Here is a 54,934-nt window from a genome sequence, read left to right on the forward strand (position 1 = left end):
GGAGCTTCAGCGACAGCATCCCGGGCGACATGACCCTGTATGCAAAATGGACGTCGTCCGGTACCGCAGCAACCGCCACGCAGACCGCCCAGACGACCGCCAAAGCGACCACTGCCCCGGCATCGACGCAGGCACAGAGCGGCACAACCGCCACCACCGCAGCACCGGTCGCCACCACTGCCGCAGGCGCACAGCCCACCTTAACCCAGGCACCCGCCCCGGTACTTGGCGGACTCCTCGGACTCCTCGCAGCGGGCATCCTCCTGCGGCGGAAAAACTAACGGGAGACACCTCCCTGACACCTCTTTTTTGAAAAAAACAAAAACCCTGCCTCATAGCATCTTCAGAGCAGACACCAACCGCCCAACTCCCTGCCGCCTGCATACCACCTCGCAGGAACACAGGAAAACAATCTCACAAAATACCGTCACGCCCCGAAAGGATCACACCGATCACGCTCCGAAACAGCGTCTGAAAACTATTACCCCCGACAAAACCCAAAAAAGAAAAAAATTACATATTCTCCAGATACTTCTTCAGCGCATTCCAGTCGCGGATCTTCAGAATCTCGCCCGCCGTATGCTTCTCATGATGATTCAGCTCCTTTGAATGGTGAATACCATCGCCGAGTTTCGCAATACGAACCTCAACAACATCATTATCACCCTCGCTCTGGATTGCAGCAATCTGCTCAAGGTACGCCACAATCTCTGCCTTCTTTGCTGCACTGGTTGTCATAGACAGTAATCATCCTTCATAGGATATACACACTTGGATAGCGGCAGAATCAGTGTGACACCACAACGTACAACCACAAACAGCACATCCTTCACCACCAGCCCAAAAGGACATTCAGCTCACATCCCAGCGTTCAAACGCCCGCAGTGCAACCCGCCACGACACCCACAACCCCGACAGACCCAGCACCGCAAAAATCCCCGCCCAGACGCCAAGCATCTCCGAAATCAGCAGATGACGCCAGTACACCGCCGCAATCGGTGCAAAACACAACACCAGAAACAACAGAATTCCGACATTCATCCGGTACACAAAATACACCGCAAGCATCAGATCCAGCATCAGCAGTGCTGCGCCGACACATCCCGTCCACCAGACCAGCGGCGACACTCCCAGCAGATCATACCCGTTCAGAAACACCACCGAACCAACCGCCGCCGCCCCGCAAACCAGCGCAGCCGCACCCAGACACAGACACGAAAACACATACCGGGCGGCCAGAATCTCCCGGCGGGAGAGCGGCAGCGCAAGCGCATACCGCTCCCACCGGCTGGAAGTATCCAGTGCCATGGCATTGACAGGCAGAAGAAGAACCATCGCGGTAGCAACCAGAAACGCAACCGAACTGACCCCCCACGGCACAAACAGCACCATACAGACAACGATCACCACTGCCATCATCCCAATGGCCGGCCGCAGATATATCCAGTCCTTCAACAGCAGTCCGTTCATACGCATCTCCTGACTCAGAACTCCTTCTTCGCGTAAATCCCCACCGAAAACCGGTAGGACACAAACACAACAATTGCCGTAATCACGAGCATACCACCGAGAATGACCGGCATCAGTACCGGCGCGGCCAGCGACGTTCCTGAAAGATCCATCAGAAACGTCATACCAAGCATCACCACAACCGGCGTCAGCGCGATCACCATAATAATATAGCGCATCTTCTCTGCCCCGAACTTCAGCGTCAGCGGAAGAGCAATACTGCCCAGAAACAGCCCGCAGGCAACAAACATCACCATCAGCGTCAGCGGATCAATGAAGGGCAGAAAAATTCCCTCGCCCGGCATCAGAACCGTCATCGCAATCGCAATTGCCAGAGAAATAATACCCGCAACGCAAATACCACCCACCATCAGCAGATACCGCTCCGCCACAATCTCCCGGCGCGTCAGCGGCAGGCTCACCGCGTACTTATCCCATCTGGCCGCCGCATCAAAACTGATCGCCGTTGTCGGCAGCATCGCACCGAACATAATCAGAATAATGTACACCGGCAGCTCGTTTCCCATCGGAATAAACACCACACAAAAGATCAGCGCCATAACTGCCAGATACTTCATTGTCGGGTTCAGATTCAGAAGATCCTTGTACAGCAGCCCGTTCACAGCTCCTCACCCCGGGAATAAAACAGCATAATTGACTCGGTTGTTACCGGATCAATCACCATCTCCGGATGCAGAGCGGCAACCGCCCTCTTATCACGGACCAGAACCTCACACCCGAACTGGTTTTTGCGGAACCGGATAATCTGATCTCTCTCGATCCCCGCAATATCCTCTGCACCGCACTTCACTACACCCATGCTGTCCATCAGCTCATCGCGTCCTGCCGAAAAAACAATTTTACCATGATGAATGAACGTCAGATAATCTGCGATCTTATCGAGATCGCTGGTGATGTGCGATGAAATCAGAATCGCATGTTTTTCATCCTGAATGAAATCAAGGAAGATATCAAGAATCTCCTCACGCACGATCGGATCAAGACCGCTGGTCGCCTCATCCAGAATCAGCACATCCGGCTTGTGGGCAAGAGCCGCAGCAATACCGAGCTTCATCTTCATCCCGCGGGAAAACTCCTTAATCTTCTTTTTTTCCCCAAGCCCGAACCGCGCGAGATACGTTTGATATAGTTTCCCGTCCCAACTCTGATAGATGTTTCCGAGAATTTTGGAAATGTCAGCCGGAGTGAGATTGTCGTGGAAACAGCACTCATCAAACACCACGCCAATTCTCTCCTTAATCTCCTTTTCGTGACTGTCCAGATCCATCCCGAGAATCTCAACAGTTCCCGAATTACGATGGATAAGATTCAGCATTGCCTTAATCGTCGTTGATTTTCCTGCACCGTTTTCTCCGATGAATCCCATGATGCACCCTTTCGGTACCGCAAAGGAAACATTGTCCAGCGCAAAGTCCGGATAGACTTTACAAAGATCTGTTACTTTTATTGCATACTCCATTTGTTACTCTCCGTTGTAGAGCAGTTCGAGAGTTTCCCGAAGCTCCTCATACGTAATGCCGCTTTGTGCGGCAATGTCCACGGCTTTTTGCAGATGTTCTTCACACAGCCGCATCTGTTCTTCTTTGATAATCTCAAGATTTGATCTCGCAACAAAACTGCCTTTGCCGGTGACGGTTTCGATAAATCCGTCATGTTCCAGGTCGGTGTAGGCACGTTTTGTGGTGATTACACTGATGCGCAGTTCCTTTGCAAGAAGACGCATGCTCGGCAGTGCGGTCCCTTCGGGAAGCTCGCCGCTGATGATCATGCGTTTAATCTGCGAGGTAATCTGCTCGTAAATGGGCTTATCACTTGCATTGCTGATGATGATGTTCACGGGGACCTCCTGCGTCATATTGTATATATCGTGTATATACATTAATACTTTCGCACGGAGATGTACCGGAAGTAACCACGAACCACGCGAAAAAACCAAATCCCACCGGACACTCAGAGCAGCTTCATACCATGGGAACAACCCTTCTTCATCAGGCATCTTTATCTGATGACGCAACCAATGTATTACCCAAACAGGGGTAGATATTCTGGGTCGAATAGAAAACGCAAATCAGGACGTAGCAGAAGACGGAAGTATTATTCGCGTAAAACTTCCGAACCGTCGCACAAAAGAACAGTTTGCCCAGGCAGAACTCATGCTTGGCTCAAACCATATCAAAGTCCGCTGTTCGGACGGTGTCACCCGTCTTGGCCGCATAAAAGGAAAAATTAAGAAACGGGTTTGGATCCGCGAAGGTGACATTCTCATTGTTATCCCGTGGGATTTCCAGGACGACAAATGCGATATCGTCTACCGCTACACTACCCCGCAGGTAGACTGGCTCCGCTCACACAAATATCTCTGAACACATCACCACCATTTTTTCTCAACGTATCATGGTACAGATTCCTGCATTTGAAACCATAGCACAGGCTCACGGACATACCTGTCCCGGGATTGCCCTTGGCTATAAGATCGCCGTGGTTGCGGCGACCTGGGCGGGAGAGGACGACGACGTCAGAATTGTCGCCCACACCACCCGCTGTCCGCTGGATGCACTCAAAGTTACCTTTGACGTGAAAAACCATCCGGAACGCATGGTTGTCGCTGATACCAACACTGTCAGCTTTGTCATCACCAAACCGGACGGTCGCAGACTCTTCATCGACGAACTGCCGGGAACGCACCTTACCAGTGATGAACTTACCGCGATCAAGAAAAAAGTTGAGGCAGGCACCGCAACCCCGGAGGATCTTCGCCGCATGAACGAGATTAAAGACGAACTTTTCCATGTCATGCAGGCAATCCCGGACGAAAAATTATTCGCCGTTCGCGAAGAATAACTTCGTCCAAACGATATTCTTTTTACGTTTCAGCCCCCATCTGAAATTGAACTATTATGGAGGATATCACATCAACAGTCGAGTTTCAGATGAGCCTGCTGCTCTTCGTGGCGCTCGGCGGATATCTCCTGGCAACACGCATCCACCAGTCCGCGGTTATCGGTGAGATTCTGGTCGGTCTCATTGTGGGTCCCAGCGTTCTCGGGCTGATCACGTACACCGACTTCGTCCAGAGCTTAGCAGGTCTTGGTGCAATCATCCTCCTTTTTGTGATTGGATTTGAGTTCGAGCTTAGTGATATCACCAACTGGCGATATGGGGTGATAGCCCTTGTCGGGGTGATTGTCCCCTGGATTGGGGGATACGCAACATCCATATTCTTCAATATGGACTTCTACACCGCAATCTTCATCGGAACCGCACTTACCGCGACGAGTATTGCAATTACGGCGAACGTACTGCGGGAAATGGGGAAACTTCACCAGCCGTTTGCAAAAGCCATCATCGGTGCTGCGGTTATTGATGACATTCTCAGTCTGATCGTCCTGTCCATCTGCAAGGACCTCGGCGCGACCGGTGAACTTGTGCCGATGGCGGTTGCCCTGACCGTGATCAAATCGATTGGGTTCGTAGTGATCGCAGCGGTTGTCGGTATCAAAGTGATTCCGCCGCTGATCTCCCGAATGGACGCGACGAAACTCGCCCGGCAGTTCCCGGAGTTCGTCTTCATCTTTGCGATGATGGTTGCATTCTTCTATGCAATGGCGGCAGAGTTTGTGGGAGTATCGGCTATTGTCGGTGCGTTCCTTGCCGGCGTGTGTGTCAACCGCGTGAGTCTGAAGCATAGTCTTGACATCAAGCTCGGTGCAGAGTATCTGTACATCATCTTCGCGGCAATATTCTTCGTCTCACTGGGTATTATTGTGGATCTGCAGTATCTGTTCGAAAAACCGGAGATGCTGTGGTTTATTGTTGCGCTGATTGCAGTGGCCATCATCACGAAGGTGGTGGGCTGTGGCCTGCCGGCGCGGCTGCTTGGCATGAACACCCGCGATTCACTGATCATCGGGTTCGGAATGGCTCCCCGCGGGGAAGTGGCGATGATCGTCGGTCTGATTGCGCTGACGCATTTCCAGGACATGGCAGCGGCGGCAGCAGATGCAGTTCAAAAGGAGTATCTGCTCCAGCTGGGGAATGAAGTGTTCATCGCGATTGTGCTGATGTCGCTAATTACAACGGTGATAGTGCCGCTGGTATATCGGGGCTGGTTCTTCAAGTCCGAGAAAAAACCTGATCCTGCTGCAGATTGCAGCAGTAACTAAAATCTTTTTTTGAAATCCCGGATCAAACGTTCACGAGTATTGCAGCCCCGTGAAACATCCCACGTACATAGCACGCGGACAACCGCACTCAACACGTTATCTTCTTCAAAAAATCACGATGAACTGCTGTCACCGCAGTACATCATCCGCTCCCGCACGTATCTTCCGGACCTATTTCTTCTCTCTGGCAAATTTTCCGCGTGCGGGTATAAGATCTCCGATAAGATCGCTTCTCTTCGCCTGCAGCAGTCCGGCAATGACCAGATCATACTGTTTCGGATCTTTCCACTGCAAAAGAGCACGCTGAATGCGTTTTTCACCACCAACCGGCACATAGACTTTCTTCCGGGTAAGGGGATGGAGACCGCTGTAGTACATTGCCGTGGACAAGGTCATGGGAACCGGCGTAAAGTCCTGCACCTGTTCAGTGTAGAGATTGTACTTTCTCAGATACAGTGCAAGATCGATCATATCTTCAATCCGGCATCCAGGATGAGAAGACATCAGATACGGCAGCAGATACTGCCGGTTCCCGCCGTGAGGGGTTGTTCGTTTCTGTAACGATTCAAAGTGTACGTGGAAATCGTAAAACACCCGGTTTTGCGGTTTGTTCATCAGGGCGAGAACAGGTTTGGAGATGTGTTCGGGTGCGACCTTCAGATGTCCGGAGATGTAGTGGTCCCGCAGTTCCAGCAGGTAGTGGTCGCCTGAGGCATCTTTGGGGATGAGGTCGAAGCGGATGCCGGAGCTGATGAACACATGTTTGACCCTTGGAAGGTTGCGCAGACGTTCCAGAAGCGCCAGCTGCCGCTCCGTCCCGTCGGTAAATGCCCCGCACTTAATGCAGTTTTTGTCGGGACAGGGCACTCCCGTTTTCCATTTCTCACACGTACAACCGTACATATTTGCCGTCGGGCCGCCGACATCCTGAATCGTTCCCCGGAACTCCGGCATTTCGGTCATGCGTTTCGCCTCGCGAATGAGTGATTCTTCACTTCGTGAGGTAACGATTCTTCCCTGATGATGCGTGATGGCACAGAATGAGCAGCCGCCGAAACAGCCGCGATGCGTTACCAGAGAGAACTGTACCGGTTCAAGTGCCGGAATTGGTTCTTTGTAGGACGGGTGCTGTCTCCGGGTGAACGGAAGTTCGTAGAGGTGGTCAAGTTCCTTCGTTGTTAGCGGACGCATGGGCGGGTTTGCTACGATTACGGTTTTCGGGTGCGGCTGCACAAGTCTTTTGTGCCCTTCGCGGTACATGACCGCGTAGGCACTTGCAAATACTCCTTTGCCGACCACGCTTGGATAGGACGGCAGTAGCACGGCGTCTTCAGGCGGATTTTTGCGGAATTCACCTACGCTCATCGTCCAGCAGGTGCCGGGAATGTCGCGGATAGTGTTGATTGCATCACCCTGCTGCATCCGTTTTGCGATCTCAATAAGGGCAAGTTCACCCATCCCGTACACAAGAAGCGATGCCGGCGCGTCGGCAAGAATTCCCTGCCGGACACTGTTGCTCCAGTAGTCGTAGTGGGCGAATCGCCGGAGACTTGCTTCAATTCCGCCGATAACGATCGGAATCTGGGGGTACTGCCAGTGGAGAGCGTTCGCATACACTATTGTGGTACGTTCCGGACGGGTAAGTTTTCCCCCGGGTGAGTAACTGTCCTTTGACCGTTTTTTCAGCGCCGGGGTGTAGGCGTTGAGCAGCGGGTCCACAGCACCCGGAACGACTGCAAAAAACAGGCGTGGTTTTCCCAGACGTTTGAAACTTTTGAGGTTGTGATCCTTCCAGTCCGGCTGGGCAAGGACACCCACAGTAAAGCCTGCATCCCACAGAGCCCGTCCGAGCAGTGATGTTGCAAATGAAGGGTGATCTACGTAGGCATCACCGGAAACAAGAATTATATCGGGCTGCGTGATCCCACATTTATTCAGTTCCTCCTGCGTCATCGGCAAAAACTCCGGTTGCGGCAAAGGATTTCGGGGGACACTCATAGTTGTTCTCTATGTTATACCGGAGGGGTGATAAGTGTCGCGGATGTCTGTCCCTACGGGAAACTATATATTACATAATGTAAAATATACTATACACTGAAGGAATGGGAAGACTCAGAAGGTGTCCCCCGGCACAACAGTGGTTATTCCCATTTCCTCCAGGAAGTAGATGAAAATTCCTCCTCTATAGTAGAAACAGCATTCAGCAAGAAAAACAACAGCACACACAACACACGAAATCCAGACAGGTAAGAATCAGTCACATACATACACACACCCATTCATACCACACACCACAGGAAGACTCAAGAGGCATCAGTCGGTGAAACCCCCATGAGACGACTGATGCCGAAGAGTTCTCTCTTTTCCCGAACCTACTCTCTCCGGATATGAGAAAGATATAATATCCCTGTACACAATTGTATAATGTAAAAGGTTGCATACATTCCCGCAGATGGTGGCGGGAATTCAGGCAGGGTTGACAGTCATGAAACAAAATAACTTCTATATCATAATCGGCATTATTGGTCTCATTGAGGTTCTACTTTTCTGGGAGTCCATTCAGGCTTCCAATCCGTTCATTATCGGCGTGGGTTTTGTTGCAGGAGCGCTGCTGTATTTTATTCTGCGCAGGAATGTAACGGACTGCTGTGCTGACGAGCGTCAGAATCTCATTGATATGAAAACAGCGTCAGCTACGCTGAAAGCGTTCTGGGTCAGTTTTTTTTCCGTAAATCTTGCAACAGTCGTCTATGTTTTCAGTGCTTCCCTTGGTTTTCAGAAATTTATTGTTTCTGTATATCAACCGGGTGAAGTAAGCACCCTGTCTGAATCCAAAAACAGTTTGATTCACGGGATAAATTTTACTCAGCCTCCAATGGACAGTTCGGTTGCGTTCACGATTCACCAGAATGCAACGGATGCTGTCTACTCTGTAACTACCGCCCCGATGGAAGTCGTCAGCATCTTCCCGACACCGCCGGAGATGATTGCTATCTCGCATCTTGGCATTTTTGGTGTGATCCAGATTCTTCTGCTCGTGTTAATGTTGTTCATCTATGTAGCTTTCAGAATTTATTACTCTCACAAATTCGGGGAGTGGGATGACGATGAAGAATAAGATCAAAGTCTATCGGGCGATGCACGATCTCACACAGGAGGGGCTTGCACAGGCGCTCGGGGTTACCCGCCAGACGATTCTTGCTATCGAGAAGGGCAAGTACGATCCGTCACTGGAGCTTGCGTTCCGCATGGCGAGATACTTCAATACGACCATTGAGGAGATCTTCACGTTTGAGGGGTGAGGGTCTTCTTTTTTTGAAGGTTCTGGTTCCAAAAAAATAAAAAAGATCAGGCCGCGGCCCTGCGCCGCTCCCATTCATCAAGCACTTCCTGTCCTTCAATGAATACCAGTCCGTGCTCTTTTGCATATGCTTTTGCCCCTTCCTTGTCAAGTGCGAGGCCGTTGTCTGCCATCATCTCGCAGATGGTTACGGCAGGGGTTACGCCCGCCATCTGTGCCAGAGCAACGGATAATTCTGTCTGGCCGCGGCGCTGATCCAGCAGGTCATCTGCTGCGCGCAGCAGTGCCATGTGGCCCGGTGTGCGGAAATCGTCAGCGAACTTTCCGGTAATTCCGTTTTCAAAGTTTTTCACATACTCCGCAATGGAGGTGACGGTCAGTGCCCGATCGCGGTCGGTGACGCCGGTATAGGTGTTGCGGTGGTTTACCCACAGTGAGAAGGAGGAGTGGTTGCGCCGGTCGTAGGGGACGTCTCCCTCTTTTTCCACAATGTCTCCGGCGAACCGCAGGGCGTCGGATGCAAACGGCAGACCGAATGCCTGCGCTGCTGCTCCGGAGATTGCCGTACAGATCAGACCGCCGCCGTCTTTGCGGAACATCCGTATTGTTTCCGGGGTGACTGCAGAGGAGAGGATCGCAAAGTCCGTCTCTTTTTCGCGGTTGTCAAAATCATACAGCAGAATTACCTTGCCCTGTTTCAGGGCGTCCAATGCCTCATCAATCATATCCAATTTCTACCTCTACATTGTCATTGTCACTTAGTCCGAGTGTTCCGCGCAGGGGAACGCCGGAGATTACTTCAATAATGTCTTCCGGATAATGTGTGCGGCCGGGAACCACAATCGCACAGGGGATGTTGTCGATTCTGCAGGGGATACAGTGTGCTTCGCCGAATGTCCGGTGCTCGTCGGAAAATCCTGGAACCGTAATCCACTCAAGCGTATCTATCCGTTTGCGGACGAGAACACTTTGCGGGTTCAGTTTTACATTCAGGGTTCCGGGGTACGGGGAAAACCCGCAGAGTTCGGTGAATTTTTCCTGATAGTGCGGAATGGACATGTAGTATCTGCCCTCACCCACTCCGGAGATCACGCTGCCGGTGAGGACATAGTGGCCGCCGATCCTATCAAAAATTTTGCAGTACTCTGAAAATTCTCGGCGCAGCAGTTCCTCGCCGGTTTTTGTTACCAGTACGAATTGCCCCGATGATTCGGTTGTCCGGGAGATAAGATGCGCAGTTTCCAGCGAGCGCAGTCTGCGCGAAGCGGTCTGCTGACTGATCCCCAGCTGTTCGCCGAGACTCTGTGTTGAGAGACGGACTGGTCCTTTGCATCCCCCCATTGCTGCAATACGCTTCAGACAGAGAGTATCCTCTGCATCGACTGTAACCATGATACTCACTATTGGGTTGTTTCCTATATATGAGTTCGTATCTATTACTTCGTGCATTGACGAATTCGACGACCAGCCTTTTATGTAAGGAACGAAATACAATATGTTGTATGAAACCGGGACTGCGTCAACAGCTTGCCGAAAAAATGGCAGGTGAAATTACTCTCTCAGACGCTCCCGGGAAAGCGCTGAAAAAATGGAGATCCAGTTTTCAGATTGCTCCCGGTGTGCTTGCAGATCACCTTGGTATTTCCCCGTCCGTTATCAGTGATTATGAGAGCGGACGGAGAAAAAGTCCGGGCACCGGAGTGGTTGGAAAAATAGTAGATACTCTTCTGGATATTGATGAGGAGAACGGCGGCAAGTACATTCAGAAGTACGGCAAGCTGCTGTTTTCTGATTACGATGATGAAGTCATCTATGATATCCATGATTTCGCCTCGTCAATTCCGATCCGAGAGTTGTCGGAACTGATCGAATGCACCCTTCTTTACGGCTCACAGGATCATCAGATCTTCGGTTATACCGTGGTGAACAGCCAGAATGCAATTCTGAACCTTTCTCCGAATGAGTTCAACCGCATTTACGGCTGGAGTACCGAACGGGCACTGATCTTCACGGACGTTTCCACCGGAAAGTCTCCGATGATTGCCATCCGGGTAACGCCGTTTAAGCCCCCGTATGTTATTTTGCAGGGGATTGATGTGGAAAATGTTCACCCACTGGTGAAGATGCTTGCAGAGAAGGATCGCATAACCGTATTATGTACGTCGCTTGATGTGCAGGATATTATTACCCGCCTGAGGAATACAGAATGGTAGGAATTATTACCTACGGGGCATACATCCCCCGTTACAGGATTAAGGTCGAGGAGATCGCACGTGTCTGGGGTGCTAATGCCGCAGAGATTAAGGGCGGTCTTGGCGTTTCCGAGAAAGCTGTCCCCGACTATGATGAAAACACGGCAACGATTGCAGTAGAGGCTGCACGCAGCGCTCTTGCACGCAGAGCAGTCGATCCCGCAGAGATCAAGGCGGTCTATGTGGGTTCCGAGTCTCACCCGTATGCGGTGAAGCCGACGGCGGTGACCGTGGGTGAGGCTATCGGTGCAACGCCCGTGATGACGGCAGCCGATTATGAGTTCGCCTGCAAGGCAGGAACCGCCGGTATCCAGACCGCAATGGGTCTGGTTTCGTCGGGTATGATGAAGTACGCGGTTGCGATCGGTGCGGATACTGCACAGGGTGCTCCGGGCGATGCTCTTGAGTACACAGCGGCTGCCGGCGGTGCGGCATATGTGATCGGTAACGATGATCCGATTGCGGTTATCAATCACACCTGTTCGTTTTCGACGGATACACCGGATTTCTGGCGCCGCGAGGGTGAAGATTATCCCCGTCACGGCGGAAGATTTTCGGGAGAACCGGGATACTTTAAGCATGTGACCGGTGCTGCGCATATGATGCTTGAGCATATGGGTACAAAACCTGCGGATTATGATTACGCAGTATTCCACCAGCCGAACGCGAAGTTCCCGCAGAAGGGTGCGGCAATGCTCGGGTTTACGCACGATCAGATTAAAACGGGTCTGCTCGCGCCGCGACTCGGCAACACGTACAGCGGTGCGGTTCCGCTTGGTCTTGCAGCGGTTCTGGACGTGGCAAAACCGGGTGACCGGATCTTTATCACAAGCTACGGCAGTGGTTCGGGTTCGGATGCATTTGACCTGACAGTGACGGATGCAATCCTCGATAAAATTGACCGCTCGAAGGGTCCGTCGGTTGAGGCGATGCTCGCTTGTGCAACGTATCTTGATTATGCGGTGTATGCCCGCCATAAAGGAAAGATCAAGGTGTGAGGTGCGGAAAATGAGAGATGTAGCAGTTATTGGTGCCGGTATCACGGCATTTGGAGAGCGCTGGGACACGTCGTTCCGTGACCTGTGCACGGAGGCAGGTGTTGCTGCGCTTGAGGATGCGAATGTTGCCGGTGAGCAGATCGATGCGATGTTTGTCGGGTCGATGTCTGCGGGCAGGTTTATTGGTCAGGAACATGTGGGCGCACTTGTTGCGGACTATGTGGGTCTCGGCGGCGAGCTGCATGTGCCGGCAACCCGTGTAGAGGCGGCATGTGCTTCCGGCGGTCTTGCGTTCCGGCAGGCGGTTGCAGCGGTTGCATCAGGTATGTCTGATGTGGTTGTGGCAGCCGGTGTTGAGAAGATGACGGATGTGTCGGACGCGACCGATGTCCTGGCCGGTGCAGCAGACAGAGAATGGGAGAGTTTTGCGGGAGCAACATTCCCGGGTCTGTATGCGATGATCGCCTGTGACTACATGCACAAGTACGGTCTGACCCGTGAGCAGCTGGCGCAGGTTGCGGTGAAGAACCATTATCATGGTGCACGCAATCCGTATGCACAGTTCAGATCGGAGATTACGCAGTCTACGGTGATGAAATCGACGATTGTTGCATCTCCGCTGCGGTTGTTTGACTGTTCGCCGGTTTCGGATGGTGCGGCGGTGGTGATTGTCTGTCCGCTGGAGCGTGCGAAGGAGTTTACCGATACGCCGATTCAGGTTCTGGCTTCTGCGCAGGCGGGCGACACGATTGCGCTGCATGATCGTCCGGACTTTTCTACGATGGGTGCAACGGTTGCTGCCGGGAATTCTGCGTTTCAGCAGGCAAAACTGGAACGCAAAGATATTGACTTTGTGGAGGTTCACGACTGTTTCACAATTGCTGAGCTTTGCGCGATTGAGGATCTCGGTTTTGTTCCGAAGGGAACAGCAGGGAAGTTCACGGAGGAGGGCGAGACGCAGATTGGCGGTAAACTGCCAGTGAATACGTCCGGCGGTCTGAAGGCATGCGGCCACCCGGTTGGTGCAACCGGCATCAAGCAGGTCTGGGAGGTTGTCCAGCAGCTGAGAGGCGAGGCAGGTAAACGTCAGGTTGAGGGAGCCGAGGTCGGTATGACCCAGAATGTGGGTGGTACGGGTGCTACGGTTGTGTCGCACATTTTCAGGAGGGCCTAAACGATGACAGTTGCACGATTCTGGAGAGCGATTCCCCAGAGATACAATATGGTCGGCACAAAGTGTGAGACCTGCGGCAGGGTGTTTTTCCCGCCGCGTTCGGTCTGCCCGCACTGCCGCCGCAACGGAAAGATTGTGGAGCATAAGTGTTCCGGCAAGGGAAAGGTTATGACGTTCTCAATTGTCCACTCGGCAAGTGATCAGTATGCGGATATGAAGCCGTATGTGCTGGCGATTATTGAGCTGGAGGAAGGGGCACGTATGACGACGCAGGTTATCTGCGAGCCGGATGAGGTGTATATCGGTATGCCGGTGAAGTCGGTGTTCCGTGTTCTGGACCGCGAGGGTTCGGACGGTGTTATCCACTATGGTACAAAGTTCGTGCCGGATGTGGCATAATTTTTCTTTTTTCTGGTGTTGTCCGTAGATTCGTTTCCTGATACCGTTTCGTTGTTATTGACGGATTTTTCGTCAGGGGCTGTATGTTTTCAAAAATGGTGCGGGGTTTTAAGCCCGCACCATTTTTTTCTCAGACAGCATCCCCCTCGCCACGCACCAGCGCAGGAGGCGTATATCTCCGCAGAAGAAGCGACAGGCTCACCACTGTCACCGAACTCAGCACCATCGCCGCAGCCGCATACTCCGGCCGGAACATCACATGCGTAAACGGATACAACACACCAGCCGCCAGCGGAATCAGGAACAGATTATACGCAAACGCCCAGAACAGATTCATCCGGATTCGTGAAAACACCTTACGTGCAAGCTGAACGGCAGCTACCGCACCAATCAGATCCGAACGCAGCAGCACAATACCGCCCGATGCAACCGCCGCATCCGTTCCGCTGCCCACCGCAACACCCACATCCGCCTGCGTCATCGCCGGCGTATCATTAATACCATCACCCACAAAAACCACAGCCTTCCCCTCATCCTGCATCTTTTGGATAATCGCACGTTTTTCATCCGGCATCAGACCCGCCTCAACATGCGAAATACCCGCAAGACGCGCAACAACCTCAGCCGCACGCGCATTATCCCCCGTCAGCATCGTCACCGGCAGACCCATCCGTTCAAACGCCAAAACCGCCATCCCCGCATCAGACCGCAGCGTATCAGACACTCCGATCACCCCCGCAACCTTCTCCCCGACCGCAACAAACACCACCGACGCACCCGTCGAACGGAACCCCTCCGCAGCAGAAGAAACAGCATCATCCAAACTCACGCCCCGCTCCTCCAGAAATGCAGCTGAGCCCATCACCACATCCTCACGGTTGACCCGGGCCGTCATACCGCGGCCCGGCACCGTTTCCACCCGCGCAGCTGCAAGAACTGCCGCACCGCGTCTGTCCGCCTCCGCAACAATCGCCGAATCCAGCGGATGCAGAGATTTCCGTCCCAGAGTCGCCGCAACCGCAAACAGATCCGCTTCGCTTGTCCCGGACACAGCTACAACACCCGATACCGCCGGAGAACCCACCGTCAGCGTCCCTGTCTTATCCACCGCAACCGAATTCAGCTTCCCCGCACGCTCCAGAACCTCACCATTCCGGATCAGAATGCCAAGACTTGCCGCACGACCGATACCCACCGTAACGGCCGTCGGCGTCGCAAGCCCCAGCGCACACGGACACGCAACCACAATCACCGCAATAAAACTCGACAACGCAATCAAAAGCGTCTCCCCCGCAAAGAAGAACCAGTACACAAACGCCAGAACTGCAACGCCCAGAACAAATGGAATAAAATACCGCACCGCTGCATCCGCAACCCGCTGCACCGGCGGTTTTGTCTCCTGCGCCTCCCGCACCATCCTGATAATCCCCGCAAGCACCGTATCCGCGCCAACCTTTTCCACCTCCATCGTAAGAACACCCTGCGACACCACCGTACCGCCGATAACACCTGAGCCCGGCACCTTCATCACCGGCACCGGCTCACCGGTAATTGCCGACTCATTCACCGTAACAGAATTTCCAAGAACAATACCATCCGACGGAATCTGACCACCAGTCTTCACCAGAACTGTATCACCCGCAACCAGTTCACCAACCCGCACCTCCTGCTCCACACCGTCACGGACAACCATCGCAACCGGCGGACGCAGATGCAGCAGCGCCATAATCGCATCCGACGTTCGTCCCCGTGCACGACTTTCAAGGAACCGGCCCAGACCAAGAAATGCCGTAAGCATCACCGCAGTCTCAAACAGCAGAAAATCCGGACTCGGCAGAAATCCCGCAACGGCCGCAAGACCCGCCAGATACGATGTGACAATACCCAGCATATACATAACCTCCATCCCGAGCATCCCCCCGCGAAGCTGGGAAATTCCCTGCCGGAAAATTGGATATGCACAGACCACCAGAATCGGCGTTGCAATCACCAGCATCAGAATATCCATCAGAAACATATTCTCTGCAAACAGCGGATGACCAAACATCATCAGCCCCATCAGAACAGCCGAACCGGCAAACCCGAGAATCGTCCGGTTCCGCAAACCCGACAGTTCATCCTTCTCATGCTCAGGGATATAGAACAGATCATCAAACCCGCTGTTTACCGTAACCGAAGAAAATCCTGCCTTTTTCAACACCGGAACAAACTGCGACGGATCCGCAAGCAGCGGATGATACGAAACCGTCACCATATCCCCGCTCTGCGAAACATCCAGCACCCCGTTAAGTCCCTGCAGTGCAACTTTCGCGGCAGCCGATACTGTATCATTATCCGCTGGTTGTACAAGAAACGAAACCGGTACCGGATCCACAGAAAAACCTGCACCCCGCACTGCCTGATCAATTTTTTCCGGCGTCACCAGATCTGTATCAATATTTGCACTGACCGTCGCCGTTGAAAGATTCACCGTTACCTCCAAAACACCGGAAAGTGCTTTCAGTGTAGACTCAAGATGAGCCGAACATGCACTGCAGTGCATGCCGCCAACCAGAAAACGGAGGTAACGAATCGTCATGAAACATACGTTATTCCTCCCATCGGATATAGACTATGTTTGGGTCAACAAAAAAAGATCAGCTGATGATGGATCCGGCACCAATCGACCACGTATCATCCACCGGCGAAATATACACAAGATGCAGTTCGTTTTTACCGGTAACAGGATCTTCCAGCATAAGATACATCGAACCCCCGCCATTCCGTGCAAGCGTAATACTGTCGCGGATGTAGGACACATCATACACATCAGTCACACCAAGGCGATTCATCCCGACCGTTGAAGGATCCTGCGAAAACGCCAGTACATTCCCTTCCATATCACCCGCAAACACATAATCCGCTGTTTGGAAAAAATCGCTGTTCGCACGGTTGAATGCAGTCAGAGCCGCATCCTTCCCAACCGTCGCAGCATACTCCTCAGCCTTTCGCACATCGGTTACCAGTCCGTCAACCACAGTTGGATCAAACGCTGTCATCATCTCCGGAACATAATCCCCGCTTCCGATAAACCAGTCATCATTCACCCGGAGCACATAGCCGATCTTCAACTCCTTCGTAAAATTGTTTGCGGGATTCGGATACAGGAAGTATACATACCCCCCTCCCCGCTGTGCCGTATGTATCGCGGACTGCAGATACAAAACCCCGTAGTCATCGCGGATCTGATACCGGTTCTGACCCACAAGCGTCGGCTGATACGGAAGAGAAAGAACTGTACCGTTCATTGAATAAGCATAGATGTACCGCGACCCCTGGGAAAAGACACCTTCCGGATTATTGAACTCCGCAAGGGCCTCCTCATCTCCATGTTCATGGATATACAGGAGAGCGTTGGACACAAACGACGTCAACGGAATATCATCCAACAGTGCCGGACCGACCACCGAATGTGACACAGAAGAACCGGAAGTAACGCCAATCTTCCAGGTCATCGAACCAACCGGATAACTGATCCACATTGCTGTGCGGTTCAGGAGAAGAACCGAACCATGCGTATCCGCATATGTATAGACGTTAGTACCGGAATCATTTGTCAGAATTTCCAGAAACGACTCGGCAAGACGCGTATCATGGAACAATTCCGGTTGGATCTTCTTATCAACCTGATCATGATCCGTATTGTAAAGCGTCGTGTTTGTTGCATCAATGACCCATGACTTCACCCCGGTCTTCTGCTCGATCTCATATGCCGCAGGACCAAAGAACGCAATAGGATCAACCGAGGCACTGATGTATCCGTCATAAGAGCCATTTGCGGAAAACACCGGGCAGAACATACAGATTGCACGGGTATTATTTGACTTCAGCGGAATTATCGAGGTCGCAGAAAATGTTCGCGCCTCCAAAAAGTCCGTCCACTGCGAAATATCGGATCCCACATACGCATTCTTCACATCAGGAACAGCGGATCGGACAATTCCCGCCGAATCCACATAAATGATATCGATAACGTATGAGTTGCCTGTATAAATCGGTCGCAAAACCGAAGCAATCTCCGGATCATCCGAAGAAAGTAGAGAAATGTTTGCAGCAGCAGCAGACATTTCCGTCTCAAGTGCACGAACACGATTATCAGTGGATGCATTCAGCATCTCAAGAACACTGTCCAGAGAACTGACATTCTCCCCCGAAAGATCCGGAGAAGATATATCCTGCGTCAGGAGAACAAATACTGCCAGAAAAACAATAAGTAACACAACAATTACCATAATTATTTTTCCGACACGGGAAACAGACATCAATTATATAACATACCACCATGTGGGATATATACCTGCCTATAACTGCAGGAAAAACAGACGCGGTACCAAAATTCGTTTACTAACACCCCCACATTCATCATCAATCATATTTCAGCCCATGAATTACATACATGCACGCGGACTTGTGACTCGCAGGAGGCTCAGGAATAAAAATACAACACCGGAAAAACAAAAAAATCAGAGCTGTCGGTCCGTCACCAGACCAAGATCAGCGGAACCTGAAAGAACACGGGCCGAACCGCTTTGAATCTGCAGAATAACCGTCTCCGGACCGACAGCATTACCGGAACCGTCAAACGAAATACCATCTCCAAAGAAGATGCTCTGATCCGAAGAATACTGAAGATTCTTCAAAGCAGAACCGACCGCAGACGGAGTCATAGAACCGGACACACTCATCGCATCAGCAAGCATCACCACCGCCTCAAACGACCTCGCTGACACACCCGTCATCGACCGACCGGGATGCACCTTTGAATAGAACAGTGACACATCCCGGACCAGCGGCTTTGACCTCCCCAACTCCGAAGACCAGATATCCGAACCCGTGAGATAATCATAAATCAGCGTACTCTGTACCTGAACCGGATCACCGAGAATCACATCCCCTGCCACATACCACACCGCAGGAACCGAACCGGTCTGTCGTGAACCGGCAAGAAGAACCGTCAGATCCTCCGCACTCTCCGGCAGGCTCACAAGAACCTGCCCGCTGCAGTTCAGACCCGACATCACCGCAGCCGCTCCGGTCTCGGTCAGCGGCAGAGGATAGGAAACCTGCCGGACGCGGTAACCATGATCCTCCAGTACTGAAATCATGCCGGAAGACGGCAGAGTAGTCTCCGGATACAGCACCGTGACATTATCGAGGGCCGGTTCATATCCCCGCCGTACGTCAACAATATCCAGAAGCGAGGAAAAACCCGCATTCCCGTCCGGAACAAGCGACACAGACCATCCTTTCGGCGCACGACCCCCGGACGTCGTCAGAACAGCAGGAAGGTTCGTAACCACACCGGTCAGATCCCCCGCAACCGCCGTCACATTATCCGGCACGGGAGATCCTGAAGAAAGCGGGAGGATACGAATCTTCGCACCATACAACCCGGAAATTCCGCTTGTTGACGCCCCAGGCAGTGAAAGGGAACTCGCAGTATTGATCAGCTCCGCCCCCGCAACAGCACCGCGAACCACCTCGGCATTCCCATACACCCCGATGATCACCTCAGACGGAGGACGCACATACGTATCCACCGGAACCACCGCACCCGACTGGAACTGTGCAATCTGCATCAGAATCCGGCCACATCCCTCATCATCAAACTCATACGAACCGGCAGCCCCCTCATACTTCTTCCCCATATACCAGCCGGAAACATACTGAGCACTCCCGTTGCTCTGCGGAACCAGACGGCAAAGCGTCATCATCGCATCATATCCCTCAGCCGCATACACCGAACCCGTGGTACCGAACCGTGCCTGATACACATTATAAAACGGATGTGACGAGATATCGGACATCCGCTTCGCCGTATAAACACCCTCCATTCGAGAATCATTCACAATTGCCGCATCCTCTCCAATCCAGGAAGAGACCATCACCGGACCGGTCAGCCCGAACTCACGGGCCTTTGCAACAAGAGCAGGAATATCCTCACCACCGGTAATGATCAGAAGACCAGGATTCTGGGCAAGAAGAAACCGGAGCGACACAATCTCCCCCGACGAAGACGAAAACACTCCGGAGATGATCTTACTGCCGGTCGCATCCTCCAGATCCCGGATATACGCAGCAGTATAGGAGTTATCCGGCCCGAGCACCCCAATAGTCTCATGCTGCCGCAGCAGCGACCGCAGAGAGAGCACTTCATAATACGGCGGCGTACTAAACGTAATTACACCATTTGGAGCAATCGCTGCATATCCCGGCGACGCAACCGTCACATGCACCGTTCTTGATGAACCGGCACTCGTATCCCATGTCTCACTGATCTCATCGGTTGCAGTAATCACCGCATCAAGTACAGGAAGAGACATAAGATTCGTACTATTCAGATACACAAGAGACGGACGGGTCTTTGTATCCTGCAACAGATACGCTGTATCAATACCATTGCGCACCTGATCCCCGATAACAGAATCATTCGGCAGAATCACCCCGATTGTTCCGTGATACATCGTCGCATTCGTACTCGGAGGAAGTGGACCCGGCTCATTACTGCCGCCCCCGGTAAGAGCGGCAAATGCAATCACCAAAGCCAGAGCAACCAGCAGAAGAGCAACGACCTGTTTCATCAGAGCTAAACCCTCATCGGAATAACATCCTCAATCCCCGATACATCCCATACCGCAGGAGGACATGCACCGGTTTTTCGCACCGTGTACCGGGCGGCAGCAGCCTGCAAACATCCGGGTTCCGGCAGAACAAACATCAGATCGATACACGGATCCACCGGAGAGGCTGAAACAATCCCAAGAGCTGCACGAAGATGCTGATATGAAGCATTCGACGGATTCTGCCCGACCGCATAGCCGGAAGCCGAAAACGCCTCATCATATCTGCCCATACCGGCAAGCGCACGGGCACGGCACGCCCATGCCGCAGGGAACTGATCATTGATCTTCAGTGCCGCATCGCACGCATCGGCCGCCGCCGCAAACGCACCCGCCTCATACTCCAGCCATCCAAGCTCCGCAAACAAACGCGACCGCATCTCGCGTCCCGGATTTGCCCGAAGCGCCGCCCGCAACATCGACCGTGCCTCATCCGCCCGCCCGGCAGAAAGCAGTGCCTGCGATGCCGCAGAACACACAATCGCACGCTCATCATCACGGGTGGAACGTGCCGTCACTGCGGCAAGAACCGCACCCAGATTTTCCGGGGAAAGATACGGAATAACCGGCTCAATCACCGCAGAAACATCGCCGCCTCCCTGCCATGCATTGGTAACCGCCGTATTCAGCTCACGGGAAATCTCCATCACCGGCACACCTTTCCCCGCAAGAACCACCGCACGCTGGGCAGGAGTTCTCGCATACTCTCCCGCATCAGCTCCGGCGGCCATCGCTGCAGAAAACTGTAACGACAAAACATCCGGCGAACCGGACCGTCCATACCACTCCAGCGCACAAACTGGATCAAATCCAAAGTAGGCAGCAGTTCCCCGTGTCACCGCAACAGCAGACTCAGTCTCGGTATCTCTGGCTGCAAGAGAAACAGCGTCCGGCTTCCCGTCCGCAGAAAGACAGGAATTCATCTCGGAAAGCCGCGACATCGCAGCAGACATCAGACCCTCATCTCCGTCCTCCGCATCAATCACCTGTTCAAGATACCGGTACTCCTCCTCATACGCACGGCGTCTCCGGCAGGATGCCGCAAGCTCCAGATACAGGCGCAGCTTCTCCGGCATCGGCAGCATATCCGCAATACCGGCAATCCGCGTATAATACTCCGACATATCCTCGCCAAGATCCTCCCCAACCTCGCACAGATTCTTCAGACCAATTGCCGTCTGATACCCGCCGGCACCCCGGGACGCAATAAAAGCGCTCTTATATGCCTCAAACGCATTATCGAAATCCCCCGACTTCCGGAGAATTGTTCCTATCAATTCAAACGAAGAAATCTCCGCAGACGTCCCAGGGAACGCAAGAGTAATATTTGCATACAGATCCATCGCCGGATCGTTGTTTCCCGAAGCATACAGCCAGTTTGCCGTAGAAAGTGCCGCATCGGGTGTCTCACACTTCAGAAGCGGAGCACACAGTGTCTCCCATTCGGACAGCGTCGGCTGCGGCATATTCAGCCAGGCAATCATCTCCTCACGCGTAAGGGAAGAGAACCATGCTCCCGCAATACAGACAACACAATCATAAATCTCCTGGGGAGGGAGATCAGGAACACCCGCAGCAACCGCCGCATACCGGTCAAGGGGGAACTCATGCCAGAACGGACGGCGACCAACACCAAAGTACATATCGGGATTTGCAATCTCGGCAACCGTAATCCGCCGGGTCTCCAGCTGCCACCAGCTCAGGGGATGGGAATCTCCTGCAGACGCAATGATCTCAGCCGCCTGATTCGTTCCGGAAATATACGATCGCAGCAGCGCCTCAACTGCGATCATCCGTGCACCATTCTTCACCTCAACAGCAGATGCATACTCCCGTTTCAGCCACTCCTCAACCGGCAGGGCATCAACATCTGCCTGTTCCGCCACCGCAAGAAGATCCATCAGAACCCGGCTGTCATCAGGCTGCCGCAGGATAGCAGACACCACCCGTGCATGAAACCCCCCGTCCACACTCATCCGGTGCAGAAACAGATTACGGAACACAATATTCTCATGCACACTTTTGCGTACTGCTTCGGTCTCAGTCGCAGAAAAGATCTCCTCTGCAAGAATCGTCAGATAGTCACAGTAATATTGTTGGGTCAGATTCCCCTCGCTGACTCGCATAATTATGTAGTGTTTTGTGCGTTAACACTATGTATGCCTTCTGATAGTTCTAAGAAGAGCGGCAAAACAGAAAAACAAAAACAAATTCACACTGAACCAAAAATGCGGGAAAAACCTCGGAAATTCCGGGGTTGTCCCGCATTATGGAACTATTTATTTCCTATTCAGCAGGATTAGACCAGCTTGTACAGCGGGCCGTTGTGGTCCTGAACCTCGCCGCCGAGCTCGGTAAGAGCCTCGGACAGAACGATGTCAGAGAACGCTGCTGCGGTTGCGATACCTTCCATGTTCTCAATCGGACCGAACATGATAAGGTCTGCACCAAGAGTCATTGCCATGATGTTACATCCGATATCAGGCGAGGACCATGCAATCTGGCGAACGCCCTCAATACCACCGTAGTGGTGGTGGAACATCTGCTCTGCAAGGACATCCTTACCCTTGTACTGCTCGTGGATGTTCTTTCTCCAGCGTTTCAGCCAGGTCCAGGACACCGTCATATTGTGGTATGCACCACCGGTCGGCAGACCATGGATTGCCTTGCATGCAAGAATCTCACGGAAAGAACCGGCAGAACCGAGACCAAGCGGAGTTGCTGCAGTGTCGAGAATCGGGCGCTTGATACCGCATTCTTCTGCGATCTGGAGCATACCCTTTGCCTGACCTGCAACACCACCCTCGGAAAGCACTTTCTCACGGCCTGCAACAGAACCATCTCCCGGATTGAACGCAAGGACGATTGCGGAGTCAACATCGGACTCGGCAAGTGCCTGAATGTTCTCCGGCTGGATGGAACCATTGATCGAGTTGTAGATTGCACGATCTGCAAGACCGACTTCCGTAACGTACTTCGTTGCATGAACGAGTGCCTCAGGGGCAGAGGAGTCCATCAGGAATGCAGTCTTGTTGTCGATGCTGTCGAACCACTGGAAGTAGGACTCGAATGCCTCTCCGTGTTCTGCAATGATCTGGAGGAAGAAGTGGTTTCCGGTCTCGTCTGTCAGTTCCTGACAGCGGTTCCAGAGTGCTTCTGCTTTCGCCTTGTCGATCTTGCCGGTGTGGTCATCAAGAACACACTCGTGCTTGTTATAGAAGATGGATGCACCAAGAACACGCGGGTATTCTCCGGGCTGTCCACCAATTTTTGTTCCGTTAAAGTCAAAGACCTGTTGTTCCTTTTCGAACTTGAACATATTGGCACCTCAATTTACATAAACCTCGTGACTAACATCAGAATCACCATAAAGGCAATACATCCTGCTACAAGACCATAGAGGATACCGATGTCACGACCGATTTTTCTTCCGACACGCATCGCGATTTCCGCGTCCGTGAACTCAATCTTCTTCTCGATTGCGTCAAGACGCTTCTCAATCTCGAGGAACTGCGGGTTTGCACTCGCAACCGTTGCACCGCCGGCACTTCCGCCTTCGTCATCAGAGATCTGAATAACGATCGGATCTGCACCGAATGCTCCCGGATCACGGGCAGTGAGTTCGGCAATCTTTGCAGAGATCTGACCAAGGTCTTCACTCTCCATGATATTGACGATCTCAACCTGCTCCTGGAACCGCTTGATGTGTTCATCAGTCAGGTTCTCAAGGAACGGAATTGCTCCGCCGGAACCGACGATCTTACCACCGTCAACACCGTTCTTGTGCATTGCCTCAATGGACTGACCGGAAAGGTGACCTTTCACTTCAGTTCCGCAGAGGAGCACGAAACGAATGTTCGGATTTGAGATAACATTTGCAACGATCTTCTCAATACCGAGGTTTTCCGTCTTACAGGATCCTGCGAGGGCAGCTCCTGCGGCACAGATTGCCGTCTCGTCAAGGTGGGAACCCATGGTGATAACAGCAACAGGGCTGTTAGCGTCACCGGTGTGGTAGTCACCCTGGATGATCGGCCATCCGCTTGCTGGTGATTTCTTATCTGCCATACTTCTTCACCTCAGAGCACCAGTACCGGGACAAGGATCATGATGAGGGCGATAACGAGACCGGCACCAAATCCGACAAGACCAGAGTCCGTAATTGCAGACTCAACCTTGTGTGTACGGGCAAGAATCTGTCCTTTGTATCTGATGTCATCTACCATCTTATCGATGGCAGCCATTCTGATAATTGAACCTGCCATTTTAGAACACTCCATAGAAGATAACACCGAGAATGATGAAGGACATGATAAGACCAATCATCAGACCCTCAATCTTGCCTCCGTAGAGACCGGACGAGAATCTGGTGCGGTAACCGATGTCGGTAACCATCATCTGGATGTTTTTCATGCGAGCAGTAATGAGAGCCATCTCACCGGTTAAGGGTTCTTCCTCACCGGTTTCTGCGCCTCCGGCACTTCCGCCATCATCGTCAGAAATCTGAACAACGATCGGGTCTGCACCGAATGCTCCGGGGTCTTTTCCTTTGAGCTCGTTGATCTTTGCAGAGATCTGACCGATGTCTTCACTCTCCATGATGTTTACGATCTCAACCTGCTCCTGGAACCGCTTGATGTGTTCCTCGGTCAGATTCTCAAGGAACGGAATTGCTCCGCCAGAACCGACAATCTTGCCGCCGTCAACACCGTTCTTGTGCATTGCCTCAATGGACTGACCGGAAAGGTGACCTTTCACTTCAGTTCCGCAGAGGAGCACGAAACGAATGTTCGGATTTGAGATAACATTTGCAACGATCTTCTCAATACCGAGGTTTTCCGTCTTACAGGATCCTGCGAGGGCAGCTCCTGCGGCACAGATTGCCGTCTCGTCAAGGTGGGAACCCATGGTGATAACAGCAACAGGGCTGTTAGCGTCACCGGTGTGGTAGTCACCCTGGATGATCGGCCATCCGCTTGCTGGTGATTTTTTATCTGCCATGTAGCTCACATCCCAACTAATGCAAATGCAATCAGGCCGGCAATGAACAGTCCGACAGCAAGACCATACCAGAGTGAAGTAACAGAACCTGCGTAGAGCAGGGTCTTCTCACGTCCCGGGTAGCTGTTAAGGAAGTTTCCTTCTCCGGAGAGCATTCCGACGAGATCATCTGCAATCTTTTCAAGTTCAGCAACCTGATCAATGACCGGCTGGTAGGAAACACCGGCGGTCGTGACAATGCCTGCGATAGGGTCAGCTACGAGGCCAAATTCAGGTAATACTAATACATATCCCATTTTTGATTCCTCCGATTAGCTTATTCCTCCGCATCGCTGAACGGCTTTGCGTCGAGCCATGCTGCTGCATCGCGCTTGGATAAGGCGAAGTATTTCTTGTAGGACCAGTACCATCCGATGAGTGCAATGATCAGGGAAATCCAGGCTGCAATCATATCAATGAATGCAAAGGAGATTACTGCCATGACAATCATGGAAAGGAACCCGCACTCAATCGTGAGCATGTTGGTTCTGTCCTGTTTCTCTCCCGGACCAAGGCAGGCATTGAACGGGTGCTGGAGTGCAATTGCACCAAGCATGAACGAAACTGCGATGATACCGGTAGCGATGTAGGAGAAAGCATAAAGCTCAACCGTGAGTCCTAAGATCGGAATGGTATAGGTCGTAAGCTGGTCGAATCCGAGGCCGCCGATTGCAACAACGGTCAGACCCATAAGGGCGAGACAGCCGACGGCTGCAAGTTCTGCGATACTGCGGGTCATGACCGGGATCTTCATGTTCAGGACAGAGTTGGAGATCCATCCGAGAATAAGACCGACGATCAATGCAATGATTAATCCTGCAATCGGGACGATGAACGGGTTGATTGCAGCGAGCTTTGCAGCGAACAGCATTGCAATAACACCGGAACCGAACGCAAGCATACCTGCGGACGGAACTCCGGTACCGATACCGTAGCTGCAGAGTTTCTTGATTGTGCTGTTACCCCAGATAAGGGCACCAACAGCTGCAATTCCACCGAAGAATGCGAGGTAGTCATAACCTGCATAGGATCCGGCAACTGCGATGTAAAGGGAAACCAGTGCAAGGACGAGGCCCATAGCCATGACCTTGTTGTGTGGAATGCCATCATGTGATGCTTCAACTTTTACTGACATTTTTTACACCTCAAAGAATTGCCACCGCCAGAAGTGCAACGAGACCACAGATACCGCTTGCGCAGATTGCTGCAATGATTGCACGGGGGAAACGCTTGAACTTCGGGTCGTGCGGACCTTCAATGGTTCCGGTAATGTTGTATGCAGAAAGCACTGCAATAACGAGGAACATACCGATTGCAAAGATACCTGCAAGTCCCACTGCAAGAGAGCTGAAGCCCTCCATGTTGGCAGCCGAGAAGCTTGCGTTGTAGAACTCAAGAAGCTCAATGTAAATGAGTGTTCCGCCAAGACCACCGAACAGACCACCGATAACACCGCCAACGTAAGAGATGAACGGAAGTCCGTGACCTTCGGTTCCCTGGGATTTGTACTCAGCCTGAGAGTCACCGGTGATCGGATCTTTCTCGACCTTACCGGATGCTGCGGGAATACCCATGCCGTAGACATAGGAGATGTTCACCATAAGACAGGTGATTGCCATCATCAAACCGCCGCCGATTGCACCACCGGCGAGAGCGACTCCAAAGCCTAAACTTGCTGCCCATGCTCCTCCGAACAGTCCTGCGAGACCTGCACCGGTCGCAAGCATTGCGACACCGGTTGCAATACCCGGAGACTGTCCCATTGCCGCCGGCGCACCGCCGACCGGGACGAAGTGGACACCAAATGCAATCAGGGCTGCACCGACGATGATGCCGACAAGCGTAGTAACCGGGAGCATTGCTCCGCCGGCAAGAATGCCTGAGTTACCAAGGAAGTAGGCTGCGCCGATGAAGATGACTGCAAGGATGATTGCGATAACGGATGCAACTGGCTGGAATGCTCCGGCGTTGCCCGCTGGTTTTGCTGCAATTGCGCTCATAGTTAGGCCTCCGCAGTGTAGGGTCCGTAGTTCTTGCGTGCCCACTTCTCAACATAGCGGTCGATGATCGCGAAGAGAAGGATGATGACAACACCAACAGCAACCGCACCCCATCCGTTCCAGGTGTGCTCAAAGAGCACGGTACGCCACAGTTCAAAGAACACAATCAGACCAAAACACAGACCGGAAGCCGGTCCACCAAGTTTTGCGGTGAAGAAACCGTTGTCGATTGAACTTCTCTGACCTGCCTCTGCGTAACGAACGATATTACCGGATGCAGAGATCGGGACACCAGCACCGAACTTCTGGTTCTGGTACTGACGCTCCTTACCATAGTACGGGTTTCCGGTTGCAGAACCTGCTGCACCAAGAGCAAGACCCCATACAATACCGAGAAGCGGAAGGGCGAACGGGTGATTGAGCACCGTTGACATCAGGTAACATGCGGTTACCGTGGTGAAAATTGCAACAAATGCGTGACCCATAGTCACAGTCGTTACTGACTTTAACACATCAATAAAGACCGGCTGTCCGAACTTGGAAAGACTAGCAGTTCTTCCAAGGTATGCAGTGGTAGCATAGATACCCTGCACAAAGGTTGCGAGAACTGTACCAAAGATGATTGCAAGTACTGCGTTGACATGCAACATAATGAATGCCCATGCAATACCGCAAGCAAGGGTTACCCACAGGGTGTATGCTGGGGGCTCACCGGATACTGCTTTGTTGTAGATACGGTGAGTATAGCCCATCTGAGGTGCAAGCTGGACCTGAGAGTTCGGGTCACCCTGTGATCCGATGTTGGACTCAGTATCCTCGGCTGCACCTGCAACCGCTGCGAGAGCTCCCGCAAGGGCAGTTACTCCAATGCCGATTATAATTTCTTGCATGTAAGATTCTCCCTTGAGTTTGCGTGCACGAGTTTTGCAACCCGTGCTGCACCTGATCACCCCACGGTGTCAGGGCCAACGTTTCCTTATCGGAAACGAAAGTATTGTTCCAGTAGTGTAATACGACCCGAAGGGTGCAACAGACTGAAACGAAGGATGCGTCTCAAGTAGCCGCACGATTCATCATCGTGCAGACGTCTCAGGAGTCATAAAGACTCGTGGACAATTCACAGTCATTCACACGTGAAATAACGTGAACGTTCGAATAACGTTACCACTCTAAAGAATGGAGTACAAAGTGTGGACAATTACTTGTTTGCGGGGGAGGTATATTAATGTATACGAAAATCGTCGAAGAGGAGTTCTTTGATCGATGATTTCAGCCTGATTTTCGGCCAATTACACCAAATTATTTGCATTACCAATGAACCACCTTCCAAACACAATATAATATTACCTCTCCTAAAATTACCTGATGCGAGAATGTCCCTATAAGACCTTTGTTGTCGGACAAAGAACTGAGGCGCGGCAGAGAAAGGAGTGGGAGCAGAAGCTTCAGATTATATAGATTGTGATTATCAGCGGAAAACCGGAGACATGTTCGCGCGGCAGGATGGATTTTGAAACAACTAAAAAAAAGAAAATGGGTTTGTCACCCTGGACAGACTTACTGTGCCGGGATGATGAGCGAGCGCTCGCCTGCCGGCATGAACTCGCGGATAGCTCCCTTTGCGAACTCTTTTCTCGGGTTTGCAAAGTCGAACTGGAGTGCCGGGTCTGCGAAGCAGATCTTGATAAGCGGGGACAGTGCCCATGCGTCACCGCGGCCAATGTGGGCGGATGCAACAATTGCTGCGTACTCTCCCTGGTGACCGACGTTCATTGCATAGTTCGGGTAGTTCGGTCCACGGAACTCACCAATACAACCCTCGTCAGGTCTGATGGAGAGCGAGTTTGCGGAACCGCACTGGTCCTGCAGGTCGTAGCCGAAGAATCCAAGTCTGGACCATCCATCCTTGTGCATAAGCATGGACAGATACCAGGCGTTGAGACCAGCATTGGAGTTACCGGTTGCAATGGAAGTGGTAGTACCACATGCTGCTGCAAGAACTGCTGCACGCTGGGAACCGCCGAAGTGGTCTTCCATCATAGTCGGGAACTGCTCGTACTGCTCCATACCATAGAGGTTGACTTCAGTACCAATGTCGTTGACAACTTCCTGGGTCGGCTTGACCTTGTCGTTTGTGTTCGGGTTGGTAACATCGACCTTGTACTTGTCGTGGATGTAGTCCATACCGTGGTAGACAAAGTCGTCGAGGATGTTATCAGTGTATGCCGCGGTTGCGTACTGGGTGAAACCAACACCACCGGACATGTACGAACCAAGCCAGATCTGGTCGAACAAAACTGCTCCTGCACCGACAACTTCGAGGGTTGCCTTTGCCGGGTCGTTCGGGTTGACACGGTCTGCCTGAATCATATCGGCAAAGTTGCCGAAGAGAATTCCTCCGGGCTCATTCGGACCACGTGCACGGCGGGCCGGCAGGTGGGATGCCATGTTGATGACACCAGCGTGCTTTGCTGCAAAGGACAGGTCAGCGACTGCTGCTTCACCGGCACACATACGGTATGCTGCGATGAAGGACATACCGATCTGCATTGCAGACCAGCGGGAGGTTGTTCCACCGTCACAGGTACGGCCGACGATAGTCGGCATGTGGACGCACTGCCACAGGGACTTGCCGACTGCTGCCTGCAGAGCCTCTGCCTGCTTCTTCGGGAAGAGCTTCTCAACATCGATGACGTACTGGGACTCGATCGAGTCTGCAAGTTCCTGGTCACCGGTAAAGACACGGACGTAACAGTCGTCGGTTAAAGCCGGGTGGGTTTCAACCATGTGTTCCTGAACGACTGCTCCTCCGGGCATTGCGTGGTTGACAATGTGGAGATACTCGGAAATGGTTTCCGGCGTAACTTCTTTGCCAAGACGCTTCTGCAGGGTGGAGTGTGCCATGTCCATGGACACGATAACGGTTCTGCGGATATCATCCCAGAACTGCTGCATTGCTGCGTTGTTCACGAAGTGCAGATCATCACCCTCAACGAAGGTTCCGGTTCCGGAAACTTCGTAGGTCATGAGCTGACGCTGACCCATCGGGACACCTGCAAGGTGGCAGTGGTCCGGGTCATACATGGAGATTCCTCTCTTTGCAACGATTGCCTCGTTCTCTTTGAGGAATTCGGTCTTACGTGCAGACTGGTGAATACCACCGAATTTGTAGAACTCGGTCGTAGTGGACTCAACATCCTGCTTGGGGAACTTCTGCTTGAGTGCTTCAAGGAAAAGTTTCTGGGTCTTCTCTACTTTTGCCATTGTATTCAGGCCTCCTTGGGCATAAATCCGTACTTGGTACGAAGTGCGTGGATACGCTGGACATATTTCACATACTCCTCATCACTGCGGAATGCAGTTCCGACAAGGGAGTGGAACATGGTGGTATTCTCCTTGAGCCATGCTGCGTCCATCGGCTTGCCAATGGCAACCTTACGGTCAAGCGGGTTTCCGACCTGATCCTTCACGTACTTGACGATACCGTCAGTGTCAAGGATACAGCGCTGTACTGCATCGAACATCATACCGTTCTCTGCGAGACGCAGGGAGTGGCCGTGCACGGTTGCACCGCGGATACCGCAGGTAGCCGGGTCAAAGAGGTTGGTCTCAACGAGTTCGCGTGCGTATCCCTCAAGATCACGCTCACGGCACTCGATAATCTGACGACCGGACAGAGTTCCCGGGTCGATGCCGCGGAAGCGGTACATCTCAAGGTAGGTTCTCTGGTACGGCTGACACGGTGCGTTCAGCATCGAGTCTGCAAACTGGATGTAGCGGACACGGTCACCTGCTTTTGCTCCCTCAGTCGGTTTGACAATCTTTCTGATCGGGCAGTCAGGCTCTCCCTGTTCTGCAAGTGGCGGGTGTGCGGACGGGTATGCCTGTCCTGGTGCACGGTGTCCCATAATAAGGATGAGATCCTCATCAGTGACGCTGCGAATCTTTTCGAGCTTCACATTCGGGTTCATCTGGTTGCGGCGGTTTGCTGCAACTTTGGACGTTCCCGGTCCATACTGTGGTGTATATGCCATAGTTTGTTCACCTTAGTGTTTGATATCCTGAACGGCGGAATCATGAATATCATGCGTCCCCATCTCAGGATTTTTAATTATTCGTAGTACTTCATGAATGACATCAGCCATCGCAACACGGCTTGGAGTCTGACCCCGGGTAATTCCGGTTACAATCCCCATGACTGTTCCTTTCGTCCTGATTTTATCAGGTTTGGGCATGACATATGCGGTCTTGACGCCTTCCCGTGCAAAGTCCTCAAAATCAACCGGGGCCTGGCAGACAACAACGGCGTTGACGCTGCATTCCTGCAGGATCTTCCGGGATTTGTGGACCACATGGGATCGAATGTTTCCGTGGTGAAGAACGGCAACTTTGTGACGTTCTATCTGTTCAATTTCGCGATCTAATATGCCGAAGTTGGAGCCGAGTGCAACACCGCCGATTTCTGCGTCCGGCGGGACTCCGCTGCCTGCGTTCAGCACCAAGGTACTTACGCTGTATTCTATCCCCTGCTGCCGCAGTGCTGACGTAATATCGCAGACAGGTTTTGTTATATGTCTCCTGCCGGGAGACATTCCCACGATGATGACGTCAGGATTTTTACATTCAGAGATGGTTCCCCTCTGAGCAAGAGAGCCTCCCTTGCCCATACCCATACTCTGTCTGCAGTCAACCAGTTGTGTTACACGTCCAAGAGGCATTATTATCTGTTCCCCTGAAGGATGATCGGGCGTTGTTTGCTCTTTGGATCGGCCATGCCGAGAATGCGTTCGTCCTCGACAATACCATATTTTGCATAATCGGTTGTTGTCATATTAGAACGCATATAGATGCCCTCGGTGATCCCATACGGGAATTTGTCGGCAAAGACCTCATCACATACCGCTTTGATATCAGGAATCATAGACGAATCTTCCAGTTCAAGGAGGATTGTTCCCACCTGAACACCGAGTATGTACTCTTCCCCGCAGATCTGAATGGCTCTGCGGTAGGTAGTAGGATTCGCAGCACCGCGGGCCGGACCGTATGGTACGGTTGCGGGAATGCTTGGGCCATTTAAGACTAAACGGCGGATTCCTCCTGCTTTGAAGAGCCGGTCAAGGAGAATCTCGACGGTCTCGGGATTCAGGAATCGCATCGGGACGATTCTCAGCTGTGGATATGTTGGTTCTGTCATTCTTTGACCTATCCGTCGTGACGGAAGTTTTTACAGGCTTAAACAGCCTTTGCAATTGCCTGGATCGGGCGGGCGAACTCTTCGATCTGACCGAAGGTATCACCGTAAACTTTTGCGGTGCCCTCCGGGGAGAACATCTGAGTACCTGCATCAAGTGCACATGCTGCAACGATACAGGGCATACCGACACCTGCTGCGTGACGGGTCACGACGTGGTTGCCGTTGAAGATACCCGGTCCGCCTCCGCCATAGATGGAGTGGCTGAAGAAGGAGAAACCGACTGCGACACCCATGGTTCTTCCGAAGTCAGATCCCGGAAGACCGGTTTCGTGTTCAAGAAGATCGTTGAAGTACAGCAGAGTCGAAGAAACTGCCTGTGCGAAACGTCCTGCACCACAGTTGACCATGGTTGCAGCGAGCGTTCCTGCAGATGCATATGCATTCCACATCATCGGGTCCTTGGTCTCGTACGCCTTGAAGGTTGCACTGCCGGCACCCTGGGTGATGATTTTATCCTCAACTGCACGCTCGACAAGAGACTGGACAACAGTACCGACGGTACCGGACTGGCCGTTTGCCTTGACAAGGTCGTAGACGATGTTGTTTGCATTCAGACCCTGATAGGCGTAGAGCAGAAGCTGTGCACGCTCAAACGGACCGATTGCAGAGCCCATCTCAAACTGACCTGCCTGCTCGAAGGTGGAAGCGAGTGCTGCACCCTGCATTGCATTGCGGTGGGTCATCATAACAGACTGGTTTGCCGGAATGTTACGAAGTGCGTATCCGAGGGACTCGTTGTTCTGCGGGATGGACATGATCATGGAACAAGCTCCGCCTGCCATATCCATAGTAACCGGGTAGGAACCGAATGCTGCTGCCTTGACTGTGTTTGCATTGAACATGTCAATGTTGAACTGCTCGACAACTGCATAGGTGGTTGCCGCTGCAACGGAAGTAAGTGCTGCATCATACGTTGCTGCACTTGCGATACGTGCGGACGGAACCTTGACTAAGAGAAGTTTACCGCCGTTGAAGCGCTTGACCTCGGTGTCGTCACCTGCTTCTACAGAGACATACTCTTTGATCTTTGCTTCGATTGCATCAATGTTGCCGACGATGTCGAGGTCGAGTTCACGACCGAGGATCTGCTGGTGTTTGCCGATCTTTCCGGTCTTGAGTCCTTCCTGCATACCGCCGAGGTTGACTGCGACGGTTCTCTTGGTGTCGTCAATGATCTTCTTTACTGCCGGGTTGACCAGCGGGCTGATCTTCTCGAGTGCGACATTGCTCTTAAGGAGCTTGCCGTTGTCGTCATAGAGATCAATGACATCCTTGTATTTTGCCATAATTTTTCCTCTGAATAATGTTTTTCATTGGCTTAGCGCCACATGCAAACTGGCATGTGCCGCGTGATTTTCCGTTACTTTCACTGAATGATACTGAAATTGCTAATAGAGAATTGATGTTTGGGTCAGTGACGGTTGTTTTGGCACAATTGCGTAAACGGTTCTGAGACGAATATCCAAGAACGTTCACACGTCCCCCTCTCGGGACATTGAAATGTATCTTTGTGTCTGGATATAAGTATTCTCTTTAATGAGAGAGGAGAACTGTATTCGCTTTGTTTGCGGGATAGAGTCAGCAATTTCGAAATTTGTAAATAGATCCGGGAAATTGTCGGGAAAGTTTTCGTCAAGTGTGACGGGGCATCCTCACAGGTAATACTTTGTGCGTTTGACAAATGACATGATGACAAACAGTGGTGCGCTCTCGGAATTTACGGATAGTTTGACCGCGCACAGGAAAAAAAGAGATTTATTTCCGGTACAGGACAACTCCTGCAAGGAGAGCCAGAGGAACAAGGAGACCCGGCAGGGGTGACTGGGTGGGAGCAGGTATCGGTGTCCCGGTGGTTGGTTTCGGCGTTGTTCCGGTTGTGGTAACAGCAGGAGTTGCCGCAGTGGTCGGCGGGACAGTGGTCGCAACAGTGGTGACGGTAGTTGTAGGAGGAACAGTTGTTTTGGTCGGGGTGGGGTTGAAGGTGATGACCAGTCCCGGATCAGTGACATCATTATAATCCATGGTGATGGAGTTGGATTTTTCCGCGTAGTTGTGGAAGGATGCAGGCTCGCTCCACTCGGCATAGATAGTAGTGGTTTTACCCAGATCTTTTGGCCGGAACGATTGAGTCGTCAAAACCTGAGCACTATTCATAGCAATGTCGGCAAAGCTGTTACCCGAGACATACGTAGTCTGAGAACCGTCCGCACCTTTGAAGACGACGTTCACTTCGGCGCCAAGACCGCTCGGACCGACATGCGGCGAGTTGATCTTGATTTGGTAGGACTCAGTGTCAAGGAATCCCCACTGCTGTACAGAAGAGACGCCGTCTTTTGCAAGAACGATGTCAATGGAGAGGTCAGGGTAGTAGATCATGACCGTGCCGAGTTTGGTTCCTGAACTGTTAACAGCATCCCACGAACCGGTGTAGCTGCCGACAGATGCGGCGAGTAGTTCAAAGTTTTGCGGATCCTGAACAGTGATGGTGTTGAGGACGTTGTTGTTCGGAGTGTACTGCAGTTGTGTGGTTTCGGCAAGATCACCGGTGAACGTTATCCCGTTCTCGTACACAAAGATGGTACTGCCGGAGGAGACTTCACGGGCTGCCACAGGGGCCGCGACAAGGCTGACGGCAAGAAGGCCGATCAGCAGGATCAGAAGAATGCGTTTTTGTTGCATGAGACATCCCTCAGGAATATAATGTGTATGTGCGTCGTAAGGGCATAGAGTGTTTGCGGAACAGGATCAGGTGAAGGAAATTTTATTCGTATAGATCAGTGTCTCACTCCCGTCTCGGAAACGGCCGGTGATCATAATAAAATGCTTCCCGGTTACACCTTTGGCAAGACCGGAGTAGGTAACATAGGCAATCGTGTTCCTGACGGATACCTGACGTGTTTCCTGATCGGCAGGAATTACAACACCATCAATGTGCAGCGTGATAGAGGTAAGGAACGATGCATCGTACTCCGGATAGATGCTGACAACAACATCGTTTCCCGAGAGCATCAACTGAACATTAACTTCTTTGTCGCCTTCAAGAGACACAACGGTCTCCGTCAAAGCATAGATGCCGACACCCACTAAAAGCACAATAATACAGATGACTACCAGAATAATGAGAACCACAGAACCGCTGCGGGCATCGGAAGACGTACGATATGCCGCAGATACAGCGTTGATCATCATAGGAAAACCTCTGCAGAATTTGCAGGGTGCACACCCGGATGCCCCGCTTGACATCCACACAGAAAACAATCGTACATGCAACAACCCCTAATTTGTGGGAAAAACAGCAATTCCACACCATTCATGCGAGGTCTGCGGGGGGGGGGGCAAAAACCAATATTTGAGCTTTAAATCGCAAAATAATTGATTATTAAACGATTTTTCACCTATGACAATGTGTAGACAATATCTATAGTACACCACTTCGACCTCCACACACCGGACAGAAAAAAAAATCTGACAAGCGAGTCGTATCTTATATTCTGCTGGATGATCATTTAAAAGAATAGTACTGTAACCAGACCTGCACGGGCGAACGTCTTATGCCGACCAACAGCCAACATACATACTCACATGCTCCGGTTTGCAATCCTCGGCCATAAAGCCACAACATCTCCAGACTTTTCCTTAAACGACATGCCGGGAGGTGCAGGAAGAATGGATGTTCTCTGCCGCTGCATCAACAGCTCTTTCTTCCTCAGTCATGACCTCCGCCGCGACACAGAATGTTATCTGATCCTCGAAGGAGGAGACCCGCACAAGACACTCCGGTTTTCCGGTGAAACGATCCGGTCACTGAACCCTGACGAGCGGAGTGCGGGAGCACTGATTAAGAAAGGATTGAGTACTCCTGCGGAACCGGAGTTCAAGAAAGCAGCAGACGGAATTGCAATCCGATCGGCAGGTCTGGCAGAACTTTTGCAAGAATTTTCGTTTGCGGTTCTTGATGAGAATGGCGAGGACATCCGGAATGCAGAGACATTGCCGGAGAATTTTATCTTAAGTGATCACATGAACTTCACCGAGGAGGAAGAAGCTCTGCTGAAAGATCTCCCGCGGTACTCGGTCGGCCCCCGCGTACTGCATGCAGACCACACCATTACCGTGATCTTAAATGAGTTTGATCGGAGGAAGAGATCATGACGGACATTCTTGAAACAGTTCATCAGATTCTGGAGTACGGCGACATCTGCGATCATTGTCTGGGAAGACTGTTTGCAAAACGATCGTTCGGCTTAACAAACGAACAGCGGGGACATGCACTGCGGATTGCTCATGCGCTCGCCTACAATATTCCGTTCGTCCCCTACGAAAAGGGTACCTGCTGGATTTGCAACGATCTCTTCGACAGTGTTCCTGTGTGGGCAGAAAAAGCTGCCGCTGCCATGCAGGATATTGAGTACACAACATTTGTGATCGGTACCCGCGTCCCGCCGATGATGACGGAATCAGAAGAGATGATCTGGTCCGATCTCTCTCTGGAACATCCTGAACCGATCAAATCGGAGATGAACCGCGAGGTAGGCAAAGCAGTGTCCTCCCTTACCGGAAAGAAAGGAGATCCGAAAAATCCGGAACTCACCGCTGTTCTCAACATCGCCGATGACTGTGTGGAACTGCAGATTGCATCCGTCTACTTCTACGGCAGATATCTCAAATATGAGCGGGGAATCCCGCAGACACACTGGGACTGCCGCGCATGCCGGGGAAAAGGCTGTGAAAAGTGCAACTTCACCGGCAAGCAGTATCCCACCTCAGTAGAAGAACTGATTGCGGAGATGCCGAAACAGATGTTTTCGGCGGACAACGGAGTTTTGCACGGATCCGGCAGAGAAGATATTGATGCCCTGATGATCGGAACCGGCAGACCATTTGTGATGGAGATGCAAAATCCAAAAATCCGCAACGTAGATCTGCGGGAACTGGAATCTGCGATTAATGCATTCGCCGCACCCCGGGTACAGGTAAAACTTGAACGATGGTCCGACAAAAAAACGGTGGAAATGCTTAAATCACACAAAGGGCATAAAACATACAGGATTCTGGTCGATATAGACGACAGTATCTCTCTTGAAACAGTCCAGAATGCGGTATCAAAGCTAAAAGGGGCTTTGATTCACCAGCGCACGCCTGAACGTGTAGCTCATCGCAGAGCGGATCTTGTCAGAGACAGAACGGTCGTTGATATCAAGTGTCTCGGAATAGAGAAGTCCCTCTACCGCATCGAGGTTGTGGGAGAAGGCGGACTCTATATCAAAGAACTCGTATCAGGAGACGGGGGCCGAACAACCCCGAGTCTCTCTGAAATCCTCGCCGTCCCCGCCAAAGTTGTCGCGTTAGACGTGGTGCAGGTCGACGGAATTAATAATGGAGATGAGTAAAAATGGCAAAACATAACGGTATTAAGAAACGGACACGGTATAAGCTTCAGAAGGGTCTTCGTGAGCGCGGAATGCCGAACGTAACCTCGGTCATCCAGCACTTTGAAGAGGGGCAGAAGGTTCACATCGTCATTGAGCCGAGCGTACAGAAAGGCATGCCGCACCCGCGTTTCCACGGCAAGACCGGAACGGTTCTTGGCCAGCGCGGTCGCGCCTGGCTTCTTGAGATCAAAGACGGCAATGCAACCAAAGTGATCATCTCCCGTCCGCAGCACCTCAAGGCGCAGAAATATTAACCCCCAAATACTAATTTTACATTTACTTCAGGAGTCACAGGCATGAAAGTGAAAAAAGTTATCAGCGAAGAAATGATGTCGCTGCCGGAACTTCGCGAGGTACTGATCTCAATTCGCGATCAGCGTGCCGGCGGAGACGGTGAGACGGAAACGTCTGCACGGACGATGTCGTACGAGCTGCGCAAGAGTATCGATCATGCCGACAGTCTCGGAAAGTGCAATCCTGCAACCGCAAAAGCTCTTATTGATGAGTTGAACGGTCTTGAAAAGATAAGACCAGAGATTGCCTGCCGGATTGTCAATATCATGCCGGAGAGCCGCGACGAACTTCGTGCCATCTACGCAAAGGAGCGGTACACACTTCTTCCGGAAGATCTGGACCAGATCCTTGATATCCTCCGCCAGCATGCGTGAGTGAGGTGCAAGTTTATGCCTCCAAAAACCGAGAGAGCCGACAAGAAAGAAGTCGAAGCTGTCGTTTTAGATTTTCTTCAGTGGGGATATGCTGACGACAAACGCCCCTTAAACCAGCGGGAGCCGGTTATCCTTGCGGTTGGTACCGACCAGTTTAAGCTGCTGGAGCTGATTCCGAAACGCAACTTTGCCATCAATCTGCATGACAAGGTCTACATCGGCGATGGCGAGCGGAAGGTTGTTGAGCGGGTGAAGCGCCGGATTTCCTATGATGAGCTGACCAATACGGCGAGAGGCGAACTTGAACCAGTGATCTCAATGATCATTGCAGAGAGTGAGCCGCGGTTCGTGAAGTTCTATAATGAGGCGGTGCCGATCAGTCTGAAACTGCACATGCTGAACCTCCTTCCGGGTTTCGGGAAAAAGACGCTGACAGATACACTGACCGAACGACAGAAAAAGCCGTTCGAGAGCTTTGAGGATATCCGTGCCAGGGTGAAGACTCTTGCAAAACCTGAAAAGTTTATTCTTGAACGGATTATGCTGGAGCTGGAAAATCCGGACGAGAAGTATCACCTCTTCACGTCAAAATGAAGGCTCCCAAAGATCAACATTTTTTGGTAGATGCACAAGCCGTTGCGCTGATTGCAGATACAGTTCCGGTGTCCGGCAGAAAAGTCCTTGAGATCGGACCCGGCGGCGGTGTACTGACCGCAGCTCTGCTGGGTCGTGGTGCAGTTGTCCGGGCAGTTGAACTGGACGGAACACTGCTGCCAAATCTCCAACGACGATTTTCCGATCAGATTGCATCAGGCCAGCTGGAGATTATCCGCGGTGATGCATCAAAGGTGCCGCTGCCGGAGTTTGAACTCGTGGTAGCAAATCTTCCGTACTCAATCTCGTCGAAGATTACGTTCCGGTTGCTGGAAATCGGTTTTGAATCAGCAGTACTGATGTATCAACTGGAGTTCGGAAAACGGATGATTGCACCCCCGGGCAGCGGCGAGTACGGAAGACTCTCGGTGATGGCTCAGACGTATGCAGATGTGGAAATGGTTCTGGAACTCCCGCCTGAAGCGTTTTCTCCGCCGCCTGAGGTGTGGTCAATTGTGGTGAAAATTACACCGCATGAACCGCCGGTGCCGATCCGGGATCGCAGCGTGCATGCCGTACTCGTCAGAGAACTATTTTCCCACCGGCGGAAAACGATCCGAAACGGTCTGCGCAGCATGCGAAGTATCTATGGTGAATCAGTGATGACAAATCTTGTTGAAAATCTTCCGGCGGAAATGCTTGAGATGCGACCGGAGATGTTATCGGTTCCGGACTTTATTAACCTTGCAAACAGATTGTCTGTGCTGATTCCATGAAACCAGATACATCACAGATCTATTTTCCGGCAGAAGACACACATCTGCTGATCCGGGCAGCTCTTGCAGAGGTGAAGGAATCGGATCGGGTTCTGGAGATCGGAACAGGCTCAGGCGCGGTTGCCAAAGCAGTAATGGCAATTGCACCACAAACAGCGGCAACGGAAATCAATCCGCATGCGGCAGCATACGCCGCAGCAGAAGGTGTACCGGTTATCCGGGGAAACCTGCTTGATCCGATCTGCGGTGAGTTTGATCTGATTTTATTTAATGCACCCTATCTCCCGACAGTCCCTGAGGAGCGGATGGATGACTGGCTTGAGTTTGCACTGGACGGAGGCGAAACCGGCCGTGAGGTGATTGAATGGTTCCTGCCTGCAGCAGTTGATCGACTCACAGCATTCGGCAGAATTCTTCTGCTGGTCTCCTCAGCCACAGGAGTCCCGGAGCTTCTTGCGCTGTGCAAACAGTACCAAATGATAGGGATTGTTGCAGATTCAGAGCGGATGGAAGATGGTGAGGAGTTATATGTCCTGCGCATCTCGCGGGATCTCTGTTGTATGGGAGATAACAGTAACCCGAACAGAAAAGATAAGTTATCAGGAACACCATTGTGTTGGTATGACAACGCAAAAAATTGAGTTTGGCGTTTCCGGCATGCACTGCGGAGGATGTTCCGGTCACCTGACAACGATGCTATCGGAACTTCCGGGTGTTACGGAGGTAAAGGTTGATCATGTTGCAGGTACCGCTTCGCTTTCGGTTGACTACGATCAGACGACATTCGAGGATATTACAGAATGTGTTCTGGATGCAGGCTTTGAAGTCGTATCCGGTTCATTGAAAAATCTCTGACCATTTCTTTTTTGTAACATCGTGCCGAATCCGACAAGTAATTACGCGAGTATGGTAATAATGGTAGGATATGGCCAGAACACTATCCGAGCATGATATTGCACTGCTGTTAAAACTGGCACCGGAGTGTGATACACTGATCTGCAAAGGATCAGAGAATGCATACCGTTCTATTCTTCCGCCGGTGGCAAATCATTATGCAAAGGATGCGGACGATTTCGCGGTGCGACTGAATCGTCTGACCGACGAGGAGTTTGTAGCTCTCGTAGATCTGATCCGGGAGGGAAAAGAGGGCATCAGCTGCATACCGGAGGAGTGCGCAGAAGTTTTGATTGAACAGGCACTTCGCCGTGTGGGGCCGGAAGCAGGGAACGAACTGTACGCTCTATATGAGGCAGGAACCCAGTGCCTGTGAGGTACATGGCTGAAATTATTTTTTTGCGTACTTGGAAAAAAGCATCGTGAAATATTCTCACGGCAGTAACATTCGCGCAATCAAAATAAAAAAATATTTTTTGGCCGGAAGGTTCACCAGAACGATTTAGTTCTTCTTTGCAGAAACAATTGCCATAACCGATTCGGCAATGGCAATGACCTCTTCCTGACTGAATGTTTCGGAGTTGATGACAATATCATACGGCGAGGGATCGGTGATATCAATCTCATAGTACTCCATGTAGCGTGCTGCCTCGCAAGCTTCACGATCAATAGTGGCGGCGCAGGCCTCTTCGGGAGTGAGACTTTCCCGTTCGGCAATACGTTCGGCACGGCAGTCAGGAGATGCGTAAAGCAGAATTTTCAGATCAGCGTTTTCCACCATCCACCCGGCAAGACGTCCTTCCAGGATGATATCATCGCTGGCCTCACCAATCTCTTTTTGCCGGGCATCGATTTTGAGATCGATCTCGGGATTTTCCTCAGCAAGTCTGCCGAAAGCGGCGAGATCCATTCCATGTTCTTTGGCAAGGCCGCGAAAGACCTCGCCTGCGGAAAGATACCGGAGATTGTGTCTCTCGGCAAGTGCTTTACCAAGCGAGGTGGTCCCCGAACCGGGTGATCCGCTGATCGTAATCCTCATCAGTTACATGCCTCCGATATTGAGGGCTTTTCTGATGACCTGACTAACGGTAAGGGAACAAAGCATGTACCAGAGAATCCAGAGCGGGAAGAACCCGAGATAGACATCAAAGTAACTGGACAGTCCTGCAAACGGGAGAATGATAGCATTGCTGAGATCAGCATGTGCCATGGTCAGGTCGATGTTCTGCGGAATATGTTCAATCAGCCAGAAAAAGATAGGCACCGTCAGAACAAGGATGTAGGCCATGGGCTTAAACTGCTGCTGGCTCATCTCCATCTGTTCAGACATCATTGCCTGCTGGCGTGCCTGCATCTTTTTGATGGCTTTTTCATCGCCGGAACGCTGTGCCTCGCGAAACAGAACATTGAACTCCTTGAACTTTTCCTGATTTTCCCGCATCTTTTCATAGTCGATGGTGTACTTCTGAATGAGAGAGGAGTACAGACCCGTAAATGTTGCAAGGATTAAGACGAGTGCGAAGAACGGCAGACCAAGGGCAGCAAAGGGACCTACAATAATGTTCACAATGCCAGAGATGAATGCACGCGCTTCGGGCCAGCCGTAGAGGAGCATCATGCCGAACACTACGGCGAGCGCGATGTACATTCCATACTTTTTGCCGATTTCCATGAGAAGTTACCTCAGGGTTGCGGTAAGATCCTCGACGGCTTTGTCAAGGAGGAAATCAGCATTAACGATGATTTTGACGGTACATCCGGTAAGCATTGCATAGGATGCAGCAAAGGCACGGTTCATTTCCTGATGTTCAGCGATGGATTTTGCACCTTCCATATCGCGGACACGGCTTTCGTCAGACAGTCTGCGAACAAGAATCTGATCATTATCAGTCTCGACAAGAACAAGAACGTCAGGCATGATTGCAGTGATAACCCACTCGGGAAGACCTGCAAGATATCCGTTCGGAGTCTTGACGGAGGCGTGCGTATCGATGATGACATTCCCGTCAATTGCGGCGATCTTTTCTGCAGCGAGTTTCTGCAGACGCTTCTGAACAGTGCGGTCAAGTTTTCTCATCTGATCGCGGTCCTGCACAAGACCTTCCGCAGCGGCAACTTCGAACATGAAGCTGCCGAAGTTGATGTTCTGATAAGGTGTTCCTTCCGCAGCGATTTTTTCCATTGCGGTATTAATTACAGTTGTTTTACCGACACCGGGCACACCGGTGATGATGACCTTTTTTCCTGCCATATTGGATCACTTTTTCCTATGTGAGAATCGGTTAAAGGTTGGAGGGACAGGATAATAAATCTATTTTTCGAGAGGAGGGAAAACACAAACCAACCGGCAATTTCATTGGAATCAGGCAAATCTCAGCCGGGTATATCCGATAATTTCACGCATCCCGTCCGTAAACGTCCCTTCTGTAATTACCGTCTGCCAGCCCGTGACATCTTTTGCCATTCCTGCACACTGCATCACCTCCATAATCCTCACCGGCTCAAAGGAATAGTGTACATCCTCGCGGCCGTGAAAGTACACGTCCACTGAAGAAAGTGATGATGCCCGATCACCGCCCACAATCACGGCAACCACATCATCACCCGAAATCCGTACCATCAGATCCACCCCATTCGTGGAAAGTTCCGTAGCCGCCAGATTCTGTACCATGCTACTACCGACAAACACCAGCACGCCGACAACCGCGATCACCAGCACAACCACAATCGCAATTGAACCGGGAGAACCATGAGCAGCAGCTGCTCTCGCTCTCACGGCATCATCTCCAGTGGGTCAGCGCGGGTCGTTGTTTCCAGTTCGATACCCGCAACAATAAACCACGAATTATCAACCGGTTCCACATACATCAGCCGGACCTCCTGCTTCGCAGGATCATCAAGATCCACCAGAACGTTATACATCAGACCTCCGCCGCCCTGAGCAGAAAGAACGTACTGCCGACCGACTGACGCCCCGTTCGCATCCGTAAACCGGAAAACATTCTTCCCCACATCCCCGGGCACAAAAGCGTTCGCCAAAACATTCCCCCGCATGTCTATCACAGCAAGATCGGTAATTTTTCCGGAAGCCTCAGCAAGAAGTTGTGAAGAACCGCTGTTGATATCTGCAATCACCGCCTCCATGCCCGACTCCCACGCATACAATGTTGCATTCCGGGCAAGTGACGTAACATCGTGCGAAGTGAACGGAACAACCGGTGAAAGTTCCGTCTTTGCCGGAGTACGCAGTGTGATAAACCATGAATCATCAACCGGCATCACATAAATCAGATACAGTAATGCTGTTGTGGGAATCTCACCAACACTTGCCGGTTCATACTTCTGCATATACCCGCCGCCCTGCTGTGCAAGATGAATCATATTCCGAACCGTTGGAACATCATACGCATCGCGAATATTGATCCAGCGCGTCCCTGTATCACGCATAACACCGCTTGCCATGGACAGAACATTACCTTCCATATCATATGCGACAACGGCATGCACTGGATCCAGGCCCGCAAGATACACAAGCGTATCATCTTTCGAATGCGCCATCGCATACTGATAAAGCGCAATCGTTTCCTTCGTCATTCCCGAAACATCCGGTATAAACTTTGTATCCTCCGGGACCGACCAGGGAGAAACCGGGCGATCAACCAGCAGAATAATATTGTATCCCAGCAGATCAACCGTCTTCCACACAGTAATCCGCTCAAACACCTCAAGATACAGAGGCGTATATGCATGGAACATCGCAGCTCCCTCCGGCTGCGTCAAAAGCTGGTACAGGTGCTCACCATATATATTCCCAAGTTCCAGTGTTGGTCCGCTCACATCCCAACCTGCATATTCACCTGACGTTGCATAGAGGACGTAACCGTTAGAATCAATTACTGCTGTATCATACTCCGTCAACTCCGGGACGTACGCAGCAAACTCACGGAACAACTGATCGGAATCAAAGAACACACTCACGTATCCGCAATACACGTCATCAGACGAGTACACCGGCAAACTTATCTCCAACACATCCCCGTACTCCGGTACATAATACGGACCGGTATTCAGCAGATTCTGACCAGTAAACGAGGACGCATTATGATGGACATACACACCCGAACTTAGCTGCGGAATCATATCCGGTACAAAGATGGTATCATTTCCGCTCACCGGATAATATTCCAGAAGTCCTATCCAGGGATTATCCGCATAATATTCCCGAAGAAGATCAACAGTATCTGAATAACTTCCCGAAACTGTTCCAAGATTGTCCGCAAGAATATGGAAATCCTCATCAATTTGGACAAAACCTGCAGACACTACATCCGCATACCTATCCAGAACCAAAGCCACATCTTCCGGTGCTTCAATCAACATATTCTGGGAGCTCACGGGCTGCTGCACACATCCGGCACACCCGAGAACCAGGCACAGAGTACACAAAACTGCACACAGCATAAATGACAAATAACACCATTTTTCTCGCATAGTATTTGCAACACCACACACAGTAATGAAAATTATTAGCTATTCTATTGGCAGGAAAAAAACATAAATTCTTTTAAACAGGATCAAAAAAGCAGAAAAAGAAAAAATGAAAATTATTCTTTGCCGCCGAAGAAGCCCCGCATAAACGGATACATCTCCATGATCTGTTCGTTTGCGATCTGTTCATACAGACGGTAAACGATCGAGACCGTAAGCAGCAGACCGGTACCTCCCACAAATCCGATGATACCCAGCATGTTTGCAAGAATACTTAAGACTCCGATAAACACACCACCAATCACCGTGACACGCGGAATGTATCTGTCCAGATATCGCTCCAATACCGCAGGACTGCGGCGATAACCCGGGATCTGCATACCTGAGTTCTGAATCTGGCGGGCAACGTGTTTCGAGTCAAGACCTGCCGTCTTCACCCAGAAGATTGCAAACAGGGCACCTCCGACAATCATCACGATTGCATCAATACCCACACGGAGAGCAACCTCCCATGCTGCATGGCCGGCACCCGTAAACTGCGGGAGCCACCACATCCAGTCCTGCGGCTGGTTAATCGGCGCAAGATACCACATCAGACCATTGATCGGCGTAGAACCGTTGAACTCTCCAAAGATGTTGATTCCGACACTGGAAAGGAACATACCAATCATCTGAACGTTTGCCTGCAGCACACGCACCAGAATCATCGGAAGAACACTTGCATACACAAGTTTCACCGGGAACCGCGCACGGGCACCGCGCACATTCGCGTGGGCAAGTGGAATCTCCACACGTGTCGCCTCAACATACACAATAAGGAAGAACAACCCTATTGTCGTAAACAGTGCGAGCAGCTCAAGACCAAAGTACTCGATAAAGTTCGCACCGGAACCTATGACCTCAAACAATCGGGGGAAGAAACCCACTGCAAACTGATCTGTCGTAGACTCCCAGTTGAAGAAACCGTTTACGAGACCCTGGGCAACTCCTGCAACGATGAAGAGACCGACACCAGAACCAATACCCCACTTTGACACGACCTCATCCATGAATACAACCAGCAGGCCGCCTAAGCAGATCTGGAGGAAGATCAAGAACATCACAGCCGTAGCATTGCCGCCAAACATTGCAGCAACCTGCATATCAGGACTCATCCATCCGCCCAGCACATTCGGCAGAGCCTCAAGAATAATCATCACAAAGATCAGCAGCTTCTGCAGACCCATGTAAATTACCTGACCACGCTCATCGGAAGTATTGATCTTAATCAGGTCAGCACCACGAAGCAGCTGCAGTACGATAGATGCGGTCACAATCGGTCCGATACCAAGGTGAAGAATCGTTCCGGATGCACCGGCGAGTAACGCACGGTAATATTGGAAAACATCCAGAGAAGTTTCACTCAGACCAAAAACCGGAATGTTCGTCAGTATAAAATACAACAGCAGCACCGCGGCCGTCCACATCAGCTTGTTTTTGAAATGAACGTGACCCTCCGGTGGCCGAACGGCCGGCATCTTTGCCAGCAGTGGTTCCATTCGATCCAGCAGTTCTCCCATGAGTGATACACCAAAAATTTAAATTTAGGGGGTCAGCACCTGACCGCCCTGTTCCTGAACTTTCGCGACAGCACGCTCGGAGAAGCTCTCTGCGGTGATCTCAAGCTTGTGGGTTACACGCCCTCCGCCGAGAACCTTCTCAACACCAATCTGTGCGGCGTCAAGAATAATAACATCTCCGTTTTGTGTGGCAATACCGCGGGCAACAAGATCCGGGATCATCTGGTCGATATCACCGATATCAAGAACTTCATAGGTTACGGAGGTTTTGCAAACAAATCCGTGTTTACCCTCAGTTTTTCCAAGCAGATAGAACCGAGTGAAATTGTGGTCACGCCATCCTGCCTGTCCACGACCTCCGCGATTACCTGCACCACGGCGGTTTTTGTGGGTTCCCCCACCACAGGTGCGGGTTCCCCGGAACTTTGAACGCTTGTTGACTGGCATACTTTTTACCTCATCTTGATCAGAAGGTCGTTAATCTCCTTCCCGTAGTATCCCAGGGCACCGCCCTGATTGAACGTACGCTTTGTGGTCTTGTATCCCTTCCTTGGCGGGTGCATACGAAGCACCGGCTTGAGTTCGGGAACATCCTTCATCCGGATCTGACCACCTGCAAGAGCTGCTGCAAGTTCGGCAATACTTCCAAAGGAAGTCGCTTCCTTTACATACTCCTCGGTCAGCGGCTTGTTTCCGGTAAGTCGTCCACGGGTGGTAAGAATCGTCTCAAGCGTTGCTGCATCGACTTCACCGAACGCAATGTAGTCCTTAGCCTTCCGGATCATACCGAGGTACTCCGGAGTCTCCGGCACAAGGACACAGTGGTTGATGTGGTGAAGACGCAGCATCTTTAAGGTCTCCTTAATGTCGCGGCGGGTATTCACCACACCGCGAACCTGCACAACTGCGTACATTACTTCCGACCTCCGATACGAATCAGATTCGTTTCGCGAAGTGCATTATAGGTAGCCTTGGCGAAGTTGAGGGTAGTTCTCGTGTTACCACTCGTGTTGACCCACACATCGCGGATACCCGCAAGCGCCAGTACTTTCTTACCGACATCACCAGTCACCAGACCGATTCCCTTCGGAGCAGGCTTGAGAGTCACCGTAACGGAGCCAGCCTTACCGGTAACTTCCATCGGTACAGAGTGTTTCTGACCGCAGCCGCATTCCCAGGAACCGCATCCACGGCGAACCTTTACAATGTTCAGCTTCGCATTTACGATTGCCTTCTTGATCGCAGTTCCCACCTGAACATCTCTGCCCTGGCCAAAACCGATGTAACCATCCTTGTTGCCGACAACAACGACCGCTCTGAACTTAATACGGCGACCGGAGTCAGTCATACGCTGCATCATATCAATGCAGAGGACTTCGTCAACAAGGTCGGGAAGCATTGCATCAACAATACCTGCTTCCTTAATAGGGAATCCACTTGCAAGAATCTCATCGAAACTTGCAAAATCCCCGGCCATAACCTTCTTGCCAAGACCGGTGATGGGGACCCACTCTTCCTGTTCGTAAGCCATATTACTCCAGCTCCTTCATAATTGCGTCCTTTGCAGTCTCGACCTGAGAGACGATATCTGCATAGCGGTCATCATATTCTGCAATGTGGGCACCGTTGCAACGATCCTCGTCCGGGAGAATATCCTCACCGACCGGAACATCGAAACCTGCATCGACAGCTCCTTTCACTGCGGCAAACACACGTGCACCCGTAGACGCAACCTGCAAACCGATATCTGCAATTGCACCATCATATCCGGCTTTCTGGGCACGGACCGCAAACAGCATACCGGTAAGATATGCTGCAGGGGTGTTACCAAGGTAACCCTTGTATCCGTAGTTTACCAGTTCTCTGCTGTTCACGTGAACAAGCGTATAGTCGCCGTCCATCTGTGCAGCAACAAGCTGAATAATGATGTGGCGGTTCGTCTTCCGGATAACCATACGGTTTCTGCCGGAAACAATCAGCCGCTGGCGCTGGTAATAATCAGTCTTTCCTTCACGGCGTCTGCGGAACTGAACAAAGTATCTTCCATTCGTAGCCATTGCTTAGTCCCTCCGGGAAGTAACGATCTCAATCTGAGCTTTCAGGTGAGCAACGTTACGGAACTGACCACCGGCTGCACGGCGGTAAAGTCTGCGGTATTCGGTTCTTGTAATGGAACCTGCTTCACGCTGTGCGCGAAGCTCCTTACGCTGTGCACGGATCTTTTTGATCCACTGGGTCTTGGACGGAGTACGTGCACCCTTTGCACCGCTCCGGCGTCCCGGACCCTTACAGTGTCCGTATGCACGTTTTGCGATACGTGCCCGTGCACGTCCGCGTGAGATACCTTTCTTCTGGTGTGAAGAAATTGCACCCTCCTCGATCAGATTGCGGATATCCTCACGGGACATTGCACTCTGAACCTCAGAAAGTTTCTCCGGGTTGATCCAGACACGGTTCACACCGCAACCGAGAACAGCTGCCGCAATACGACGCTGGGAAGCAAGATCACTCATCGGATTTCGCCTCCTCGGTTACAGGTGCTGCAACAACTGTCTTTGCCTCTTTCGGGTTCAGAACCTTAATACCAAGGGTTGTCGCCTTTGTCTGGATAGCTGCACGTTTCTGTCCACCTACGGATGCACCGATACGGACAGCAGTCGTAGCTGCATCGATCTCTTCAAGATCAGCCGGTCTGAACACAAGAACCTCGCGGTATCCGCTCGGGTGGAAGCCGCGGATTGCTGCCGGGGCCCCGAATCCTGCTTCGGGGTGTGCACCCTTTGCACGGAAATCTTTGCGCTGTTTGCTGTGCAGACCACGCGGTCTGCGCCAGGTGTCAGCCAGCTTAACCTTTGCACAGAGGCACTGGCGGGAGAATCTGGCCTTCTTTGCAGCACGTGCACGAATCAGTTTCTTAATTTCACTCGCCATGTTAGTTACCTCTGCTGGTAATGTAGATACCGTCCTGGAACACACGCGGGTCACGGTTGCGGACCTTGCAGGCCTGCTCAACATTCGCTGCAGTGTTTCCGATCTTTTCACGGTCGATACCGTTTAAGACCAGCTCATCGCCCTGGACTTTTACCTTCACGCCCTCAACAATCTTTGCGTAGCGTGCCTGCTTCTCGCCAAGGAAATTGGCGATTTCAACGCGGTCGCCTGCAACCTTCACCTGAATCGGGAAGTGGTTGTAGACAACTTTCATGTGGTACTCGTACCCCTCGGTAACACCCTTTGCCATCACATGGAGGTGGGCATTGTAGGTACCGAGCAGTGCATACACACGGCGTCTGGTGGACTCGGTGGAGATCTTCACTGCACCCTCTTCCACAACAATTTCGATTGCCGGGTGGTGCATAACACGGGAAAGAGAACCTTTGGAACCCTTCACCATCATGAGGTCTCCCTCTTTGGTAATGGTTACACCTTCCGGGATGTGGAAAATCATTTCATGCATAATATTCCTCTCCTTAGAAGACGTATCCTAACAGCTCGCCACCGACACCGAGCTTACGTGCCTGTTCATGGGACATAACACCCTTGGAAGTGGTCAGAATAATAATTCCGAAACCCTTTCCTGGCAGGTATCTGGTTTCCCAGGACTCAAGGTCCTCAACCTTTACCGAGAAGCGGGGGGTGATAACACCACATTTGTTGATACCGCCGGTAAGGGAAATCATGTACTGACCTCCTCTGCCGTCCTCAACCTTCTCGAAACCGCTGATATATCCGTACTCCTGCATGACTTTAAGCATGTCACCAAAGAGGCGGCTGGCCGGCTCAACGGTCACTGCAAGCTTACCGGTATCGCCGGCATTCTTGATAGCGCTCATTGCGTCTGCAATCGGATTCTGTTTTGTCATTCTCCGTCACCTCTTAGTTCATCTTCTTAAAGCCCATCGTGGGCGCCCACTCACGGAAGCACTGACGGCAGAAGTAAATGTTGTATCTGCGCACAAGTCCCTGCTTGCGTCCGCAAAGCTGGCACTGGTTTGCACCACGACCATACTTTTTCTGCTGGACCTTGCCGTTGTCTTTTGCTGCCATATTACTCCACCTCAATGCCGAAAGTCTCAGTCACAAATGCCATGGATTCCTCACGGGTCACATGCAGCTTCGTGTTGAGCTTCTTCTGCTGGATTTTTCTGCGTGCCGTTCTCGTACCTTTCTTTTCGATAACTGCGATAATATCCATACCGTAGATACCGATCTTCGGATCATATGCCTGACCCGGAAAGTCCGTGTGTTCCTCAATACCGAAACCGAAGTTTCCGGTAGCATCAAACTGGCGTGCGTGAAGAACATTCTCCACTGCATACGTTTTTAATGCCGTTGCAAGGAACGTCATAGCCTTTTCGCCGCGAAGGGTAACCTTGCAGCCGATCGGCTGACCACGGCGAACACCGAAAGCCGGAAGCGTATTCTTTGCATAAGAACGAATCGGCTTGGAACCCTGGGTAAGGTCTGCCATGATGTTTTCAGCGTTGACAAGCCGCTCGCCTGCCTCGCCGACACCCATGTGCACAACAACCTTTGCCACAAACGGTTTCTGCATGTCGCTCATGCGTCAACACCCCAGGTGGAAAGGAAAGACTCGGAGGTACCGATCATATAGACATAGTCCTCGATGGTCTCAAACTTCTCACCGTTTGCATCTTCAAGGATGACGCGGTTGGGAAGGGAAGACTGCTGGATGAGAATCTCAACGAGCTTGCCGGTCTTCATGGTGTGCTGACCGCCAATGATAACGGCCATGTTACCGACTGCGAACGGGAAATGCTGCTGAACAACAAATCTGTCGTCGCCGACAAGACCAATTACAAGAGAGTCCTTGCCTTTGTAGCTGTTGTCGCCGATGAAGTTGGCACCGGTCGTGAGATTTATCTGGGTCTTTCCGCCGGTAAGAGTGGTCTTGTTTGCGATCTTCACCAGCTGGATCTTTGCTGCCTCAGCAGAGATCTCATACTCGGTGTGGCGTCCCTTTTCATCAACAAGAATCATGTAGTGCTTGTCGATCTTCGGGAAGCTGATGATATCAAACACATCAATACCGATGTGCTCATCCGTTACCACATTGCCGTTCAGAACAACATTGCGGTCGTGAAGGATCTTCTTGACTTCTTTGGTGTTCTGGGCGAAGTGCATGTGGTCGCGGATCCAGATACCAATCGGAAGAGCGGATGCATCGTGCGGACCGTGGGCAGGACTTACAACATACTTGCTTTCCTTGCGGGCGATCTGCCATGCATCCGGTGCCGTCATACGCTTTGTACGAGTCATTATGCCTTCACCTCAAGACGAGCAACGCGTTTTGCGTCCTTCAGATTCAGTTTGGTGATCATCACTTTGGAAGGATCAATCGGTCTTGGAACATCCTCGCCGTTTGCCTTCTTCACTGCAACACCGTGAACAAGAACCTTTGTGTTCTTCACATCGACCTTGTCAACAACAGCTTCAGTGCCTGCGAACTCGCCGCGGAGCACCTTTACGGTGTCACCGGTGACAACACGGAAACTGCGCTTGCCATATTTCTTACGGAGATCATCAGCAAGAGTTGCGTGTAAGAACGCTCCACGAACGTGGATAGGTGCGTTGTACCGGAACTTCCGCTGTTTTCTCGGCTGAATGCTTGCAATACGTGCCATGTTTTTTCACCTTAGATAATGATCGTTGCCATCGATCCGACCTTCGGGAACCGCTCTGCAACTTCACGTGCAACCGGTCCCTTGATATCGGTACCGCGCGGGTCACCGTTATCATTTAAGAGGATCATTGCGTTCTCTTCAAAGGAAACACGCAGACCGTTCGGGCGGCGGAATTCCTTCTTCTGACGGACAACAACTGCTTTTACAAGCTTTCTCTTCATATCAGGAGTTCCTTTCTTCACAGAAACTGTGGCAAGATCTCCGATACCCATCTTCGGCTGCCGGTTTTTCACACCGTGGTAACCAAAAACGGAAACAATCTGAACAACACGGGCACCCGTGTTGTCTGCACAAACCATCTTGGAGCCGGTCTGAAGTGCGCGCGGGATTTTAGACGTTAAGCCTCTCATGCCCGGGTCACCTCAACAACAACATAGGAGGTTGTCTTATTCAATGGTCTGCACTCTGCAATCTTGACCTCGTCGCCAATTCTGGCGTCGAGGCATGGGGCCATGTGTGCGTGGATTTTGGAACTACGCTTCTCATATCTGTCATATTTCTTGACAAAATGAAGGTAGTTCCGCTCGACGACAACGGTCCCCTGCATGCGCTCACTCACGACCTTACCGGTAATCACCTGGCCGCGCACCGGTAAGCTGCCGTGGAATGGGCAGTTCACGTCGTCACAGCCCTTCTCTGGAACTGCAACATTTAAGCCGATATTTTTTGCCATATTTAACCCTCATCTTACGCGCATAGATCGCACGTCACGCACCCGGTAAACGGGACACATAACGATCTCACTCTTGAGAACTTACGCCCTCGTCTTAACACGTCGCGCTGGAGAAACAGACAAGCCTGAGCAGTCTATTACAACTTCAACACTATCCGGGAGGGTCACCCGGAGTAACATATATTGTTTCTCCAAGCACTTAATTCCATTCCCTGACCGGAGAGAAAGAGTGTTTTTGGTTTCATCAACGATGAAACCACACATTCCTTCCTGTGTTTTGTTGCGTGAACACACCACAACCGCATATAATCCAATCAACTCATGCTGCAGGATCGATTGTGGCGTGATCATAAGACAATTTATGCCTGACGCTTGGTCTGTTCAGTCTTAATGCGTGCGATAGTTCTGCGAACTTCCCGGATCTTTCCGGGGTTTTCCGGTGCACCACCGGCGCTGACTTTCCCGTACTGCTGAATTAACTCATTTCTGAGTTTCTGCTCGTTTTCTACAAGCTCAGCATCGGAAAACTGGGCAACTTCCTTTGCTCTGAAGATTGCCATGATACTCAGGCCTCCTCATGGAACTCAGGTTCAAGTTCCGGTTCGCTTGCGAGTTCTGCATCGAACTCCTCAAATACATCAGTCTCAACAATCTGTGCCGGAGCCGGGTTTGCATCCGGACGGATCTCAAAGTGATCCGGAAGAACTGCTCCCGGCGGAACGATCTTAACCTGGACACCAATGATACCGAGCTTCTTGATTGCGGTCGCATATCCCGACTCAACAATGGACTCAGCCGGTTCACCGGAATGTTTGATATAGCCTTCGACGAACTTCTGCACACGTGCACGGGCACCGGTCAGTTTGCCTGCGATGATAACTTCGCAGCCAAGTGCACCGGAGTCCATGACACGGCGGATAACGGAGGAACCAGCCTTTCGGAAGTACCATCCGCGCTCTAATGCATTTGCAAGGCGTTCCGCCATAATCTGGGCATTCAAGTTCGGATTTCCAACCTGCTGAACCTCAACCTGCGGAGAATCGATACCATAGATAGAATTCAGGTCGGTCGTGATCTGGCGAACCAGTCTGCCACCCTTGCCGATAACGATACCAGGTTTCTCTGCAAAGATAGTGACCTGAGTACCGACCGGAGTACGGACAATGTCCATGCCACCGTATCCTGCACGCTTGAGCTCTTTGTTGAGGTACTGCTCGACACGGACCTTGCGGACGCCGTCGGCAACGAACTTCTTCTCAATTGTCATACTTACTGCACCTCGCGGAGGATTAACTCAATGTTCACGGTATCTCTGTGCTTCGGCGTTGCTCTTCCCATTGCACGGGGGAAGATTGCCTTCATGCACCGGCCTTTG

General features: G+C 51.6%; 70 protein-coding genes (1 of these 70 cut by a window edge). 19 read left to right on the top strand and 51 right to left on the bottom strand.

Annotation, left to right across the window (positions count from 1 at the left end; translation table 11 throughout):
* Positions 1 to 281: hypothetical protein (locus O0S10_RS05390; protein WP_268924876.1), on the top strand; the 281-nt coding region annotated here is incomplete at its 5' end.
* Positions 282 to 513: 232 nt separating this feature from the next.
* On the opposite strand, the gene O0S10_RS05395 is transcribed toward O0S10_RS05390, so the two are convergent.
* From O0S10_RS05395 to O0S10_RS05415, 5 genes are all read right to left on the bottom strand, one after another.
* The gene (locus O0S10_RS05395) at positions 514 to 738 is read right to left on the bottom strand and encodes a hypothetical protein (protein WP_268924877.1); all 225 of its coding nucleotides are present in this window, start codon (positions 736 to 738) and stop codon (positions 514 to 516) included.
* A 114-nt stretch (positions 739 to 852) separates the two neighbouring features.
* Positions 853 to 1,470, bottom strand: coding sequence for an ABC-2 transporter permease (locus O0S10_RS05400; RefSeq protein WP_268924878.1), 618 nt, complete (start codon positions 1,468 to 1,470; stop codon positions 853 to 855).
* Positions 1,471 to 1,484: 14 nt separating this feature from the next.
* Positions 1,485 to 2,132, bottom strand: a complete 648-nt coding sequence (locus O0S10_RS05405; protein ID WP_268924879.1) for an ABC-2 transporter permease — start codon at positions 2,130 to 2,132, stop codon at positions 1,485 to 1,487.
* Positions 2,129 to 2,989 carry an ABC transporter ATP-binding protein gene (locus tag O0S10_RS05410; protein WP_268924880.1) on the bottom strand — a complete coding sequence of 287 codons (861 nt, stop codon included), beginning with the start codon at positions 2,987 to 2,989 and terminating at the stop codon, positions 2,129 to 2,131. Before O0S10_RS05410 ends, O0S10_RS05405 begins: the two co-directional genes overlap by 4 nt.
* A gap of 3 nt (positions 2,990 to 2,992) precedes the next feature.
* The gene (locus O0S10_RS05415) at positions 2,993 to 3,385 is read right to left on the bottom strand and encodes a GntR family transcriptional regulator (RefSeq protein WP_268924881.1); all 393 of its coding nucleotides are present in this window, start codon (positions 3,383 to 3,385) and stop codon (positions 2,993 to 2,995) included.
* A 190-nt stretch (positions 3,386 to 3,575) separates the two neighbouring features.
* On the opposite strand from O0S10_RS05415, the gene eif1A reads away from it, so the two are divergent.
* The 3 genes from eif1A to O0S10_RS05430 are packed head-to-tail and all read left to right on the top strand — an operon-like array spanning position 3,576 to position 5,693.
* A complete protein-coding gene (eif1A, locus tag O0S10_RS05420) occupies positions 3,576 to 3,893 on the top strand; it encodes a translation initiation factor eIF-1A (protein ID WP_268924955.1) in 318 nt (105 codons plus the stop codon).
* A 31-nt stretch (positions 3,894 to 3,924) separates the two neighbouring features.
* On the top strand, positions 3,925 to 4,371 hold the full coding sequence (locus O0S10_RS05425) for a formylmethanofuran dehydrogenase subunit E family protein (protein WP_268924882.1): 447 nt from the start codon (positions 3,925 to 3,927) through the stop codon (positions 4,369 to 4,371).
* 56 nt (positions 4,372 to 4,427) lie between these two features.
* Positions 4,428 to 5,693 (top strand): cation:proton antiporter, encoded by a 1,266-nt coding sequence (locus tag O0S10_RS05430; RefSeq protein ID WP_268924883.1) that lies wholly within the window; start codon positions 4,428 to 4,430, stop codon positions 5,691 to 5,693.
* A 171-nt stretch (positions 5,694 to 5,864) separates the two neighbouring features.
* Here the strand turns inward: O0S10_RS05430 and O0S10_RS05435 are convergent, their stop codons facing one another.
* The gene (locus tag O0S10_RS05435) at positions 5,865 to 7,646 is read right to left on the bottom strand and encodes a YgiQ family radical SAM protein (RefSeq protein ID WP_268924884.1); all 1,782 of its coding nucleotides are present in this window, start codon (positions 7,644 to 7,646) and stop codon (positions 5,865 to 5,867) included.
* Positions 7,647 to 8,178: 532 nt separating this feature from the next.
* Here O0S10_RS05435 and O0S10_RS05440 point away from each other — a divergent pair.
* Complete coding sequence (locus O0S10_RS05440) at positions 8,179 to 8,811, top strand: DUF2178 domain-containing protein (protein ID WP_268924885.1); 633 nt, start codon at positions 8,179 to 8,181, stop codon at positions 8,809 to 8,811.
* Positions 8,795 to 8,995, top strand: coding sequence for a helix-turn-helix transcriptional regulator (locus O0S10_RS05445; protein WP_338148558.1), 201 nt, complete (start codon positions 8,795 to 8,797; stop codon positions 8,993 to 8,995). Before O0S10_RS05440 ends, O0S10_RS05445 begins: the two co-directional genes overlap by 17 nt.
* Positions 8,996 to 9,041: 46 nt before the next feature.
* On the opposite strand, the gene ribB is transcribed toward O0S10_RS05445, so the two are convergent.
* Both ribB and O0S10_RS05455 read right to left on the bottom strand, forming a co-directional pair.
* Entirely contained in the window at positions 9,042 to 9,719 is a 678-nt protein-coding gene (ribB, locus tag O0S10_RS05450) for a 3,4-dihydroxy-2-butanone-4-phosphate synthase (RefSeq protein ID WP_268924886.1), read from the bottom strand.
* On the bottom strand, positions 9,712 to 10,386 hold the full coding sequence (locus O0S10_RS05455; RefSeq protein WP_268924887.1) for a DUF120 domain-containing protein: 675 nt from the start codon (positions 10,384 to 10,386) through the stop codon (positions 9,712 to 9,714). Before O0S10_RS05455 ends, ribB begins: the two co-directional genes overlap by 8 nt.
* A gap of 110 nt (positions 10,387 to 10,496) precedes the next feature.
* Here O0S10_RS05455 and O0S10_RS05460 point away from each other — a divergent pair, with 110 nt between their 5' ends.
* Genes O0S10_RS05460 through O0S10_RS05475 form a run of 4 tightly spaced genes read left to right on the top strand, consistent with a single transcriptional unit; the run spans position 10,497 to position 13,817 of the window.
* Entirely contained in the window at positions 10,497 to 11,207 is a 711-nt protein-coding gene (locus O0S10_RS05460) for a helix-turn-helix domain-containing protein (RefSeq protein ID WP_268924888.1), read from the top strand.
* The gene (locus O0S10_RS05465) at positions 11,201 to 12,244 is read left to right on the top strand and encodes a hydroxymethylglutaryl-CoA synthase (protein WP_268924889.1); all 1,044 of its coding nucleotides are present in this window, start codon (positions 11,201 to 11,203) and stop codon (positions 12,242 to 12,244) included. The genes O0S10_RS05460 and O0S10_RS05465 overlap by 7 nt, the downstream gene beginning before the upstream one ends.
* 10 nt (positions 12,245 to 12,254) lie before the next feature.
* On the top strand, positions 12,255 to 13,418 hold the full coding sequence (locus O0S10_RS05470) for an acetyl-CoA acetyltransferase (RefSeq protein ID WP_268924890.1): 1,164 nt from the start codon (positions 12,255 to 12,257) through the stop codon (positions 13,416 to 13,418).
* A 3-nt stretch (positions 13,419 to 13,421) separates the two neighbouring features.
* On the top strand, positions 13,422 to 13,817 hold the full coding sequence (locus O0S10_RS05475) for a Zn-ribbon domain-containing OB-fold protein (RefSeq protein WP_268924891.1): 396 nt from the start codon (positions 13,422 to 13,424) through the stop codon (positions 13,815 to 13,817).
* Between the two features lie 130 nt (positions 13,818 to 13,947).
* On the opposite strand, the gene O0S10_RS05480 is transcribed toward O0S10_RS05475, so the two are convergent.
* The 19 genes from O0S10_RS05480 to O0S10_RS05570 all read right to left on the bottom strand — a co-directional run bounded on the left by O0S10_RS05480 (position 13,948) and on the right by O0S10_RS05570 (position 35,959).
* On the bottom strand, positions 13,948 to 16,395 hold the full coding sequence (locus tag O0S10_RS05480; RefSeq protein WP_268924892.1) for a heavy metal translocating P-type ATPase: 2,448 nt from the start codon (positions 16,393 to 16,395) through the stop codon (positions 13,948 to 13,950).
* A 58-nt stretch (positions 16,396 to 16,453) separates the two neighbouring features.
* Positions 16,454 to 18,118, bottom strand: coding sequence for a cache domain-containing protein (locus O0S10_RS05485; RefSeq protein WP_268924893.1), 1,665 nt, complete (start codon positions 18,116 to 18,118; stop codon positions 16,454 to 16,456).
* Positions 18,119 to 18,319: 201 nt separating this feature from the next.
* Positions 18,320 to 20,437, bottom strand: coding sequence for an ABC transporter substrate-binding protein (locus O0S10_RS05490; protein WP_268924894.1), 2,118 nt, complete (start codon positions 20,435 to 20,437; stop codon positions 18,320 to 18,322).
* Positions 20,438 to 20,442: 5 nt separating this feature from the next.
* Positions 20,443 to 22,602: a tetratricopeptide repeat protein gene (locus O0S10_RS05495; protein ID WP_268924895.1), complete on the bottom strand. Its 2,160-nt coding sequence runs from the start codon at positions 22,600 to 22,602 to the stop codon at positions 20,443 to 20,445.
* Positions 22,603 to 22,775: 173 nt separating this feature from the next.
* A complete protein-coding gene (mtrH, locus tag O0S10_RS05500) occupies positions 22,776 to 23,795 on the bottom strand; it encodes a tetrahydromethanopterin S-methyltransferase subunit H (RefSeq protein ID WP_268924896.1) in 1,020 nt (339 codons plus the stop codon).
* 14 nt (positions 23,796 to 23,809) lie between these two features.
* Positions 23,810 to 24,544: a tetrahydromethanopterin S-methyltransferase subunit A gene (gene mtrA, locus O0S10_RS05505; protein ID WP_268924897.1), complete on the bottom strand. Its 735-nt coding sequence runs from the start codon at positions 24,542 to 24,544 to the stop codon at positions 23,810 to 23,812.
* Between the two features lie 11 nt (positions 24,545 to 24,555).
* Positions 24,556 to 24,741 carry a tetrahydromethanopterin S-methyltransferase subunit F gene (locus tag O0S10_RS05510; RefSeq protein WP_268924898.1) on the bottom strand — a complete coding sequence of 62 codons (186 nt, stop codon included), beginning with the start codon at positions 24,739 to 24,741 and terminating at the stop codon, positions 24,556 to 24,558.
* Position 24,742: 1 nt separating this feature from the next.
* On the bottom strand, positions 24,743 to 25,477 hold the full coding sequence (gene mtrA, locus O0S10_RS05515) for a tetrahydromethanopterin S-methyltransferase subunit A (protein ID WP_268924899.1): 735 nt from the start codon (positions 25,475 to 25,477) through the stop codon (positions 24,743 to 24,745).
* Positions 25,478 to 25,482: 5 nt separating this feature from the next.
* The gene (mtrB, locus tag O0S10_RS05520; RefSeq protein WP_268924900.1) at positions 25,483 to 25,773 is read right to left on the bottom strand and encodes a tetrahydromethanopterin S-methyltransferase subunit MtrB; all 291 of its coding nucleotides are present in this window, start codon (positions 25,771 to 25,773) and stop codon (positions 25,483 to 25,485) included.
* 20 nt (positions 25,774 to 25,793) lie between these two features.
* Positions 25,794 to 26,651, bottom strand: coding sequence for a tetrahydromethanopterin S-methyltransferase subunit MtrC (gene mtrC, locus O0S10_RS05525; RefSeq protein WP_268924901.1), 858 nt, complete (start codon positions 26,649 to 26,651; stop codon positions 25,794 to 25,796).
* A gap of 10 nt (positions 26,652 to 26,661) precedes the next feature.
* Positions 26,662 to 27,516: a tetrahydromethanopterin S-methyltransferase subunit D gene (mtrD, locus tag O0S10_RS05530; RefSeq protein ID WP_268924902.1), complete on the bottom strand. Its 855-nt coding sequence runs from the start codon at positions 27,514 to 27,516 to the stop codon at positions 26,662 to 26,664.
* A gap of 2 nt (positions 27,517 to 27,518) precedes the next feature.
* Positions 27,519 to 28,406 (bottom strand): tetrahydromethanopterin S-methyltransferase subunit E, encoded by an 888-nt coding sequence (gene mtrE / locus O0S10_RS05535; protein ID WP_268924903.1) that lies wholly within the window; start codon positions 28,404 to 28,406, stop codon positions 27,519 to 27,521.
* A 667-nt stretch (positions 28,407 to 29,073) separates the two neighbouring features.
* Positions 29,074 to 30,780: a coenzyme-B sulfoethylthiotransferase subunit alpha gene (gene mcrA / locus O0S10_RS05540; protein WP_268924904.1), complete on the bottom strand. Its 1,707-nt coding sequence runs from the start codon at positions 30,778 to 30,780 to the stop codon at positions 29,074 to 29,076.
* Between the two features lie 5 nt (positions 30,781 to 30,785).
* Entirely contained in the window at positions 30,786 to 31,550 is a 765-nt protein-coding gene (gene mcrG, locus O0S10_RS05545) for a coenzyme-B sulfoethylthiotransferase subunit gamma (RefSeq protein ID WP_268924905.1), read from the bottom strand.
* A 12-nt stretch (positions 31,551 to 31,562) separates the two neighbouring features.
* The gene (mcrC, locus tag O0S10_RS05550) at positions 31,563 to 32,234 is read right to left on the bottom strand and encodes a methyl-coenzyme M reductase I operon protein C (protein WP_268924906.1); all 672 of its coding nucleotides are present in this window, start codon (positions 32,232 to 32,234) and stop codon (positions 31,563 to 31,565) included.
* Between the two features lie 2 nt (positions 32,235 to 32,236).
* Positions 32,237 to 32,710, bottom strand: coding sequence for a methyl-coenzyme M reductase operon protein D (gene mcrD, locus O0S10_RS05555; protein ID WP_268924907.1), 474 nt, complete (start codon positions 32,708 to 32,710; stop codon positions 32,237 to 32,239).
* A gap of 38 nt (positions 32,711 to 32,748) precedes the next feature.
* Complete coding sequence (gene mcrB / locus O0S10_RS05560) at positions 32,749 to 34,056, bottom strand: coenzyme-B sulfoethylthiotransferase subunit beta (protein ID WP_268924908.1); 1,308 nt, start codon at positions 34,054 to 34,056, stop codon at positions 32,749 to 32,751.
* A 469-nt stretch (positions 34,057 to 34,525) separates the two neighbouring features.
* Complete coding sequence (locus O0S10_RS05565) at positions 34,526 to 35,449, bottom strand: hypothetical protein (RefSeq protein ID WP_268924909.1); 924 nt, start codon at positions 35,447 to 35,449, stop codon at positions 34,526 to 34,528.
* Between the two features lie 66 nt (positions 35,450 to 35,515).
* Positions 35,516 to 35,959, bottom strand: a complete 444-nt coding sequence (locus tag O0S10_RS05570) for a hypothetical protein (protein ID WP_268924910.1) — start codon at positions 35,957 to 35,959, stop codon at positions 35,516 to 35,518.
* Positions 35,960 to 36,352: 393 nt separating this feature from the next.
* Here O0S10_RS05570 and trmY point away from each other — a divergent pair, with 393 nt between their 5' ends.
* The 9 genes from trmY (at position 36,353) to O0S10_RS05615 (ending at position 41,510) form a co-directional block, all read left to right on the top strand.
* The gene (trmY, locus tag O0S10_RS05575) at positions 36,353 to 36,922 is read left to right on the top strand and encodes a tRNA (pseudouridine(54)-N(1))-methyltransferase TrmY (protein WP_268924911.1); all 570 of its coding nucleotides are present in this window, start codon (positions 36,353 to 36,355) and stop codon (positions 36,920 to 36,922) included.
* Entirely contained in the window at positions 36,919 to 38,160 is a 1,242-nt protein-coding gene (locus O0S10_RS05580) for a tRNA pseudouridine(54/55) synthase Pus10 (protein ID WP_268924912.1), read from the top strand. The genes trmY and O0S10_RS05580 overlap by 4 nt, the downstream gene beginning before the upstream one ends.
* A 2-nt stretch (positions 38,161 to 38,162) precedes the next feature.
* On the top strand, positions 38,163 to 38,456 hold the full coding sequence (locus tag O0S10_RS05585; protein WP_268924913.1) for a 50S ribosomal protein L21e: 294 nt from the start codon (positions 38,163 to 38,165) through the stop codon (positions 38,454 to 38,456).
* A gap of 42 nt (positions 38,457 to 38,498) precedes the next feature.
* A complete protein-coding gene (locus O0S10_RS05590; protein ID WP_268924914.1) occupies positions 38,499 to 38,870 on the top strand; it encodes an RNA polymerase Rpb4 family protein in 372 nt (123 codons plus the stop codon).
* Positions 38,871 to 38,885: 15 nt separating this feature from the next.
* Positions 38,886 to 39,464 (top strand): DUF655 domain-containing protein, encoded by a 579-nt coding sequence (locus tag O0S10_RS05595; RefSeq protein WP_268924915.1) that lies wholly within the window; start codon positions 38,886 to 38,888, stop codon positions 39,462 to 39,464.
* Positions 39,465 to 39,487: 23 nt separating this feature from the next.
* A complete protein-coding gene (gene rsmA / locus O0S10_RS05600) occupies positions 39,488 to 40,240 on the top strand; it encodes a 16S rRNA (adenine(1518)-N(6)/adenine(1519)-N(6))-dimethyltransferase RsmA (RefSeq protein ID WP_483869628.1) in 753 nt (250 codons plus the stop codon).
* Entirely contained in the window at positions 40,237 to 40,881 is a 645-nt protein-coding gene (locus O0S10_RS05605) for a HemK2/MTQ2 family protein methyltransferase (protein WP_268924917.1), read from the top strand. Before rsmA ends, O0S10_RS05605 begins: the two co-directional genes overlap by 4 nt.
* Positions 40,862 to 41,095 (top strand): heavy-metal-associated domain-containing protein, encoded by a 234-nt coding sequence (locus O0S10_RS05610; protein WP_268924918.1) that lies wholly within the window; start codon positions 40,862 to 40,864, stop codon positions 41,093 to 41,095. Before O0S10_RS05605 ends, O0S10_RS05610 begins: the two co-directional genes overlap by 20 nt.
* A gap of 70 nt (positions 41,096 to 41,165) precedes the next feature.
* Entirely contained in the window at positions 41,166 to 41,510 is a 345-nt protein-coding gene (locus O0S10_RS05615) for a hypothetical protein (RefSeq protein WP_268924919.1), read from the top strand.
* 126 nt (positions 41,511 to 41,636) lie between these two features.
* Here O0S10_RS05615 and cmk read toward each other — a convergent pair whose 3' ends face one another.
* From cmk to O0S10_RS05730, 24 genes are all read right to left on the bottom strand, one after another.
* Positions 41,637 to 42,173 carry a (d)CMP kinase gene (gene cmk / locus O0S10_RS05620; protein WP_268924920.1) on the bottom strand — a complete coding sequence of 179 codons (537 nt, stop codon included), beginning with the start codon at positions 42,171 to 42,173 and terminating at the stop codon, positions 41,637 to 41,639.
* 3 nt (positions 42,174 to 42,176) lie between these two features.
* Positions 42,177 to 42,806 (bottom strand): DUF106 domain-containing protein, encoded by a 630-nt coding sequence (locus O0S10_RS05625; protein ID WP_268924921.1) that lies wholly within the window; start codon positions 42,804 to 42,806, stop codon positions 42,177 to 42,179.
* A gap of 6 nt (positions 42,807 to 42,812) precedes the next feature.
* Positions 42,813 to 43,385, bottom strand: coding sequence for an adenylate kinase (locus O0S10_RS05630; protein ID WP_268924922.1), 573 nt, complete (start codon positions 43,383 to 43,385; stop codon positions 42,813 to 42,815).
* 111 nt (positions 43,386 to 43,496) lie between these two features.
* A complete protein-coding gene (locus O0S10_RS05635; protein ID WP_268924923.1) occupies positions 43,497 to 43,910 on the bottom strand; it encodes a hypothetical protein in 414 nt (137 codons plus the stop codon).
* Complete coding sequence (locus tag O0S10_RS05640) at positions 43,907 to 45,514, bottom strand: cache domain-containing protein (RefSeq protein WP_268924924.1); 1,608 nt, start codon at positions 45,512 to 45,514, stop codon at positions 43,907 to 43,909. The genes O0S10_RS05635 and O0S10_RS05640 overlap by 4 nt, the downstream gene beginning before the upstream one ends.
* Before the next feature lie 224 nt (positions 45,515 to 45,738).
* Positions 45,739 to 47,181, bottom strand: coding sequence for a preprotein translocase subunit SecY (gene secY, locus O0S10_RS05645; RefSeq protein ID WP_268924925.1), 1,443 nt, complete (start codon positions 47,179 to 47,181; stop codon positions 45,739 to 45,741).
* A 24-nt stretch (positions 47,182 to 47,205) separates the two neighbouring features.
* Positions 47,206 to 47,628, bottom strand: coding sequence for an uL15m family ribosomal protein (locus O0S10_RS05650; RefSeq protein ID WP_268923333.1), 423 nt, complete (start codon positions 47,626 to 47,628; stop codon positions 47,206 to 47,208).
* 5 nt (positions 47,629 to 47,633) lie between these two features.
* Positions 47,634 to 48,095, bottom strand: a complete 462-nt coding sequence (locus O0S10_RS05655) for a 50S ribosomal protein L30 (protein ID WP_268924926.1) — start codon at positions 48,093 to 48,095, stop codon at positions 47,634 to 47,636.
* A complete protein-coding gene (locus O0S10_RS05660; protein WP_268923335.1) occupies positions 48,095 to 48,712 on the bottom strand; it encodes a 30S ribosomal protein S5 in 618 nt (205 codons plus the stop codon). Before O0S10_RS05660 ends, O0S10_RS05655 begins: the two co-directional genes overlap by 1 nt.
* A 1-nt stretch (position 48,713) precedes the next feature.
* Positions 48,714 to 49,238 carry a 50S ribosomal protein L18 gene (locus O0S10_RS05665; protein ID WP_268924927.1) on the bottom strand — a complete coding sequence of 175 codons (525 nt, stop codon included), beginning with the start codon at positions 49,236 to 49,238 and terminating at the stop codon, positions 48,714 to 48,716.
* 3 nt (positions 49,239 to 49,241) lie between these two features.
* Entirely contained in the window at positions 49,242 to 49,694 is a 453-nt protein-coding gene (locus O0S10_RS05670; protein WP_268924928.1) for a 50S ribosomal protein L19e, read from the bottom strand.
* The gene (locus O0S10_RS05675; RefSeq protein ID WP_268924929.1) at positions 49,687 to 50,112 is read right to left on the bottom strand and encodes a 50S ribosomal protein L32e; all 426 of its coding nucleotides are present in this window, start codon (positions 50,110 to 50,112) and stop codon (positions 49,687 to 49,689) included. Before O0S10_RS05675 ends, O0S10_RS05670 begins: the two co-directional genes overlap by 8 nt.
* A 1-nt stretch (position 50,113) precedes the next feature.
* Positions 50,114 to 50,638: a 50S ribosomal protein L6 gene (rpl6p, locus tag O0S10_RS05680; RefSeq protein ID WP_268924930.1), complete on the bottom strand. Its 525-nt coding sequence runs from the start codon at positions 50,636 to 50,638 to the stop codon at positions 50,114 to 50,116.
* 13 nt (positions 50,639 to 50,651) lie between these two features.
* On the bottom strand, positions 50,652 to 51,044 hold the full coding sequence (locus O0S10_RS05685; RefSeq protein WP_268924931.1) for a 30S ribosomal protein S8: 393 nt from the start codon (positions 51,042 to 51,044) through the stop codon (positions 50,652 to 50,654).
* 13 nt (positions 51,045 to 51,057) lie between these two features.
* A complete protein-coding gene (locus O0S10_RS05690) occupies positions 51,058 to 51,228 on the bottom strand; it encodes a 30S ribosomal protein S14 (protein ID WP_011832473.1) in 171 nt (56 codons plus the stop codon).
* A gap of 1 nt (position 51,229) precedes the next feature.
* On the bottom strand, positions 51,230 to 51,745 hold the full coding sequence (locus O0S10_RS05695) for a 50S ribosomal protein L5 (RefSeq protein WP_268924932.1): 516 nt from the start codon (positions 51,743 to 51,745) through the stop codon (positions 51,230 to 51,232).
* Positions 51,742 to 52,461, bottom strand: coding sequence for a 30S ribosomal protein S4e (locus O0S10_RS05700; protein ID WP_268924933.1), 720 nt, complete (start codon positions 52,459 to 52,461; stop codon positions 51,742 to 51,744). Before O0S10_RS05700 ends, O0S10_RS05695 begins: the two co-directional genes overlap by 4 nt.
* Complete coding sequence (rplX, locus tag O0S10_RS05705) at positions 52,461 to 52,826, bottom strand: 50S ribosomal protein L24 (RefSeq protein WP_268923343.1); 366 nt, start codon at positions 52,824 to 52,826, stop codon at positions 52,461 to 52,463. Before rplX ends, O0S10_RS05700 begins: the two co-directional genes overlap by 1 nt.
* Before the next feature lie 11 nt (positions 52,827 to 52,837).
* Complete coding sequence (locus tag O0S10_RS05710; protein ID WP_268923344.1) at positions 52,838 to 53,236, bottom strand: 50S ribosomal protein L14; 399 nt, start codon at positions 53,234 to 53,236, stop codon at positions 52,838 to 52,840.
* Positions 53,233 to 53,559 (bottom strand): 30S ribosomal protein S17, encoded by a 327-nt coding sequence (locus O0S10_RS05715; RefSeq protein ID WP_268924934.1) that lies wholly within the window; start codon positions 53,557 to 53,559, stop codon positions 53,233 to 53,235. Before O0S10_RS05715 ends, O0S10_RS05710 begins: the two co-directional genes overlap by 4 nt.
* Positions 53,560 to 53,640: 81 nt before the next feature.
* The gene (locus tag O0S10_RS10570) at positions 53,641 to 53,910 is read right to left on the bottom strand and encodes a ribonuclease P protein component 1 (protein WP_425438307.1); all 270 of its coding nucleotides are present in this window, start codon (positions 53,908 to 53,910) and stop codon (positions 53,641 to 53,643) included.
* A gap of 8 nt (positions 53,911 to 53,918) precedes the next feature.
* Positions 53,919 to 54,119 carry a 50S ribosomal protein L29 gene (gene rpmC / locus O0S10_RS05720; protein WP_268923346.1) on the bottom strand — a complete coding sequence of 67 codons (201 nt, stop codon included), beginning with the start codon at positions 54,117 to 54,119 and terminating at the stop codon, positions 53,919 to 53,921.
* Between the two features lie 5 nt (positions 54,120 to 54,124).
* Positions 54,125 to 54,826: a 30S ribosomal protein S3 gene (locus O0S10_RS05725; protein WP_268924935.1), complete on the bottom strand. Its 702-nt coding sequence runs from the start codon at positions 54,824 to 54,826 to the stop codon at positions 54,125 to 54,127.
* A gap of 2 nt (positions 54,827 to 54,828) precedes the next feature.
* Positions 54,829 to 54,934, bottom strand: the end of a protein-coding gene (locus O0S10_RS05730; RefSeq protein ID WP_268923348.1) for a 50S ribosomal protein L22. 368 nt of this gene lie beyond the right edge of the window; 106 of the gene's 474 nt are visible here — the last part of the coding sequence; its start codon lies off the right edge, out of view; it ends in the stop codon at positions 54,829 to 54,831.

The sequence above is a fragment of the Methanocorpusculum petauri genome, from assembly GCF_026891975.1.
GTDB classification, from domain to species: domain Archaea; phylum Halobacteriota; class Methanomicrobia; order Methanomicrobiales; family Methanocorpusculaceae; genus Methanocorpusculum; species Methanocorpusculum petauri.

Bases quoted from the DNA above. Each gene is read 5' to 3' on its own strand.
- O0S10_RS05395 (WP_268924877.1), bottom strand. From the start codon at position 738: ATGACAACCAGTGCAGCAAAGAAGGCAGAGATTGTGGCGTACCTTGAG.
- O0S10_RS05400 (WP_268924878.1), bottom strand. From the start codon at position 1,470: ATGAACGGACTGCTGTTGAAGGACTGGATATATCTGCGGCCGGCCATT.
- O0S10_RS05410 (WP_268924880.1), bottom strand. From the start codon at position 2,989: ATGGAGTATGCAATAAAAGTAACAGATCTTTGTAAAGTCTATCCGGAC.
- O0S10_RS05415 (WP_268924881.1), bottom strand. From the start codon at position 3,385: ATGACGCAGGAGGTCCCCGTGAACATCATCATCAGCAATGCAAGTGAT.
- O0S10_RS05425 (WP_268924882.1), top strand. From the start codon at position 3,925: ATGGTACAGATTCCTGCATTTGAAACCATAGCACAGGCTCACGGACAT.
- O0S10_RS05430 (WP_268924883.1), top strand. From the start codon at position 4,428: ATGGAGGATATCACATCAACAGTCGAGTTTCAGATGAGCCTGCTGCTC.
- O0S10_RS05435 (WP_268924884.1), bottom strand. From the start codon at position 7,646: ATGACGCAGGAGGAACTGAATAAATGTGGGATCACGCAGCCCGATATA.
- O0S10_RS05440 (WP_268924885.1), top strand. From the start codon at position 8,179: ATGAAACAAAATAACTTCTATATCATAATCGGCATTATTGGTCTCATT.
- O0S10_RS05445 (WP_338148558.1), top strand. From the start codon at position 8,795: ATGACGATGAAGAATAAGATCAAAGTCTATCGGGCGATGCACGATCTC.
- ribB (WP_268924886.1), bottom strand. From the start codon at position 9,719: ATGATTGATGAGGCATTGGACGCCCTGAAACAGGGCAAGGTAATTCTG.
- O0S10_RS05455 (WP_268924887.1), bottom strand. From the start codon at position 10,386: ATGGTTACAGTCGATGCAGAGGATACTCTCTGTCTGAAGCGTATTGCA.
- O0S10_RS05460 (WP_268924888.1), top strand. From the start codon at position 10,497: ATGAAACCGGGACTGCGTCAACAGCTTGCCGAAAAAATGGCAGGTGAA.
- O0S10_RS05465 (WP_268924889.1), top strand. From the start codon at position 11,201: ATGGTAGGAATTATTACCTACGGGGCATACATCCCCCGTTACAGGATT.
- O0S10_RS05470 (WP_268924890.1), top strand. From the start codon at position 12,255: ATGAGAGATGTAGCAGTTATTGGTGCCGGTATCACGGCATTTGGAGAG.
- O0S10_RS05475 (WP_268924891.1), top strand. From the start codon at position 13,422: ATGACAGTTGCACGATTCTGGAGAGCGATTCCCCAGAGATACAATATG.
- O0S10_RS05480 (WP_268924892.1), bottom strand. From the start codon at position 16,395: ATGACGATTCGTTACCTCCGTTTTCTGGTTGGCGGCATGCACTGCAGT.
- O0S10_RS05485 (WP_268924893.1), bottom strand. From the start codon at position 18,118: ATGTCTGTTTCCCGTGTCGGAAAAATAATTATGGTAATTGTTGTGTTA.
- O0S10_RS05490 (WP_268924894.1), bottom strand. From the start codon at position 20,437: ATGAAACAGGTCGTTGCTCTTCTGCTGGTTGCTCTGGCTTTGGTGATT.
- O0S10_RS05495 (WP_268924895.1), bottom strand. From the start codon at position 22,602: ATGCGAGTCAGCGAGGGGAATCTGACCCAACAATATTACTGTGACTAT.
- mtrH (WP_268924896.1), bottom strand. From the start codon at position 23,795: ATGTTCAAGTTCGAAAAGGAACAACAGGTCTTTGACTTTAACGGAACA.
- mtrA (WP_268924897.1), bottom strand. From the start codon at position 24,544: ATGGCAGATAAGAAATCACCAGCAAGCGGATGGCCGATCATCCAGGGT.
- O0S10_RS05510 (WP_268924898.1), bottom strand. From the start codon at position 24,741: ATGGCAGGTTCAATTATCAGAATGGCTGCCATCGATAAGATGGTAGAT.
- mtrA (WP_268924899.1), bottom strand. From the start codon at position 25,477: ATGGCAGATAAAAAATCACCAGCAAGCGGATGGCCGATCATCCAGGGT.
- mtrB (WP_268924900.1), bottom strand. From the start codon at position 25,773: ATGGGATATGTATTAGTATTACCTGAATTTGGCCTCGTAGCTGACCCT.
- mtrC (WP_268924901.1), bottom strand. From the start codon at position 26,651: ATGTCAGTAAAAGTTGAAGCATCACATGATGGCATTCCACACAACAAG.
- mtrD (WP_268924902.1), bottom strand. From the start codon at position 27,516: ATGAGCGCAATTGCAGCAAAACCAGCGGGCAACGCCGGAGCATTCCAG.
- mtrE (WP_268924903.1), bottom strand. From the start codon at position 28,406: ATGCAAGAAATTATAATCGGCATTGGAGTAACTGCCCTTGCGGGAGCT.
- mcrA (WP_268924904.1), bottom strand. From the start codon at position 30,780: ATGGCAAAAGTAGAGAAGACCCAGAAACTTTTCCTTGAAGCACTCAAG.
- mcrG (WP_268924905.1), bottom strand. From the start codon at position 31,550: ATGGCATATACACCACAGTATGGACCGGGAACGTCCAAAGTTGCAGCA.
- mcrC (WP_268924906.1), bottom strand. From the start codon at position 32,234: ATGCCTCTTGGACGTGTAACACAACTGGTTGACTGCAGACAGAGTATG.
- mcrD (WP_268924907.1), bottom strand. From the start codon at position 32,710: ATGACAGAACCAACATATCCACAGCTGAGAATCGTCCCGATGCGATTC.
- mcrB (WP_268924908.1), bottom strand. From the start codon at position 34,056: ATGGCAAAATACAAGGATGTCATTGATCTCTATGACGACAACGGCAAG.
- O0S10_RS05565 (WP_268924909.1), bottom strand. From the start codon at position 35,449: ATGCAACAAAAACGCATTCTTCTGATCCTGCTGATCGGCCTTCTTGCC.
- O0S10_RS05570 (WP_268924910.1), bottom strand. From the start codon at position 35,959: ATGATGATCAACGCTGTATCTGCGGCATATCGTACGTCTTCCGATGCC.
- trmY (WP_268924911.1), top strand. From the start codon at position 36,353: ATGCTCCGGTTTGCAATCCTCGGCCATAAAGCCACAACATCTCCAGAC.
- O0S10_RS05580 (WP_268924912.1), top strand. From the start codon at position 36,919: ATGACGGACATTCTTGAAACAGTTCATCAGATTCTGGAGTACGGCGAC.
- O0S10_RS05585 (WP_268924913.1), top strand. From the start codon at position 38,163: ATGGCAAAACATAACGGTATTAAGAAACGGACACGGTATAAGCTTCAG.
- O0S10_RS05590 (WP_268924914.1), top strand. From the start codon at position 38,499: ATGAAAGTGAAAAAAGTTATCAGCGAAGAAATGATGTCGCTGCCGGAA.
- O0S10_RS05595 (WP_268924915.1), top strand. From the start codon at position 38,886: ATGCCTCCAAAAACCGAGAGAGCCGACAAGAAAGAAGTCGAAGCTGTC.
- O0S10_RS05605 (WP_268924917.1), top strand. From the start codon at position 40,237: ATGAAACCAGATACATCACAGATCTATTTTCCGGCAGAAGACACACAT.
- O0S10_RS05610 (WP_268924918.1), top strand. From the start codon at position 40,862: ATGACAACGCAAAAAATTGAGTTTGGCGTTTCCGGCATGCACTGCGGA.
- O0S10_RS05615 (WP_268924919.1), top strand. From the start codon at position 41,166: ATGGCCAGAACACTATCCGAGCATGATATTGCACTGCTGTTAAAACTG.
- cmk (WP_268924920.1), bottom strand. From the start codon at position 42,173: ATGAGGATTACGATCAGCGGATCACCCGGTTCGGGGACCACCTCGCTT.
- O0S10_RS05625 (WP_268924921.1), bottom strand. From the start codon at position 42,806: ATGGAAATCGGCAAAAAGTATGGAATGTACATCGCGCTCGCCGTAGTG.
- O0S10_RS05630 (WP_268924922.1), bottom strand. From the start codon at position 43,385: ATGGCAGGAAAAAAGGTCATCATCACCGGTGTGCCCGGTGTCGGTAAA.
- O0S10_RS05640 (WP_268924924.1), bottom strand. From the start codon at position 45,514: ATGTTGATTGAAGCACCGGAAGATGTGGCTTTGGTTCTGGATAGGTAT.
- secY (WP_268924925.1), bottom strand. From the start codon at position 47,181: ATGGGAGAACTGCTGGATCGAATGGAACCACTGCTGGCAAAGATGCCG.
- O0S10_RS05650 (WP_268923333.1), bottom strand. From the start codon at position 47,628: ATGCCAGTCAACAAGCGTTCAAAGTTCCGGGGAACCCGCACCTGTGGT.
- O0S10_RS05655 (WP_268924926.1), bottom strand. From the start codon at position 48,095: ATGTACGCAGTTGTGCAGGTTCGCGGTGTGGTGAATACCCGCCGCGAC.
- O0S10_RS05660 (WP_268923335.1), bottom strand. From the start codon at position 48,712: ATGGCTTACGAACAGGAAGAGTGGGTCCCCATCACCGGTCTTGGCAAG.
- O0S10_RS05665 (WP_268924927.1), bottom strand. From the start codon at position 49,238: ATGGCTACGAATGGAAGATACTTTGTTCAGTTCCGCAGACGCCGTGAA.
- O0S10_RS05670 (WP_268924928.1), bottom strand. From the start codon at position 49,694: ATGAGTGATCTTGCTTCCCAGCGTCGTATTGCGGCAGCTGTTCTCGGT.
- O0S10_RS05675 (WP_268924929.1), bottom strand. From the start codon at position 50,112: ATGGCGAGTGAAATTAAGAAACTGATTCGTGCACGTGCTGCAAAGAAG.
- rpl6p (WP_268924930.1), bottom strand. From the start codon at position 50,638: ATGCATGAAATGATTTTCCACATCCCGGAAGGTGTAACCATTACCAAA.
- O0S10_RS05685 (WP_268924931.1), bottom strand. From the start codon at position 51,044: ATGACAAAACAGAATCCGATTGCAGACGCAATGAGCGCTATCAAGAAT.
- O0S10_RS05690 (WP_011832473.1), bottom strand. From the start codon at position 51,228: ATGGCAGCAAAAGACAACGGCAAGGTCCAGCAGAAAAAGTATGGTCGT.
- O0S10_RS05695 (WP_268924932.1), bottom strand. From the start codon at position 51,745: ATGAGCGACATGCAGAAACCGTTTGTGGCAAAGGTTGTTGTGCACATG.
- O0S10_RS05700 (WP_268924933.1), bottom strand. From the start codon at position 52,461: ATGACTCGTACAAAGCGTATGACGGCACCGGATGCATGGCAGATCGCC.
- rplX (WP_268923343.1), bottom strand. From the start codon at position 52,826: ATGGCACGTATTGCAAGCATTCAGCCGAGAAAACAGCGGAAGTTCCGG.
- O0S10_RS05710 (WP_268923344.1), bottom strand. From the start codon at position 53,236: ATGAGAGGCTTAACGTCTAAAATCCCGCGCGCACTTCAGACCGGCTCC.
- O0S10_RS05715 (WP_268924934.1), bottom strand. From the start codon at position 53,559: ATGGCAAAAAATATCGGCTTAAATGTTGCAGTTCCAGAGAAGGGCTGT.
- O0S10_RS10570 (WP_425438307.1), bottom strand. From the start codon at position 53,910: ATGATCACGCCACAATCGATCCTGCAGCATGAGTTGATTGGATTATAT.
- rpmC (WP_268923346.1), bottom strand. From the start codon at position 54,119: ATGGCAATCTTCAGAGCAAAGGAAGTTGCCCAGTTTTCCGATGCTGAG.
- O0S10_RS05725 (WP_268924935.1), bottom strand. From the start codon at position 54,826: ATGACAATTGAGAAGAAGTTCGTTGCCGACGGCGTCCGCAAGGTCCGT.